This is a genomic window from Lactiplantibacillus plantarum, from assembly GCF_014131735.1.
Classification (GTDB): domain Bacteria; phylum Bacillota; class Bacilli; order Lactobacillales; family Lactobacillaceae; genus Lactiplantibacillus; species Lactiplantibacillus plantarum.
The window spans coordinates 2,710,558-2,768,228 of sequence record NZ_CP039121.1 but is presented as its reverse complement, the minus strand read 5'-3'; the positions used below and the strand labels follow the sequence as shown (position 1 = coordinate 2,768,228).

General features: G+C 45.6%; 47 protein-coding genes, 7 tRNA genes and 3 rRNA genes (2 of these 57 only partly in view). 50 read left to right on the top strand and 7 right to left on the bottom strand.

Annotated features, from left to right (window positions below; genetic code table 11):
* The 21 genes from tilS to E5260_RS12975 form a co-directional block, all read left to right on the top strand.
* Window positions 1-117: the end of a tRNA lysidine(34) synthetase TilS gene (gene tilS / locus E5260_RS13075; RefSeq protein ID WP_003642085.1), read on the top strand. 1,230 nt of this gene lie to the left of the window's left edge; 117 of the gene's 1,347 nt are visible here — the last part of the coding sequence; the start codon falls outside the window, past its left edge; it ends in the stop codon at window positions 115-117.
* Window positions 118-136: 19 nt separating this feature from the next.
* Window positions 137-679, top strand: a complete 543-nt coding sequence (gene hpt, locus E5260_RS13070; protein ID WP_003642086.1) for a hypoxanthine phosphoribosyltransferase — start codon at window positions 137-139, stop codon at window positions 677-679.
* A gap of 79 nt (window positions 680-758) precedes the next feature.
* The gene (gene ftsH, locus E5260_RS13065) at window positions 759-2,996 is read left to right on the top strand and encodes an ATP-dependent zinc metalloprotease FtsH (RefSeq protein ID WP_003643854.1); all 2,238 of its coding nucleotides are present in this window, start codon (window positions 759-761) and stop codon (window positions 2,994-2,996) included.
* Window positions 2,997-3,144: 148 nt separating this feature from the next.
* Window positions 3,145-4,032, top strand: a complete 888-nt coding sequence (gene hslO, locus E5260_RS13060; protein WP_003642088.1) for an Hsp33 family molecular chaperone HslO — start codon at window positions 3,145-3,147, stop codon at window positions 4,030-4,032.
* Entirely contained in the window at window positions 4,032-5,039 is a 1,008-nt protein-coding gene (gene dusB, locus E5260_RS13055) for a tRNA dihydrouridine synthase DusB (protein ID WP_003642089.1), read from the top strand. Before hslO ends, dusB begins: the two co-directional genes overlap by 1 nt.
* A gap of 103 nt (window positions 5,040-5,142) precedes the next feature.
* Complete coding sequence (gene lysS / locus E5260_RS13050) at window positions 5,143-6,642, top strand: lysine--tRNA ligase (RefSeq protein WP_003642090.1); 1,500 nt, start codon at window positions 5,143-5,145, stop codon at window positions 6,640-6,642.
* Window positions 6,643-7,241: 599 nt separating this feature from the next.
* Window positions 7,242-8,808 (top strand): 16S ribosomal RNA (locus tag E5260_RS13045).
* An 86-nt stretch (window positions 8,809-8,894) separates the two neighbouring features.
* Window positions 8,895-8,969: transfer RNA gene (locus E5260_RS13040), tRNA-Ile, on the top strand.
* A gap of 41 nt (window positions 8,970-9,010) precedes the next feature.
* Window positions 9,011-9,083 (top strand) — tRNA-Ala (locus E5260_RS13035).
* 159 nt (window positions 9,084-9,242) lie between these two features.
* Window positions 9,243-12,163, top strand: a 23S ribosomal RNA gene (locus tag E5260_RS13030).
* Between the two features lie 71 nt (window positions 12,164-12,234).
* Window positions 12,235-12,351: ribosomal RNA gene (rrf, locus tag E5260_RS13025) — 5S ribosomal RNA — on the top strand.
* The 16S, 23S and 5S rRNA genes sit together here with 4 tRNA genes alongside, the layout of an rRNA operon.
* A 6-nt stretch (window positions 12,352-12,357) precedes the next feature.
* Window positions 12,358-12,430 (top strand) — tRNA-Asn (locus E5260_RS13020).
* A 45-nt stretch (window positions 12,431-12,475) separates the two neighbouring features.
* Window positions 12,476-12,548 (top strand) — tRNA-Thr (locus E5260_RS13015).
* 641 nt (window positions 12,549-13,189) lie between these two features.
* A complete protein-coding gene (locus E5260_RS13010) occupies window positions 13,190-14,662 on the top strand; it encodes a peptide MFS transporter (protein WP_003643855.1) in 1,473 nt (490 codons plus the stop codon).
* Window positions 14,663-14,716: 54 nt separating this feature from the next.
* Entirely contained in the window at window positions 14,717-15,559 is an 843-nt protein-coding gene (locus E5260_RS13005; protein WP_003640888.1) for a metallophosphoesterase, read from the top strand.
* Between the two features lie 75 nt (window positions 15,560-15,634).
* Window positions 15,635-15,717: transfer RNA gene (locus E5260_RS13000), tRNA-Tyr, on the top strand.
* A gap of 9 nt (window positions 15,718-15,726) precedes the next feature.
* A tRNA-Gln gene (locus E5260_RS12995) sits at window positions 15,727-15,798 on the top strand.
* A 340-nt stretch (window positions 15,799-16,138) separates the two neighbouring features.
* Window positions 16,139-16,576, top strand: a complete 438-nt coding sequence (locus tag E5260_RS12990; RefSeq protein ID WP_225443008.1) for a hypothetical protein — start codon at window positions 16,139-16,141, stop codon at window positions 16,574-16,576.
* 387 nt (window positions 16,577-16,963) lie between these two features.
* Window positions 16,964-17,281 (top strand): cupin domain-containing protein, encoded by a 318-nt coding sequence (locus tag E5260_RS15545; RefSeq protein WP_003644999.1) that lies wholly within the window; start codon window positions 16,964-16,966, stop codon window positions 17,279-17,281.
* A gap of 30 nt (window positions 17,282-17,311) precedes the next feature.
* The gene (locus E5260_RS12980; protein WP_003640891.1) at window positions 17,312-17,647 is read left to right on the top strand and encodes a cupin domain-containing protein; all 336 of its coding nucleotides are present in this window, start codon (window positions 17,312-17,314) and stop codon (window positions 17,645-17,647) included.
* Between the two features lie 34 nt (window positions 17,648-17,681).
* The gene (locus tag E5260_RS12975) at window positions 17,682-18,524 is read left to right on the top strand and encodes a metallophosphoesterase (protein WP_003640892.1); all 843 of its coding nucleotides are present in this window, start codon (window positions 17,682-17,684) and stop codon (window positions 18,522-18,524) included.
* A 158-nt stretch (window positions 18,525-18,682) separates the two neighbouring features.
* Here the strand turns inward: E5260_RS12975 and E5260_RS12970 are convergent, their stop codons facing one another.
* Together E5260_RS12970 and pnuC are read right to left on the bottom strand one after the other, a co-directional pair.
* The gene (locus E5260_RS12970; RefSeq protein WP_003640893.1) at window positions 18,683-19,789 is read right to left on the bottom strand and encodes an SLC13 family permease; all 1,107 of its coding nucleotides are present in this window, start codon (window positions 19,787-19,789) and stop codon (window positions 18,683-18,685) included.
* 192 nt (window positions 19,790-19,981) lie between these two features.
* A complete protein-coding gene (gene pnuC / locus E5260_RS12965) occupies window positions 19,982-20,803 on the bottom strand; it encodes a nicotinamide riboside transporter PnuC (protein ID WP_003640894.1) in 822 nt (273 codons plus the stop codon).
* 360 nt (window positions 20,804-21,163) lie between these two features.
* On the opposite strand from pnuC, the gene proC reads away from it, so the two are divergent.
* The 3 genes from proC (at window position 21,164) to E5260_RS12950 (ending at window position 23,895) form a co-directional block, all read left to right on the top strand.
* Window positions 21,164-21,955, top strand: a complete 792-nt coding sequence (proC, locus tag E5260_RS12960; protein WP_003640895.1) for a pyrroline-5-carboxylate reductase — start codon at window positions 21,164-21,166, stop codon at window positions 21,953-21,955.
* 78 nt (window positions 21,956-22,033) lie between these two features.
* Window positions 22,034-23,170 carry an N-acetylglucosamine-6-phosphate deacetylase gene (gene nagA, locus E5260_RS12955; protein ID WP_024971570.1) on the top strand — a complete coding sequence of 379 codons (1,137 nt, stop codon included), beginning with the start codon at window positions 22,034-22,036 and terminating at the stop codon, window positions 23,168-23,170.
* Between the two features lie 23 nt (window positions 23,171-23,193).
* Window positions 23,194-23,895, top strand: a complete 702-nt coding sequence (locus E5260_RS12950) for a GntR family transcriptional regulator (RefSeq protein WP_003640897.1) — start codon at window positions 23,194-23,196, stop codon at window positions 23,893-23,895.
* 169 nt (window positions 23,896-24,064) lie between these two features.
* On the opposite strand, the gene E5260_RS12945 is transcribed toward E5260_RS12950, so the two are convergent.
* On the bottom strand, window positions 24,065-24,802 hold the full coding sequence (locus E5260_RS12945; protein ID WP_003640898.1) for a WecB/TagA/CpsF family glycosyltransferase: 738 nt from the start codon (window positions 24,800-24,802) through the stop codon (window positions 24,065-24,067).
* A 156-nt stretch (window positions 24,803-24,958) separates the two neighbouring features.
* Here E5260_RS12945 and E5260_RS12940 point away from each other — a divergent pair, with 156 nt between their 5' ends.
* The 22 genes from E5260_RS12940 to accA all read left to right on the top strand — a co-directional run bounded on the left by E5260_RS12940 (window position 24,959) and on the right by accA (window position 49,407).
* Window positions 24,959-26,437 carry a nicotinate phosphoribosyltransferase gene (locus tag E5260_RS12940; RefSeq protein WP_003640899.1) on the top strand — a complete coding sequence of 493 codons (1,479 nt, stop codon included), beginning with the start codon at window positions 24,959-24,961 and terminating at the stop codon, window positions 26,435-26,437.
* Window positions 26,437-27,264 carry an ammonia-dependent NAD(+) synthetase gene (gene nadE / locus E5260_RS12935; RefSeq protein WP_003640900.1) on the top strand — a complete coding sequence of 276 codons (828 nt, stop codon included), beginning with the start codon at window positions 26,437-26,439 and terminating at the stop codon, window positions 27,262-27,264. The genes E5260_RS12940 and nadE overlap by 1 nt, the downstream gene beginning before the upstream one ends.
* A gap of 455 nt (window positions 27,265-27,719) precedes the next feature.
* Complete coding sequence (locus tag E5260_RS12930) at window positions 27,720-30,374, top strand: cation-translocating P-type ATPase (RefSeq protein WP_003643866.1); 2,655 nt, start codon at window positions 27,720-27,722, stop codon at window positions 30,372-30,374.
* Between the two features lie 54 nt (window positions 30,375-30,428).
* On the top strand, window positions 30,429-30,863 hold the full coding sequence (locus tag E5260_RS12925; RefSeq protein WP_003640902.1) for a hypothetical protein: 435 nt from the start codon (window positions 30,429-30,431) through the stop codon (window positions 30,861-30,863).
* A 293-nt stretch (window positions 30,864-31,156) separates the two neighbouring features.
* Window positions 31,157-33,328, top strand: coding sequence for a Tex family protein (locus E5260_RS12920; protein ID WP_003640903.1), 2,172 nt, complete (start codon window positions 31,157-31,159; stop codon window positions 33,326-33,328).
* Complete coding sequence (locus tag E5260_RS12915) at window positions 33,328-33,774, top strand: SprT family protein (protein ID WP_003640904.1); 447 nt, start codon at window positions 33,328-33,330, stop codon at window positions 33,772-33,774. Before E5260_RS12920 ends, E5260_RS12915 begins: the two co-directional genes overlap by 1 nt.
* 65 nt (window positions 33,775-33,839) lie before the next feature.
* On the top strand, window positions 33,840-35,126 hold the full coding sequence (locus tag E5260_RS12910) for a homoserine dehydrogenase (protein ID WP_003640905.1): 1,287 nt from the start codon (window positions 33,840-33,842) through the stop codon (window positions 35,124-35,126).
* Window positions 35,127-35,134: 8 nt separating this feature from the next.
* Window positions 35,135-36,010, top strand: a complete 876-nt coding sequence (thrB, locus tag E5260_RS12905) for a homoserine kinase (RefSeq protein WP_003640906.1) — start codon at window positions 35,135-35,137, stop codon at window positions 36,008-36,010.
* A gap of 55 nt (window positions 36,011-36,065) precedes the next feature.
* A tRNA-Leu gene (locus E5260_RS12900) sits at window positions 36,066-36,150 on the top strand.
* 231 nt (window positions 36,151-36,381) lie between these two features.
* Complete coding sequence (locus E5260_RS12895) at window positions 36,382-37,236, top strand: C39 family peptidase (RefSeq protein ID WP_003643922.1); 855 nt, start codon at window positions 36,382-36,384, stop codon at window positions 37,234-37,236.
* A gap of 290 nt (window positions 37,237-37,526) precedes the next feature.
* Complete coding sequence (locus E5260_RS12890) at window positions 37,527-38,501, top strand: mannose/fructose/sorbose PTS transporter subunit IIA (RefSeq protein WP_003640908.1); 975 nt, start codon at window positions 37,527-37,529, stop codon at window positions 38,499-38,501.
* Between the two features lie 35 nt (window positions 38,502-38,536).
* Window positions 38,537-39,343 carry a PTS mannose/fructose/sorbose transporter subunit IIC gene (locus E5260_RS12885; protein ID WP_003640909.1) on the top strand — a complete coding sequence of 269 codons (807 nt, stop codon included), beginning with the start codon at window positions 38,537-38,539 and terminating at the stop codon, window positions 39,341-39,343.
* 18 nt (window positions 39,344-39,361) lie between these two features.
* The gene (locus tag E5260_RS12880) at window positions 39,362-40,294 is read left to right on the top strand and encodes a PTS system mannose/fructose/sorbose family transporter subunit IID (RefSeq protein ID WP_003640910.1); all 933 of its coding nucleotides are present in this window, start codon (window positions 39,362-39,364) and stop codon (window positions 40,292-40,294) included.
* Between the two features lie 128 nt (window positions 40,295-40,422).
* Complete coding sequence (locus E5260_RS12875; RefSeq protein WP_003640911.1) at window positions 40,423-40,809, top strand: DUF956 family protein; 387 nt, start codon at window positions 40,423-40,425, stop codon at window positions 40,807-40,809.
* A gap of 305 nt (window positions 40,810-41,114) precedes the next feature.
* Window positions 41,115-43,964, top strand: coding sequence for a sigma-54-dependent transcriptional regulator (locus tag E5260_RS12870; protein ID WP_021356507.1), 2,850 nt, complete (start codon window positions 41,115-41,117; stop codon window positions 43,962-43,964).
* A gap of 70 nt (window positions 43,965-44,034) precedes the next feature.
* On the top strand, window positions 44,035-44,454 hold the full coding sequence (locus E5260_RS12865; protein WP_003640913.1) for a PTS sugar transporter subunit IIA: 420 nt from the start codon (window positions 44,035-44,037) through the stop codon (window positions 44,452-44,454).
* Window positions 44,451-44,969: a PTS system mannose/fructose/N-acetylgalactosamine-transporter subunit IIB gene (locus E5260_RS12860; RefSeq protein WP_003640914.1), complete on the top strand. Its 519-nt coding sequence runs from the start codon at window positions 44,451-44,453 to the stop codon at window positions 44,967-44,969. The genes E5260_RS12865 and E5260_RS12860 overlap by 4 nt, the downstream gene beginning before the upstream one ends.
* Window positions 44,970-45,132: 163 nt before the next feature.
* On the top strand, window positions 45,133-46,104 hold the full coding sequence (locus E5260_RS12855; protein WP_003640915.1) for a ketoacyl-ACP synthase III: 972 nt from the start codon (window positions 45,133-45,135) through the stop codon (window positions 46,102-46,104).
* Window positions 46,105-46,114: 10 nt separating this feature from the next.
* A complete protein-coding gene (locus E5260_RS12850) occupies window positions 46,115-46,516 on the top strand; it encodes an acetyl-CoA carboxylase biotin carboxyl carrier protein (RefSeq protein ID WP_003640916.1) in 402 nt (133 codons plus the stop codon).
* A 2-nt stretch (window positions 46,517-46,518) separates the two neighbouring features.
* Window positions 46,519-47,841 carry an acetyl-CoA carboxylase biotin carboxylase subunit gene (locus E5260_RS12845; RefSeq protein ID WP_003640917.1) on the top strand — a complete coding sequence of 441 codons (1,323 nt, stop codon included), beginning with the start codon at window positions 46,519-46,521 and terminating at the stop codon, window positions 47,839-47,841.
* Window positions 47,838-48,641, top strand: a complete 804-nt coding sequence (locus E5260_RS12840; protein WP_003640918.1) for an acetyl-CoA carboxylase carboxyltransferase subunit beta — start codon at window positions 47,838-47,840, stop codon at window positions 48,639-48,641. The genes E5260_RS12845 and E5260_RS12840 overlap by 4 nt, the downstream gene beginning before the upstream one ends.
* A complete protein-coding gene (gene accA, locus E5260_RS12835; protein ID WP_003640919.1) occupies window positions 48,634-49,407 on the top strand; it encodes a carboxyltransferase subunit alpha in 774 nt (257 codons plus the stop codon). Before E5260_RS12840 ends, accA begins: the two co-directional genes overlap by 8 nt.
* Before the next feature lie 67 nt (window positions 49,408-49,474).
* Here accA and E5260_RS12830 read toward each other — a convergent pair whose 3' ends face one another.
* On the bottom strand, window positions 49,475-50,668 hold the full coding sequence (locus E5260_RS12830; protein ID WP_003640920.1) for an LCP family protein: 1,194 nt from the start codon (window positions 50,666-50,668) through the stop codon (window positions 49,475-49,477).
* Between the two features lie 309 nt (window positions 50,669-50,977).
* Here E5260_RS12830 and E5260_RS12825 point away from each other — a divergent pair, with 309 nt between their 5' ends.
* The 4 genes from E5260_RS12825 (at window position 50,978) to E5260_RS12810 (ending at window position 55,337) form a co-directional block, all read left to right on the top strand.
* Entirely contained in the window at window positions 50,978-51,940 is a 963-nt protein-coding gene (locus E5260_RS12825) for an AEC family transporter (protein WP_003643925.1), read from the top strand.
* A 432-nt stretch (window positions 51,941-52,372) separates the two neighbouring features.
* Entirely contained in the window at window positions 52,373-53,398 is a 1,026-nt protein-coding gene (locus tag E5260_RS12820; protein ID WP_003643926.1) for a DMT family transporter, read from the top strand.
* 149 nt (window positions 53,399-53,547) lie between these two features.
* Window positions 53,548-54,225 (top strand): 2,3-bisphosphoglycerate-dependent phosphoglycerate mutase, encoded by a 678-nt coding sequence (locus E5260_RS12815; RefSeq protein ID WP_003640923.1) that lies wholly within the window; start codon window positions 53,548-53,550, stop codon window positions 54,223-54,225.
* Window positions 54,226-54,644: 419 nt separating this feature from the next.
* Entirely contained in the window at window positions 54,645-55,337 is a 693-nt protein-coding gene (locus E5260_RS12810) for a matrixin family metalloprotease (protein ID WP_003640924.1), read from the top strand.
* Window positions 55,338-55,526: 189 nt separating this feature from the next.
* Here the strand turns inward: E5260_RS12810 and E5260_RS12805 are convergent, their stop codons facing one another.
* From E5260_RS12805 to E5260_RS12795, 3 genes are all read right to left on the bottom strand, one after another.
* Window positions 55,527-56,858: a C1 family peptidase gene (locus E5260_RS12805; RefSeq protein WP_003643927.1), complete on the bottom strand. Its 1,332-nt coding sequence runs from the start codon at window positions 56,856-56,858 to the stop codon at window positions 55,527-55,529.
* A 75-nt stretch (window positions 56,859-56,933) separates the two neighbouring features.
* Complete coding sequence (gene rpiA / locus E5260_RS12800) at window positions 56,934-57,617, bottom strand: ribose-5-phosphate isomerase RpiA (RefSeq protein WP_003640926.1); 684 nt, start codon at window positions 57,615-57,617, stop codon at window positions 56,934-56,936.
* Between the two features lie 8 nt (window positions 57,618-57,625).
* A protein-coding gene (locus E5260_RS12795) for a GNAT family N-acetyltransferase (RefSeq protein ID WP_003640927.1) crosses the window boundary here: on the bottom strand, window positions 57,626-57,671 show its end. The gene runs 251 nt beyond the window's last position; the window shows 46 of its 297 coding nt (coding positions 252-297); its start codon lies beyond the right edge, outside the window; its stop codon occupies window positions 57,626-57,628.

Sequence of the window (57,671 nt, the reverse complement as noted above, 5' to 3'; positions counted from 1 at the left end):
CAGGTGCAAGTGTTAGTGAATGCTCAAGGGAACGTTCTGTGGGTGGTCGGTCATAAGTTTAGCTATCGTACGACTGGTACCCAGACAGTATTTTTAGCCTTAAAACACGAGAGTTGAAAGGAGTACATCTGAAACGATGAACAACGACATTGAACGAGTACTTTATAGTCGCGAGGATATCCATCAGGTTGCACAAAAATTAGGAAAAGAACTCACAACTGCATATGCTGGTAAGAACCCATTAATTATTTGCGTACTCAAGGGTGCCGTTTTATTTACCACGGACATTATTCGTGAAATGGATATTTACGCGGATCTTGATTTTATTAATTTATCAAGTTACGGTAATGAAACGATCTCTAGTGGTGAGGTTCAACTAACGAAGGACTTAGATGCTGATGTGACGGGTCGTGATGTGTTAGTCATTGAAGACATCATTGATACCGGGCGGACGTTGAAGTTCTTGATCGATTTGTTGAAGCGGCGCGATGTGAACTCAGTTAAGGTCTGCACGTTATTGGATAAACCAGCTGGTCGACTCGTTGATATTAAGGCAGATTATATTGGTTTTGAAGTACCGAATGAGTTTGTGGTCGGTTACGGTCTTGACTATGCAGAACGCTATCGGAACTTGCCGTACGTTGGGATTTTAAAACCTGCGATTTACGAGCATAAATAATTGGTCAATGATAGTCAAATGTGCTATTATTTAGACTATCGAAGTACTGTATATAAAAGTTTCGATGAAGGAGGCACATATGAACAATCGACGCAATGGACTCTTTCGTAATAGCTTATTTTACATTTTGATGTTTCTGAGCTTGATGGGAATTATCTACTTTTTCTTTGGCGGTAATTCCGGCTCACAAACGCAAAATATTCGTTATAGCGAATTTGTCAAACAATTAGATAAGAATAACGTTAAAAACGTTAGTATCCAGCCTAGTGGCGGCGTCTACAAGGTAACTGGTTCATACCGGAAAGCACGGACGACTTCTTCTGCAAACGCCCTTGGTATCAAGAGCGCATCTACAAAGACGACGTCATTTTCAACAACGATGTTGGAAAACAACTCCACGGTTGACCAAGTTTCTAAGTTGGCGGCTAAGCATGACGTCAAGGTTACGGCTAAGGCCGAAGAATCTAGCGGCATCTGGGTCACGTTATTAATGTACATCGCGCCAGTCATCCTGATGTTATTCCTCTTCTATATGATGATGGGACAAGCAGGACAAGGCGGCGGGAACAACCGGGTTATGAACTTTGGTAAGACCAAAGCAAAACCAGCTGATAGTAAGCAAAATAAGGTTCGTTTCTCAGATGTTGCCGGTGAAGAAGAAGAAAAGCAAGAATTGGTCGAAGTTGTCGAATTCTTGAAAGATCCGCGGAAGTTCGTGTCCTTAGGTGCACGGATCCCATCTGGGGTACTCCTCGAGGGGCCTCCTGGTACTGGTAAAACGTTGCTTGCTAAAGCGGTTGCCGGTGAAGCTGGTGTCCCATTCTTCTCAATCTCTGGTTCTGACTTCGTCGAAATGTTCGTCGGGGTTGGTGCTAGCCGGGTTCGGGACTTATTCGAACAAGCTAAGAAGAACGCCCCATCTATCATCTTTATTGATGAAATTGATGCGGTTGGTCGGCAACGTGGCAATGGTATGGGCGGCGGTCATGATGAACGTGAACAAACCCTGAACCAATTGTTAGTTGAAATGGATGGTTTTACAGGTAATGAAGGTGTCATCGTCATGGCGGCGACAAACCGTTCTGATGTACTTGATCCTGCCTTACTTCGTCCAGGTCGTTTCGACCGGAAGATCTTAGTTGGTCGTCCAGACGTTAAGGGTCGGGAAGCCATCTTAAAAGTCCATGCTAAGAATAAGCCATTAGCAGCTGACGTTGATTTGAAGGAAATTGCCAAGCAAACACCTGGATTCGTGGGTGCCGATTTGGAAAACTTATTGAACGAAGCGGCCTTGTTAGCTGCCCGTCGTAATAAGAAGCAAGTTGACGCTGCGGATCTCGATGAAGCAGAAGATCGGGTCATTGCCGGACCTGCTAAGCATGATCGCGTTGTGAATAAGCATGAACGGGAAACCGTGGCTTATCACGAAGCTGGTCATACGATTGTTGGATTGGTCTTGAATGATGCACGGGTCGTTCATAAAGTAACGATCGTGCCACGGGGTCGTGCTGGCGGTTATGCCATCATGTTACCACGTGAAGATCAGATGTTGATGTCGAAACGTGATGCGAAGGAACAAATGGCTGGTTTAATGGGTGGTCGTGCTGCTGAAGAAATTATCTTTGGGGCGCAATCATCAGGTGCTTCTAATGACTTTGAACAGGCAACGCAAATTGCCCGGGCAATGGTTACTCAATATGGGATGAGTGAAAAGCTTGGTCCTGTTGAGTTAGAAAATGCCAACCAACAAGCAGCTTACCAACAGGGTATGGGTGCGAGTGCCTTTTCACAACATACGGCACAATTGATCGATGATGAAGTCCGGCGTTTGAGCCAAGAAGCGCATCAAACTGCTACGGATATTATCGAGTCACACCGTGAACAGCATAAGTTAATTGCGGAAGCCTTATTGAAGTACGAAACATTGGATGAAAAGCAAATTCTCAGTCTGTTTAAGACTGGTAAGATGCCTGAAAAGGATAGTAATGAATTTCCAAGTGAGAAAGCAGCTACCTTCGAAGAATCCAAACGTGAATTGGAACGTCGCGAAGCTGAAAAGCACGCGCAAAACCAAAGTGCGGATGATAAGCAAGCAGACTCAGCTGACACTACGACTAATGTGAGTGTTGCTGAACCAAGTTTCCCAAGTGAATCGGATGCTAGTTCAGAAGTTAGTGCTGACAGTAGTGTCAATTCAACAGCTAATTCAGCCACTGAATCAGCTACCGACAGTGATGTCGCAACTTCAGCCACCGGTTTACCAAATGCTGAAAGTGCCACACCATCATCGCAGGATGATACTAATTCGCAAGCATAGTATTGAATAAAGTAAAATGAAGGAGCTGGGACTTTGTCTCGGCTCCTTTTATGCGTTATGATATTTCAGGAAAATAAATCAATTGTGTTAATTCGGTTATGAGCGTCGGGTCGCAATTAAAGACGGATTGAGATAGGAGTATGATTAAATGGCAGATTATTTAGTAAAAAGCGTCGCGGGTAATGAGATGTTTCGAGCGTACGCAGTTAGCGCAACGGGCGTGGTTGCTGAAGCCCAACGCCGACATGATACCTGGAGTGCAGCATCAGCAGCGTTAGGCCGCAGCTTGGTTGGTACGTTATTATTAGCATCATCGGTTTTAAAGGGTGAAGAACAAATGACCGTTAAAATCAACGGGAACGGTCCTGTTGGTGGTATCGTTGTTGATGGCAATGCTAAAGGTACGGTCAAGGGGTATTTACAGCACCCCCATGTGCACTTGCCTTTGAATGATAAGCATAAGATCGATGTGAAGGCGGCTGTTGGAACTGATGGCTTTTTATCTGTGACTAAGGATCAGGGGGTTGGGGATCCATTCACCGGAACGGTTGCGTTAGTTTCTGGTGAATTAGGCGAAGACTTTACGTATTACTTAGCACAGTCCGAACAGATTCCATCAGCTGTTGGCTTGTCGGTGTTTGTAAATGACGACAATTCGATTGGAGTTGCTGGTGGCTTTTTGGTGCAAGTATTGCCAAATGCGACGGATGAAGCCATCAGCTCGCTAGAAAACAAGCTCAAAGACATGCCGTTAGTCTCCCAATTGATGCGTGATGGTAAGTCACCAGAAGATATTTTGGATTTGTTATTTGATGGTGACGTTAAGGTATTAGATAAAATGCCAGTTAAGTTTGAATGCGATTGTTCTAAAGAACGATTTGCCGAAGCACTAATGGCTTTGCCTAAGCATGAGGTTCAAGCAATGATTGATGAAGATCATGGTGCCACGGCAGTTTGTCATTTTTGTGGGGACCAGTATCAGTTCAGTGAACGCGAACTAGAAGCAGTGCTCTCACGGTCCAAGGGTGACGCTTAATGAATCAAGAGTGGCAGATCGGTGATGTGACGATTCCCAATCGTGTCGTAGTGGCACCGATGGCCGGCGTGACTAACGCGGCCTTTCGAGTAATCTGCAAGGATTTTGGTGCGGGGTTAGTCGTTTGTGAGATGATTTCTGATCGCGGGATCATGTATCATAATCGTAAGACCCTGGAAATGATGTTTGTTGATCCAAAAGAACATCCAATGAGTATTCAAATCTTTGGTGGTTCGAAAGCAACACTGGTTCAAGCCGCCCAGTTTGTCGATCAGCAGACCAATGCTGATATTATTGATATTAATATGGGCTGTCCGGTGAATAAAGTGGTTAAGACTGATGCGGGCGCTAAGTGGCTTTTAAGTCCAGATAAAGTCTATGAGATGGTCGCGGCTGTGACTGCTGCGGTTAATAAACCAGTGACGGTCAAGATGCGAACTGGTTGGGACGCAGAGCACGTATATGCCGTCGAGAATGCGCGGGCTGCCGAACGAGCTGGTGCAGCTGCCGTTGCAATGCATGGACGGACTCGTAAGCAGATGTACCAAGGCCATGCTGATTGGGACGTGTTAAAACGGGTGGCGGATGCCCTCACGATTCCATTGATGGGTAATGGTGACGTTCAGACACCTCAAGATGCTGCGCGGATGCTTGATGAAGTCGGGGCCGATGCCGTCATGATTGGCCGGGCGGTAGAAGGTAATCCGTGGATGCTTACCCAGACAGTACACTATTTAGCAACCGGGGAGTTACTAACGCCACCCACACCGATGGCTAAGATGCAAACGGCAATGGAACATTTGCAGCGGTTAGTGGTTTTAAAAGGTGAGCGGGGCGGCTGTCATGAATTCCGTGAACAAGCGCCGTACTATCTAAAAGGCATCCCAAGGTCGGCACGGACCAAAGTGGCTTTAATGGAGGCAAGCTCGTTAGCAGAAATGATGCGCATTTTAACGCAGTTTCAGGAGCAGACGGCAACTTATTTGGCTAGTCACGCGGTAAAGTGAATAATTAACTTGCATTTTGGCGGCGTGATTGTCAAAATTAACATGTAGTGATTGTTTAGGTACGGAATAAATCTGTACGCTAACTAGAAATGGAGGAACACTAGTGGCACGACAAGAACAGACGATGAACGACCAACTGAAGGTTCGTCGCGAAAAAATGGATGAACTGCGTGAAGAGGGGATTGATCCCTTTGGTCACCGGTTCGAACGGACTGATTTAGCCCAGGACTTGCAAGACAAGTATGGGGATATGGATAAGGACGAGCTAGACGCTAAACAAGTGGTGGCAACCATTGCTGGACGGATGCTAGCTAAGCGTGGTAAGGGTAAAGTCGGTTTTGCTGATATCTGGGATCGCTCAGGTAAGATGCAGTTATACATTCGTAAAGATGTAGTCGGCGAAGATACTTACCATATCTTCAAGCGTTCTGATATTGGTGATTTCCTTGGAATTACCGGCCAAGTTTTTAAGACGGACTTTGGCGAATTAACGATTAAAGTAACTGGTTTAACGTTCTTATCAAAGGCGTTACGACCATTGCCAGATAAGTTCCATGGGTTACAGAATGTGGAACAGATCTATCGCCAACGGTATTTGGACTTGATCTCTAACCGCGATAGCTTTGATCGTTTCTTGAAGCGGACGAAGATTATTTCAGCGATTCGGCATCATTTAGACGATCAAGGCTTCACAGAAGTTGAGACGCCAATGTTGCATAATCAAGCTGGTGGTGCGGCAGCACGGCCATTTGTGACTCACCACAATGCGTTGAACATTGATCTCTACTTACGAATTGCGTTGGAATTACATTTGAAGCGCCTGATCGTTGGTGGCATGGAAAAGGTTTATGAGATTGGTCGGGTTTTCCGTAATGAAGGGATGGACCGTGAACATAATCCTGAATTTACCATGATGGAAACTTATGTCGCCTATTTCGACTTCCATGATGTAATGGCTGAGACGGAAGGTATTTTTAAAGCCGCAGCGCAAGCCGTAACTGACGATGGCATTGTCACTTATCATGATCAAAAAGTTGATTTCAATCAACCATTTAAGCAAATTCACATGGTCGATGCGATTAAAGAAAAGACTGGGATTGATTTCTGGCAACCAATGTCAATTGAAGATGCACAAAAATTGGCGGATGAACATCACGTGAAGTATGAACCATACTGGAAAGTTGGTCATATCATTAATGCGTTCTTTGAAGAATTTGTTGAAGACACGTTGAATGAACCAACCTTTGTTTATGGTCATCCAGTTGAAATTTCGCCATTAGCTAAGAAGAATGAAGAAGATCCACGGTTTACTGATCGTTTTGAACTCTTCATCTTAGGTAATGAATACGCCAATGCGTTCAGTGAATTGAATGATCCAATTGACCAACGGCAACGTTTCGAAGCTCAGGCTGCGGAACGGACTGCTGGTAACGACGAAGCTGAACATATTGATGAAGACTTTGTCGAGGCGTTGGAATACGGGATGCCGCCTACTGGTGGGTTAGGTATCGGGATTGATCGGTTGGTTATGTTAATGACGGATGCGGACTCGATTCGTGATGTCTTACTTTTCCCAACGATGCGTCCAGAAGAAGATAAATAATTAGATTTAAAACGGCAGTTAGCTTAGGTTTTCCTAAGCTAACTGCCGTTTTTGTTGGGTCAGATTGAGTAACTTTAGTTCGGAAAGCGATTTATTGAAAAAAAGTTAGATTATTTTTACCCGAACATTGTTGAGACATTTGGAGGCTAAACTTAAGTAAAAGCGGATTTTATGGTGGTGGTAGGTAGGATTTGAAGTCAATTAACATGATTATGGTTTTAAATACCGTATATTATCAAAGTGGATTGATTAACATGATATTATTGACTGGTTATTTTTGCATTTTAGGGCTTGCAATTTATCAGGATAATTGGTAAATTAGTATACGTTGTTGAGGCGCACAAAGCGGTTAGCCGCTTGCTTCCAACGAAAATTAATTATAAAAAGTTGTTGACAAGATGTTGATAACTTGATATGATGATTAAGTTGCGTTGAGGTAATCAACGAACGATTTAGACCTTTGAAAACTGAACAAAGTTTCGACGAATCAAATGTGTAGGGTCTCTTGATTTTGAATCAAGAGCAAAACATTTGCGAAGTCAATTCGCTAGCAAATAAATTTTAGTACAACATTAAATGAGCTTTTTAGAACTCATCATTAATTTGAGAGTTTGATCCTGGCTCAGGACGAACGCTGGCGGCGTGCCTAATACATGCAAGTCGAACGAACTCTGGTATTGATTGGTGCTTGCATCATGATTTACATTTGAGTGAGTGGCGAACTGGTGAGTAACACGTGGGAAACCTGCCCAGAAGCGGGGGATAACACCTGGAAACAGATGCTAATACCGCATAACAACTTGGACCGCATGGTCCGAGTTTGAAAGATGGCTTCGGCTATCACTTTTGGATGGTCCCGCGGCGTATTAGCTAGATGGTGGGGTAACGGCTCACCATGGCAATGATACGTAGCCGACCTGAGAGGGTAATCGGCCACATTGGGACTGAGACACGGCCCAAACTCCTACGGGAGGCAGCAGTAGGGAATCTTCCACAATGGACGAAAGTCTGATGGAGCAACGCCGCGTGAGTGAAGAAGGGTTTCGGCTCGTAAAACTCTGTTGTTAAAGAAGAACATATCTGAGAGTAACTGTTCAGGTATTGACGGTATTTAACCAGAAAGCCACGGCTAACTACGTGCCAGCAGCCGCGGTAATACGTAGGTGGCAAGCGTTGTCCGGATTTATTGGGCGTAAAGCGAGCGCAGGCGGTTTTTTAAGTCTGATGTGAAAGCCTTCGGCTCAACCGAAGAAGTGCATCGGAAACTGGGAAACTTGAGTGCAGAAGAGGACAGTGGAACTCCATGTGTAGCGGTGAAATGCGTAGATATATGGAAGAACACCAGTGGCGAAGGCGGCTGTCTGGTCTGTAACTGACGCTGAGGCTCGAAAGTATGGGTAGCAAACAGGATTAGATACCCTGGTAGTCCATACCGTAAACGATGAATGCTAAGTGTTGGAGGGTTTCCGCCCTTCAGTGCTGCAGCTAACGCATTAAGCATTCCGCCTGGGGAGTACGGCCGCAAGGCTGAAACTCAAAGGAATTGACGGGGGCCCGCACAAGCGGTGGAGCATGTGGTTTAATTCGAAGCTACGCGAAGAACCTTACCAGGTCTTGACATACTATGCAAATCTAAGAGATTAGACGTTCCCTTCGGGGACATGGATACAGGTGGTGCATGGTTGTCGTCAGCTCGTGTCGTGAGATGTTGGGTTAAGTCCCGCAACGAGCGCAACCCTTATTATCAGTTGCCAGCATTAAGTTGGGCACTCTGGTGAGACTGCCGGTGACAAACCGGAGGAAGGTGGGGATGACGTCAAATCATCATGCCCCTTATGACCTGGGCTACACACGTGCTACAATGGATGGTACAACGAGTTGCGAACTCGCGAGAGTAAGCTAATCTCTTAAAGCCATTCTCAGTTCGGATTGTAGGCTGCAACTCGCCTACATGAAGTCGGAATCGCTAGTAATCGCGGATCAGCATGCCGCGGTGAATACGTTCCCGGGCCTTGTACACACCGCCCGTCACACCATGAGAGTTTGTAACACCCAAAGTCGGTGGGGTAACCTTTTAGGAACCAGCCGCCTAAGGTGGGACAGATGATTAGGGTGAAGTCGTAACAAGGTAGCCGTAGGAGAACCTGCGGCTGGATCACCTCCTTTCTAAGGAATATTACGGAAACCTACACATTCTTCGAAACTTTGTTTAGTTTTGAGAGGTCTAACTCTCAATTTAATAAGCGTTTTTTGGGCCTATAGCTCAGCTGGTTTAGAGCGCACGCCTGATAAGCGTGAGGTCGATGGTTCAAGTCCATTTAGGCCCATTGGAACCGAACCAGTTGGTTCCATAAGTTGAATACCTCATGGGGAATTAGCTCAGCTGGGAGAGCACCTGCTTTGCAAGCAGGGGGTCAGCGGTTCGATCCCGCTATTCTCCATTGACGACGTTAGTCGTCATTGAAACTTGTTCTTTGAAAACTAGATAATATCAAATATATTTTTTCATAATGAAACCGAGAACACCGCGTTTTTTGAGTTTTTTATTGAAGTTTAATTATCGCTAAACTCATTAATCGCATTTACCGTTAGGTAAATGAGGTTAAGTTAACAAGGGCGCATGGTGAATGCCTTGGCACTAGGAGCCGATGAAGGACGGGACTAACACCGATATGCTTCGGGGAGCTGTACGTAAGCTATGATCCGGAGATTTCCGAATGGGGCAACCCAGCAGTTTTAATCAACTGTTACCACTAGATGAATTCATAGTCTAGTTGGAGGTAAACGCTGTGAACTGAAACATCTCATTAGCAGCAGGAATATAAAGAAATTTCGATTCCCTAAGTAGCGGCGAGCGAACGGGGAACAGCCCAAACCAAAGTGCTTGCACTTTGGGGTTGTAGGACTGAACATTTGAGTTACCAAAGAACTTGATAGTCGAAGGATTTGGGAAAATCCGCCATAGATGGTGATAGCCCAGTAGATTAAATCAAATTCTCTCAGTTCAGGATCCTGAGTACGGCGGAACACGTGAAATTCCGTCGGAATCCGGGAGGACCATCTCCCAAGGCTAAATACTACCTAGTGACCGATAGTGAACCAGTACCGTGAGGGAAAGGTGAAAAGCACCCCGGGAGGGGAGTGAAATAGTTCCTGAAACCATGTGCCTACAATAAGTCAGAGCGCGTTAATGCGTGATGGCGTGCCTTTTGTAGAATGAACCGGCGAGTTATGATCCCGTGCAAGGTTAAGACTAAAAAGTCGGAGCCGTAGCGAAAGCGAGTCTGAAATGGGCGTTTTGAGTACGAGGTTATAGACCCGAAACCAGGTGACCTATCCATGTCCAGGTTGAAGGTGCGGTAAAACGCACTGGAGGACCGAACCCGTGTAAGTTGAAAATTGCTGGGATGAGGTGTGGATAGCGGTGAAATTCCAAACGAACTTGGAGATAGCTGGTTCTCTCCGAAATAGCTTTAGGGCTAGCCTCGGAATTAGGATCATGGAGGTAGAGCACTATTTGGACTAGGGGCCCGTCTTGGGTTACTGAATTCAGATAAACTCCGAATGCCATTGATTCATATCCGGGAGTCAGACGATGAGTGATAAGATCCACCGTCGAAAGGGGAACAGCCCAGACCATCAGTTAAGGTCCCTAAATGTATGCTAAGTGGAAAAGGATGTGGAGTTGCATAGACAACTAGGATGTTGGCTCAGAAGCAGCCACCATTTAAAGAGTGCGTAATAGCTCACTAGTCGAGTGATCCTGCGCCGAAAATGTACCGGGGCTAAGCATACTACCGAAACCATGGATGCGACCATTAGGTCGCGTGATAGGAGAGCGTTCTAAGGGCGGTGAAGCAAGATCGTGAGGACTTGTGGAGCGCTTAGAAGTGAGAATGCCGGTATGAGTAGCGAAAGATAGGTGAGAATCCTATCCACCGAATGACTAAGGTTTCCTGGGGAAGGCTCGTCCTCCCAGGGTTAGTCGGGACCTAAGTCGAGGCCGAGAGGCGTAGACGATGGATAACAGGTTGAGATTCCTGTACTAGTTAAGTGCGTTTGAGCAATGGAGGGACGCAGGAGGCTAAGATGTGCATTCTGTTGGATTAGAATGTCCAAGCAGTAAGTCTTGTGAAGAGTCAAATGCTTTTCACTTTAAGGACAAGCTGTGATGGGGAGCGAAATTTAGTAGCGAAGCGTCTGATGTCACACTGCCGAGAAAAGCTTCTAGTGAGTACTTAACTACCCGTACCGCAAACCGACACAGGTAGTCGAGGAGAGAATCCTAAGGTGAGCGAGTGAACTCTCGTTAAGGAACTCGGCAAAATGACCCCGTAACTTCGGGAGAAGGGGTGCTGATCGCAAGATCAGCCGCAGTGAATAGGCCCAGGCGACTGTTTATCAAAAACACAGGTCTCTGCAAAATCGTAAGATGACGTATAGGGGCTGACGCCTGCCCGGTGCTGGAAGGTTAAAAGGATGGGTTAGCTTCGGCGAAGCTCAGAATTGAAGCCCCAGTAAACGGCGGCCGTAACTATAACGGTCCTAAGGTAGCGAAATTCCTTGTCGGGTAAGTTCCGACCCGCACGAAAGGCGTAACGATCTGGGCACTGTCTCAACGAGAGACTCGGTGAAATTATATTGTCCGTGAAGATGCGGACTACCCGCGACAGGACGGAAAGACCCCATGGAGCTTTACTGTAGCTTGATATTGAGTGTTTGTACAGCTTGTACAGGATAGGTAGGAGCCATAGAAACCGGAACGCTAGTTTCGGTGGAGGCGTTGGTGGGATACTACCCTCGCTGTATGACCACTCTAACCCGCACCACTAATCGTGGTGGGAGACAGTGTCAGGTGGGCAGTTTGACTGGGGCGGTCGCCTCCTAAAAAGTAACGGAGGCGCCCAAAGGTTCCCTCAGAATGGTTGGAAATCATTCGCAGAGTGTAAAGGCACAAGGGAGCTTGACTGCGAGACAGACAGGTCGAGCAGGGACGAAAGTCGGGCTTAGTGATCCGGTGGTACCGTATGGAAGGGCCATCGCTCAACGGATAAAAGCTACCCTGGGGATAACAGGCTTATCTCCCCCAAGAGTCCACATCGACGGGGAGGTTTGGCACCTCGATGTCGGCTCATCGCATCCTGGGGCTGTAGTCGGTCCCAAGGGTTGGGCTGTTCGCCCATTAAAGCGGTACGCGAGCTGGGTTCAGAACGTCGTGAGACAGTTCGGTCCCTATCCGTCGCGGGCGTAGGAAATTTGAGAGGACCTGTCCTTAGTACGAGAGGACCGGGATGGACATACCTCTGGTGTACCAGTTGTGCCGCCAGGCGCATCGCTGGGTAGCTACGTATGGATGTGATAAACGCTGAAAGCATCTAAGTGTGAAACACACCTCGAGATGAGATTTCCCATTCCTTTATGGAAGTAAGACCCCTGAAAGATGATCAGGTAGATAGGTTAGAAGTGGCAGTGCGGTGACGCATGAAGCGGACTAATACTAATCGGTCGAGGACTTAACCAAGTAATTGGTGTTCCGGTTCATATGAAGATATTTGATATTGTCTAGTTTTGAGAGCACAAGTTTCTCAATAGTGTGGTGACGATGGCGAGAAGGATACACCTGTTCCCATGTCGAACACAGAAGTTAAGCTTCTTAGCGCCGAGAGTAGTTGGGGGATCGCTCCCTGCGAGGGTAGGACGTTGCCATGCGATTATTCCGACATAGCTCAGTTGGTAGAGCGCTTGACTGTTAATCAAGATGTCGACGGTTCGAGCCCGCCTGTCGGAGTGACATAGATGTTGGCAATTGTGTTAACATCTATTTTTATATCATGCCGGCTTAGCTCAGTTGGTAGAGCATCGGTATCGTAAACCGAGGGTCATCAGTTCGACTCTGGTAGCCGGCACTTGTGAGGTGGGACGTGGTTCTCGCCTTTTTATTTTTAAATAGACATAAAATGATTGGCAGCTTTGCGCAAACGCAAAGCTGCTTTTTTGATATAAGAATGTTAGCTATTTGAATGCCGAAGTATCAAAATGATCGTAAGGGCTTAGTAGGATGATGCCTATTGTCGCCACTGCTTTTTAGGTATGCTTAGCATATCAATCTTGCGGTTTATTATAATTAGTCGCAATAACTGTAAATTACATGCTGCGAACAATCATAGCCATTTTAATAGCGGTACTTTATTGTTGATAATTTCAGTTTTGTTTTTTGTTTAATTAGATTTTTAATACCAATTGCGTATTTTCAGCATTTGAATGCTATTAATTATTTTATATTAAATTAGAATTTAGTGTTAATTTTAGAAAGCTAAAAGCCTTATAAAATGTCCTGTCAACTAGTTTTTGGTGCTATAAAAGGATTTAAGACTATTTATGTATGGTGGATATTAATTTAATTAATGGTTATTAGATTAGAAAACAGTTAGTGCTATTGTTGATTAAGATTAAGGCTAGTATAATAGTTATTATGTTTAATTAAGAAACAAAACTTGTTACTTTTAAACGAAATACAAACTGGTTAAGAAGTTTGGAGGAATCTCTATTGGATAAGGAACAAAAGCTGGATCGGTCGTTCTTTGGCCAACCCCGTGGCTTACGGACGTTGTTCTTCACTGAAATGTGGGAACGATTCAGTTACTACGGGATGCGTGCGCTACTGATCTATTACATGTACTACAGTGTCGCTAAAGGTGGTCTTGGATTTGACCAAGTCACCGCAGCATCCATTATGTCAATCTATTCGGCCTTAGTTTACGTTTCTAGTGTCCTCGGTGGCTTTCTAAGTGACCGTGTCTGGGGTAGCCGTAAGACCGTCTTTATTGGTGGGGTCTTCATCATGTTAGGCCACATCGTGTTATCAACGCCATTTGGAGTTGGCGCACTATTTGTTTCAATCGCACTTATTGTCATTGGGACTGGGTTATTAAAGCCAAACGTCTCTGACATGGTTGGTCAATTGTATACAGTAGAAGATACACGTCGGGATGCTGGTTTTAGTATTTTCGTCTTCGGGATTAACTTAGGTTCATTGGTTGCACCAGCCTTAGTTGGTCGGATCGGCTTAAATGTTAACTTCCACTTAGGCTTCTCCTTAGCTGCGATTGGGATGTTCTTTGGTCTATTGCAATACTACTTTGATGGTAAGAAGAATTTAAGTTCTGCTAGCCTCTATCCAACTGATCCATTAGAACCCGGTGATTTGAAAAAAATCATGCGGTGGACAATCTTAGGAATCGTTGGGATTGGGTTGATTCTACTATTAATGCAATTAATGAATGCTCTTACGTTAGCAAATGTTATTAGTTTAATTAGTACGCTTGTTATCTTGACACCAATCGTTTACTTTATTTTGATGTTAACGTCTGACAAGACTAATGCAACAGAACGTTCACGTGTTCGGGCTTATATCCCATTGTTTATTGCCGCTGCTTTATTCTGGGCAATTGAAGAACAGGGTTCGTCCGTACTTGCGTTATTTGCAGCTAATCGGGTTAATTTGGATCTTGGTTTTACCCATCTAGCTGCTTCTGATTTCCAAATGCTAAACCCATTGTTCATCATGATTTATACAACACCATTCGTGTGGTTGTGGACTAAGTGGGGTAAAAAACAACCTAGTTCACCAACTAAATTTGCGATTGGGTTGCTATTCGCTGGGGCTTCTTACCTAGTGATGGCTGTACCTGGAGCGCTCTTTGGAACTGCAGGGAAGGTTAGTCCATGGTGGTTAGTTGCCAGTTGGGCAGTCGTTGAAATTGCTGAAATGTTGATTTCACCAATTGGTTTATCAGTTACCACCAAGCTTGCACCAAAGGCTTTTGCTTCTCAGATGATGAGTATGTGGTTCCTAACTGATTCGGTTGGTAGTGCGCTTAATGCACAGATTGTCCGTTTCTACTCGACGCAAACCGAAGTGCCATATTTTGCGATTACCGGGATTGTTAGTGTCGTTTTAGGGATTATCCTCTTTATGATGGTGCCAATGATTAAACGGTCGATGCAAGGCATTCGCTAAATTGAATATTTACTCGAAGATATGTTATCTTAGTGGTAGCATATCTTTTTTGTTTTGGAGGGGTTGACCATCGTACGAATTGCTTTCAGTAGTGATAATCATTTTGATGTTAATCGAGTGGATGCGACTGCGATGATGCGATCTCAGGCGACCTATCTTTTACAGAATGGTGTTCAGATTTATTTGATTGCTGGCGATCTTTTTAATGACTTTCAGCGTAGTCAGCAGTTTGTCGTCGATTTACAGGCCCTATTAGGCGCACAGACGCGTGTTTACTGGATTGCGGGTAATCATGACATGGTCCATGGCATTTCGTTTGACGAGCTTGAAACAGGGCATTTTGATGGCTACCTGCATAACCGGTATATCGATATTTCTGGTACAGATTGGCGCGTGATTGGACATAATGGGTGGTATGACTATCAGTATGCTGCCCAGGTCCCTGATACGACTGCGGCCGACTTCTTACACTGGAAGAATGCGTTTTGGATCGACCGGGCTATTAAACAGCCGATGAGCGATCAGGAGCGGACTGATTTAATGCTCAACCAAGTAAAAGCGCAGCTTAACTTGGCTGCTGTGGATCACAAGCAAGTTATTTTTATGACGCACTTTGTTCCCCGGATCGATTATTTGCGTTTTTCTGATGATAATCGGTTTTGGAATATGGCTAACGCGTTAATGGGAACGCCCCGGTTAGGACAACTGTTGGAGCAGTTTAACGTGGCGCACGTTTTATTTGGTCATTTGCACGTTCATCCGCAACCGCGGGTGTTTGGTCAGACCACCTATTATGACCAAGCAGTGGGCTATGGACTCAAGCGTATCAATGAATGGCAAGCCAATAATTTTATGGCGGAGTGGTATCAAGATACGCAAATTCTGGATTTGAAATAAAAACTGAAAAAACTTTGAAAAAAGTCTTGATTTTTTATTCAAAATTATGTATTCTAATATAGTTGAATGATTTACGGAGGGGTAGCGAAGTCTGGCTAAACGCGGCGGACTGTAAATCCGCTCCTTCGGGTTCGGTGGTTCGAATCCACTCCCCTCCATTTCATTATTGGGCTATAGCCAAGTGGTAAGGCAACGGGTTTTGATCCCGTGATGCGCTGGTTCGAACCCAGCTAGCCCAATTGTTACGCCTTTCGTCGTTAATCAGGTCTTAGGATCTTGATGTAACGACTTTTTTATTGGCTTAAATTTATCTTAATATTGGCGGTAGTGCCACTTCGTGAAGAATGCGTAACGGATTCTTCACGAAGTGGATTTTTTTGTCTCGGTCTGTTTATTTGCCATCATCAATAATAATGTGATATGTTTTAGTATTCTATTTGGGGCACGATCCAGATGGGATAGGAGGTCTGGTCAATGAATTTATTTATTCCGTAAGTACACGGAAGAGGTTAATGGCTGGCATTGTTAATTTTAAAAATACGTACTAGTTAACGCGTCATGACGGCCATCACAATTATTATGAGTCGTTCTTATAAAAGCACACCAATTTTTAAAGCACATATGGGTTATGGAAAGAAGCGCGCTAACCGTGCTGTTCGAAATCGTATGAATCGTGGTGAATTTGATGTTTTGCCGGCTAATTCGCATGCCTGGTATAAACGATGTTATGAGCAGTATGATGTTGTCGATTATTGCTCCAGAGAGACTTATTCGCAAGTTCAACTTGAGCTGGAGACGATGCGATTAGAGATTACTCGTAACGGTGGGATTATTCGAAGAATCCCACAACATCTGGTTGTTACGTATACTTTTGATCCGGTGATATCTGATATTGTGCACATGCAGCGAACGGAAGAACTAATTCCTGCGCAAGATGTCCAAATGTTTGTAGGTACTTTTGAACAGTGGTGTCGGGAGCGTCGCAACTGCTGGGCCAAGGCTTATTATCGAAAATAAGTCGTATTGGAACTTGATCTATGAGATTTGGTTGAAGAGGCTACGTATGCGTACCCTTGGTTGTCCCACTACCAGCCCTAACTAGTTGACTGAATAAATCAAATTTTCCACAGAACTGTTATCAAATGCAGTAACGGCAGGCTGTCCAGCGTCGCAATAATGCTTGGGCAGCTTTTTTGCATGGCCCATATCTGGATTCAAAGGCATTTACCTGCCAGAGATGACGTGGTTATTAAGTATATGACTAGCAGTCAGTTATTCAGAATTATAAGATGTTTATTCAATCGAACCTCGAAAATTGAGTTTGTTAGCGTTAAGCTTAATTTAAGAAATCATACCATCATGAATAACGTAAGCGACCATGATGATGACCAAGGAGGATTTGAAATGGCGGTAACTAAAATTGATTTAAAAACCACGATGACTTACCGGGAGCATGCAATTACTAGTAAATCATTTGCTCGAAAATTAGGGATTGAACTGCCGTTTGCGATGTACGCAATGGCGGCGGGTGAAAGTATTAGTGCTGAACAATCCACGCTGACCCGCTTATTTGAGGTTGTTGATGGTACTTTGACCGTCCGTTTGGCGACGGAGACCGACCAAGAAGTGCATGCGGGCGAGATGTTAGTGGTGCCAGCTCATACGGTCCATACGTTGGTCGCTGAGCAGCCGTGCCAGTTTATTCAATTAGAAACGAAATAGGCCTTAATAGCGAGATGCGGAGGAATTCAAATGAGTTTAATTAACAAAATTGATCATGCTAAGGTCCTCAATTTAACTGAACAAATTCCACTGGATGATGATCAAGTTAATAGCCGGACACTGGTTCAACGGGATGATTTAAGTATGACGCTATTTTCAGTCGCAACCGACCAAGAGATTGGCGGCCATTCTGCCCAGGGCGATGCGATGGTCAATATTTTAAGTGGAGAAGCGGAAATTACGATTGAAGGCACCATTTATCATTTAACTGCGGGACAATCGATCGTGATTCCTAAGGATGCCCGGCACGCGTTATATGCCGTTCAAGGATTTCAGATGTTATTGGTGGTCGTTAAACCCGACTAATGCACGTGGTTATTGATGAGACGGAGGGAGTAATATGCCGCTGTATACGTTTATTGGTGATATTCATAGTGCCGCGGATGATCTGGCAGTTTTATTAGCCGATCCTGAAGTTACCGCGACGCGCTTGATTTTCTTGGGCGATTATATTGATGGTACGGCGGCACGCTATTTTGGTCATGCCACCGAGTCAGCTCCGTTGGCGCCGCTAAAAGTACTGACGATGGTTAGAAAACGGGTACGGGAATACGGCGATGTGGCTTTACTTGGCAATCATGATGAATTTTGGCTACGGACAGCTCATGGTGATGACAATGCCACCGCAACTTGGGTGTTGAACGGTGGTCACCGGACCTGGCGCAAATTAGGGATTTACTCCTCCAATCCCAATCATGTTCGGCGGGCATTAAATGGTGCGCGATTAAAGCCGGATACTGATTTCTTAGCACATTTGCCGCTGATGTGGCAACATGGTCGGTTACTGGCTATGCACGCGGGTGTTAACTGGCAATACCCATTAACACAACAAACAACGACTGACCTACTGTGGATTCGGGATGACTATTATGATGACTTCACGACTGGCAGTCACTGTTGGCATCGGAACTTATTCAATAAAGTCATCATTACTGGTCATACGCCGGTGCAGACCTTGACTGGTTCACACACTGGTTATTTAAAGATGCAGGCAGATGCGCAAGACGTTCCACGATATCTAATTGATGCAGGCAGTCGTTCAGGCCTGTTTGATGGTGGAATTTGTGCGTTAACGCTGACGGTCGATGGTGAATTTGTCAGGGCGAAACGCGTGATCAAGGGTCACCGCTACGATGGTCAGCAAATCGTCACTCCGGCCATGTTGGTGGATCAGGCGCACTAAGTATCACTAAACATCTCAGAGATAGAACGTAAAAGGAGCAGGCTCACATGATATTGAGACTGCTCCTTTTATGATGTCACGCTAGTTACTGGTTTTCGCACTATTTCAAGTTGATTGGTTTGCAAGTTCTCACTGAATCGTTACTCAGCGTAACTGAATTATAGGTGTAAATAGAACCAGCCACCAAGGCCTAAAATGAACAGGCCAAGTCCATTGAGGGCCGTAAACACGATCAAAAAATGGTGGAGTGGTTGTTCATCATTGAAGGGCAACAATTGTTTTAAGGCAAGCAGATTTGCTAGTGAGGCCACCAATGACCCCAGACCGCCGATGTTGACGCCTAAAAATAGCGCTGATAAATGGGGCGTGAAATTCGCTAGTAAGATGGCGGCTGGAACATTGCTGATGACTTGGCTAGTAATTAGTCCAGTAATATAGACACTGGGGGCTGTCTGAGTTAATTGGTTGAGCCAATGCGTTATTGCGGGATTATGACTGATGGCGCTAACGAAGATGAAGAAGCAGATAAAGGTTAAGAGTAGTGCGTAATCAACGTACTGAAAGACGCGTCGGTTAATCATGAGGCCTACGACAATCGTTCCGATAATAACTAGTGAAATGGGCACCAAATTAAAAATGCCAAGCATAATGAAACTGAGCAGGCCGCCCGCAAGCCCGATTTGACTGCGAGAAATGGGCGTAGATTTGGTTGGTGTTACAGTTAGCGGCAACCGAGGTAACCGCCGGCTTAAGGCAACTAATAAAGCTAGACTAGCAAGCATTAACGGAGTCGACAATTTAAAAAACGTGAATAGATTAACGTGATAGAACGTGACCAAAAATAAATTTTGGGGATTGCCAATGGGCGTAAACGCGCTACCAAGATTGGCTGCCATGATAATTAAAGTCGTTGGGTAGGCAATGGCCAGGTGCTGCCGCCGGGCGAGTGTGAGAAAGATTGGAATTAACGTTAGGATCGCAACGTCGTTAGTTAAAATCATTGAGCCACCAAAGGCCAGTAAGATGAATAATTGACACATTTGACGGGTATCGTGTGATTTAACTAAGAGCCAGTCCCTTAAAGTATCAAGCAAATGCATCGCGCGAAGTAATTGAACACTGATCATGAGTGCAAATAAGGTGCCAATCGTAGCCCAATTAATTGCCGTCAGTTGGGGTGTCCCGATGAACAAACTTAAACCAGCACAAATTAATGCAATAATAAAGATTTTATCGTGAAGTGTGCGACGAACGACTGTCACCATGGTAAACGTCCCCCTCAATAGTCAGTTAATTAGTTCTAACTTAAACAAACTCGTCGCTAAATGTAAACTGATAGACATTTTTCAGATAAGGATGTAGCCACCCGAACGGTAACCCAAATAAAAAATCGCTTCAAAGTTATGTGTTTAACTTTGAAGCGATTAGTGCTTGGTTTTGATTGCCAGTTAGCTTGCTTAATGTGTATCTAGTTTATCTTGCTGAGTGTTTTGACCGAAGAACCACAAGTAGGCACCATATAACGCGTTAGCGAGCATCACTAGTTGCAATGCTAACATTGAGGCGGCTGCAGGACTGAAGCCTTTTAATTGGTTGAACCAGATAATAACGTTAATCACGTCGAGTGTGATCCACGCAACCCATTGGGAACGATAACCGTTGACCATGAGGACACTACCGACAATCCCAAGTGGTAACAGGGTCGCGTCCAGGTAGATTTGGTTACCGTTAAGTTGTTTACTAAAGTGTAAGACAATGGCGTAGACGAGTACGGCTAACGCGAACCAGGCACAACCGGCTAATTTGCTCAATTTACGACCAGTCAGTTCGCTGGCATCGGGTTGCGCTGCCATTTTACGATGCCAGACGGTGATGCCGACAAATTGCATGATAAGGTAAAATGATTGCGACGCAATGTCACCAATCAGCCGATTGGTGATGGCCGTAGTAAGCCAAGCCGCACAGGCAATAATGCCCCAACTATAGTTCGTCAGTCGCCCTTGATCAACCAGAATTAAGTTAATCACGACCGTAATCCCGGTCAATAGGCCAATCCAGCCATGTAGGCTGTAATCGCGACCCAGAATAAAACCAATGATGGTTACGATTAGCATCGTGCTCATCATCAACTTAGTGGTGCGGCGAAGCGTCTTTAATTCATTAAGTCCCCGTTGCCAGCTGAAGACGGCGCGCATGGCCGTGGGCAGACTAGTGATGTCTTGCTGGCATTGTTGCAGCAGGGTTGATAAGGTGAGTCGGAAATGGTTGTTCTGGTTCATAGTGAAACACTCCTTAGTTGTTTTTAGACAGCCGTGTTCGGAAGCAACGCTGTGTTTGATTGCTGTTTACATTAGCTTGTTCAAGCAGACCTGTCAACGAGCTTCGCACATATTGAAGGCCGATTATTAATAGATTAATCAATTGGTTTCAGTATTGATAAGCAATCACCTTAATAGAGTGGCTCGTGATATTTATTTGTTGATAGTGAAAGTTGAGCTGAAAGAAGTGATTAATTACCCACAGTTTCACAAATATTGGTATAGTAGAAGAGTAAGCGGGAATGTCTGTTTAATCCTGCCTAGCCGTTAATCGGTTAGTGGTTAATGATATAAATTATAAGTCAGAGGAGCGTTTTACGGATGAAAATCGGATTCATTGGTGCCGGTAACATGGGCCGCGCGATTATTGATGGGTGGTTAAAACAACAAGCGGTCGTCCCAGCAGATATTTATATTCACAGTGCCCATGCTGCGAGTTATCAACCTTATGCGCAAAAAAATGGGCTACAGGCCTGTGACACTAATTTGGCCGTGGCACAAGCTGCTGACGTTATCGTTTTGGCAGTTAAGCCGAACATTGCGTTGGCCGCATTAAAAGAAGTTCAAGCAGCTTTAACGGGCAAGTGGGTTATTACAATGGTATCAGGATTGAGTTTGGCCGATTATGCCACGGTTGTCCCTGATCTCCCCGTTCTGAGAATCATGCCGAATGTGAACGTGGCGATTGGTGCCGGGATGACGGCGTTGGTTGGTAATGATGCCTTAACACCAGAGCAATATGCGGCTGGGCAACAATTATTCGATGCGATTGGTGCCACGAGTGCCATCGCTGAGAAAGATTTTCCAACTTTTTCAGCCTTAGCAGGTAGTTCGCCGGCCTACATCTATTTCTTTATTGACGCGATGGCCCGCGCAGGCGTCAAGCACGGTTTGAGCAAGGATGCAGCGACTAAGATTGCGGCGCAGGCCACGCTGGGCAGTGCGCAGAATGTTTTAGCTTCTGATAAAATTCCGTTTGACCTGATCGATCAAGTTTCTTCACCTGGTGGCACGACGGTTGCTGGATTACTGGCCATGGAAGAGGCCGGCTTTATGACCGCAGTGGTGAAGGGAATTGATGCGACGATTGCGAAGGAACTTGGCGAATCTTAAATTACTTGGTGCTGGTGGTTGCAAGTTTGGTCTATACCGATTATAATTAAACCAGATAAATCCAAGGAGGAATTGTTCATGAGCAAAGTGTTAAAACATGCCATCATTTATACTGGTCTAGAAAAGATCGATGACGGCTACATTCGTTTCGGTAAGGAAATTGAAGCGGTTGGTCCAATGGATGACTACGTGGCCCAACCCGATGATGATATCGAATTTGTGAGTGGCAAAACGATTGTACCGGGCTTCATTGATGTTCATAGCCATGGTGGTTATAGTTTTGATTCAATGGACGGGAATCCAGCTGAAATTAACGAAATGGTTAATGATATGGTTGCCCGCGAAGGTATTACGTCATACTTCTGTACGACCATGACGCAATCCAACGAAAACTTAGATCATTCGATGGCCGGTATTAACAAGGCCGCCGATGAAAATCCGGTTATCCAAGGGGTTCATTTGGAAGGCCCATTCATTTCGGCGACGTTTAAGGGTGCCCAACCTGAAAAGTACATTAAGAATCCTAACGTTGACTTATTAGACAACTGGAACAGGTTGTCGGGTGGTCGGGTTAAGTTGATTACTTACGCGCCGGAAGATCCTGGTTCGCGTGAATTTGAAAAGTACTGCTTGGAAAATGGCATTGTGCCTTCAGTGGGCCACAGTAACGCGACTCGTGAACAATTATTAGCAAGTAAAGCAACTCACGTGACGCATTTATACAACGCGCAACGTGAATTCAAGCACCGTGAACCAGGTGTTACTGGTCATGCCATGCTTGAAAACAACATGTACTGTGAATTGATCTGTGATGGGTTCCATATCGTGCCTGACATGATCAAGCTCGCTTACGAACAAAAGGGCGTTGACCGGATCGAATTGGTGACTGATTCAATGCGTGCCAAGGGTGAACCCGACGGTATCAGTGAATTAGGTGGTCAAAAAGTGATTGTTAAGGATGGTCAAGCACGTCTTGAAGAAGGTAACTTGGCTGGTTCTGTCCTGACATTCATTAATGCCTTCAAGAATATTCAGAAGTTCACCGGTTGCGGCATTGCTGAAGCGGTTAAGATGGCTTCTGTCAACCAAGCACGTGAATTTGGGTTGACTAAGAAAGGAACATTGGAAGCCGGTAAAGATGCTGATATCAACATCTTAGATGGCAATCAAGATTTAGTCGCAACATATAGCTACGGTAAAAAAGCAGCTAAATAAATTAGAAGTAAGGGATGAGTACCATGAGTTCGCCAATTTATATTCAAATCCACAACCAAATTAAGCAGGCGATTGAAGCAGGTCGGTGGGCCGTTGGTGACCGGATTCCGTCTGAACGGGAGCTGGCTACACAGTTCGATGTTAGTCGGATGACCCTTCGACAAGCAATCCAGACATTGGTTGACGAAGGAATATTAGAGCGGCGAGTCGGTGCCGGCACGTTTGTCGCGAATCAGAAGGTCCAAGAAAAAATGTCCGGTGTCACCAGTTTTACTGATCTAATGCTGGCCCAGGGTAAGGTCCCATCAAGTAAGACGATTTCATATCACGTGACGAGCCCGTCGCTATCTGAGAGCGAAAAGTTGGCGTTAGGCGCCAACGAACAAGTTCTACGGATGGAACGAATTCGCTATGGTGATGATGTGCCAATTTGTTTTGAGGTCGCAACAGTTCCAGAACGACTCGTCAAGCAGTTCACCAAGGACGAAATTACGAGTTCGTTGTATCGGACGTTGGAAGAAAAGGCAAGTTTAGTGCCTGGTAAGGCTCAACAGACGGTTTCGGCGATGTCTGCTTCTGAGCGTATCGCAGAATACTTGTCAGTCCGGCGTGGCGATGCGTTGCTACGGTTACGGCAGATTTCGTATTTGCAAACCGGCGAACCGTTTGAATACGTGCGGACCCAGTACGTTGGTAACCGGTTTGAGTTTTATCTTGAAAAATAACCAGTCAGTCGGGTGCTGGGCACCTGATTAGAGTGGTGATACCAAAAATAGCTCACCTAGGATGTTATTCTAGGTGAGCTATTTTTGGATTTATGACTGAAGACTGGGTACACGCACAAAAGCAATTGTCATCGTAACGCAGTGGCTTATAACTGGTAATGATTGCCAGTTAATGGGCTTGCTGGCGCGCTATTTTTTTAACTAACCGCAAGTAGCGGGGTAACACGAGCATCCGCTTGAAACGACTTGGTTCTTGAATCAGACGGTAGAGCCATTCAACGTGGTGTTTTTGCCAAAATAACGGCGCCCGCTTAACCGCGCCTGCAATTACGTCGAAGCTACCCCCGACACCCATCCAGAGCGCATCGAGGCGTTGGCGGTGTTCGGCGATGAAAAATTCCTGCTTAGGAAAACCAGTGGCTACGAAGACCATATCGGGTTGCGCGGCCACGATTTGGTCGACAATGGTTTGTTCGTCGTCATAATAGCCATCACGGGCACCCGCGACAACGATGCCGGGATAATCTCGTTGAACGATCGTGGTCACTTGCTTTAACACGGCCGGCTTGGCACCTAACAAAAAGATCCGTTGGTGCTGTTGGCTACCCCATTCTAGTAGTGTTAAAAGGGTGTCATAGCCGGTGATCCGTTCGGGGAGTGGTGTGCCAAGAATCTGGGCCCCCTGAATGACGCCAATGCCGTCTGGCGTGATATAGTCCGCTTGTGTTAACACCTGTTGGTAATCGGGGTGTTCACGAGCGTACATTAAGATCTCGGGGTTAGCGGTCACCACAAAGCGATTGTGATGCGCGAGAATATCGGTTTGAAGTTGCTGAACAAAACCAGCGTTAGTTGTCTTGATAAACGGCACGTTTAAGATGTTAACCGTGTCAAAAGGGACTGACATAAGCGACCTCACTTTCTAATCATAATTAAAGTATAGGTAAATCAAGGAATTCTGCAACTTTTTGGATGCTTAAGCGCATTCTTTTATAAAAAATGCTAAAATAAGCTTAACTTACTGTAAACACGGTTATTACCTACGAAATGGAGAATTATACTCATGACGCAAATCTATCCGGATGATAGTTTTACCTTGCATACGGATGCTTATCAAATTAATATGATCCAAACCTACTGGGAACAAGGTATTCACAACAAACATGCGGTGTTTGAAGTGTTCTTTCGTAAGATGCCGTTCCAAAATGGGTACGCGGTATTTGCGGGTCTGGAACGAGTTGTTAATTATATCAATCATTTACATTTTACGGCAACTGACATCGCGTATTTACGTGAACTGGGTGGCTACTCAGACGGTTTTCTAGATTATTTAGCGAATTTCAAATTTGATGCGACGATTCGTGCGGTTCGTGAAGGGGACTTGGTCTTTAATAATGAACCGTTGTTACAAGTCGAAGGACCACTGGCCACTTGTCAGTTAATTGAAACGGCACTACTCAATATTATCAATTATCAAACGCTGATTGCGACTAAAGCGGCGCGCATTAAATCGGTTGTCGGTGAAGATGGCTTACTAGAATTCGGTACTCGGCGGGCGCAGGAGTTTGATGCGGCCATCTGGGGAACCCGGGCGGCTTATATTGGTGGCTTTGACGCGACGAGTAACGTGCGGGCTGGCAAAATTTTTGGTATTCCGATTAGCGGGACCCATGCGCATGCGCTCGTGCAGACTTATCGAAACGATTATCAAGCTTTCAAGGCCTATGCGGAGACCCATCATGACTGTGTCTTTCTAGTGGATACGTATGATACGTTACGTAGCGGGGTGCCGAGTGCGATTCGAGTGGCTAAGGAAATGGGTGATAAAATCAATTTCCAAGGGGTTCGTATCGATAGTGGCGATATGGCTTACTTATCAAAACGCGTGCGTGAACAGCTAGACGAAGCTGGTTTTCCGGATGCCAAGATTTATGCGTCAAATGATTTGGACGAAAAAACGATCCAAAACTTGAAGATGCAAGGTGCAAAAATTAGTGTCTGGGGTGTTGGGACGAAGCTAATCACGGCCTTTGACCAACCCGCGTTAGGGGCCGTATACAAGATGGTTTCGATCGAGAATGATCATCATCAGATGGTTGATACGATCAAACTTTCAAATAACGCGGAAAAGGTCTCAACGCCTGGTCAAAAACAAGTTTGGCGGATTACGAAGCGTGCGGATGGCAAGTCGGAAGGTGACTATGTGACGTTGTACGATGAAGATCCGCGCAACGAAGAATCAATTTACATGTTCCATCCAAGCTATACGTATATTAATAAGACGGTCAGTGACTTTGATGCGCGACCACTATTGGTTCCCATCTATGACCGCGGTCAACAAGTTTATACTTTACCAACGTTAGATGAAATCAAGGAGTATTCATTTGAAAGTCTAGATGCACTTTGGGACGAATACAAACGGGATTTAAACCCTCAGGATTACCCGGTCGACTTGTCACAAAAACTTTATGATCATAAAATGAATATTATTAACACGGTCAGAGACCACGTTAACCATAAAGATGAGGAGGAAGCTTACTAATGCGGCCATTACAAGCTGAGATTATTAAAGCGTTACACGTTGCACCAACGATTGATCCAGAAGTTGAGATTCGTCGAAGTATTGATTTTTTGAAGGCTTATTTAACTAAAAATACCTTTTTGAAGACCTATGTGCTTGGCATCTCTGGCGGTCAAGATTCCACGTTAGCTGGAAAATTGACGGAGATGGCCATTACCGAAATGCGGCAGGAAACGGGTGATGATCGCTATCAATTCATCGCAGTCCGGTTACCATATGGCAATCAAGCGGATGAAGCGGATGCGATGGCAGCGATTGATTTTATGCAAGCCGACGTGACGGATCGGGTGGATATTCAACCGGCTACGGATGCCATGGTAACTGCATTGGAAGCTAACCAATTGACGATTCATGATTTCAACAAGGGCAATATTAAAGCGCGCCAACGCATGATCGTGCAATATGGGATTGCCGGTGAAATGCACGGTGCTGTCGTGGGAACCGACCATGCAGCCGAAGCTGTTACTGGTTTTTATACCAAGTACGGTGACGGTGGTGCGGATATTGTGCCACTATGGCGATTGAACAAGCGTCAAGGTAAACAAATGCTGGCCGCTTTAGATGCGCCCAAGCATTTGTATGACAAAGTCCCGACCGCTGACTTGGAAGAAGATCGGCCAGCATTACCTGATGAAGTCGCGTTAGGTGTTCGTTACGACGACATCGACGATTACTTGGAAGGCCGGACGGTCAGCGATGCTGCGGCCGAAAAGATTGAGGCGTGGTACTTAAAGACTGCCCACAAACGCCACGCGGCCATCACTGTGTTTGATGATTTTTGGAAATAAGCTAGTTAGCTGATAATCGATCAGGATTACGGCTAACCTAATTAAAAAGGCGACTTGAAGATTATTCAGCTTCAGGTCGCCTTTTTGCATAGTCACATAATTTTATGGTGACTACCGTAATATTGGTGGGATTGGTGGAAAAGCGGTAGAATGGTTTAAAATATGTAAACGCTTAATGTGAGAATATCCAAGTGCTGTGGCGAATGCAGAGGTAGTCAAAGCGATTATTTTGCTAGACAGCTCCCATGGAATCTGGTATTCTTACGATACAATCATAAGGGAGTAACTAGCAGAAATATTCTGCGGCAATATCGTCAGCAAGAAGCCAATCCGGTATTGTCTTAAATAGTGAGACTTATGTATGTTCACACAATTTTGCGTGCATACATGAGTCTCATTTTCTATCTGGAAATCAGTTAGGGAGTGGGGCTCGGATGCCAGAAAAGGAGCTTACGATGAGTACAAAACCAAAGTATCAACAAGCGTTATCCGCCGTTTATGAGGAACTAGGCACTGATGAACACGGCTTACAGCAAAGTGCTGCGACGCAACGGTTAGAACAATATGGGCCGAATGCGTTGAATCAGCAAAAAGCGACTTCCTTGTTGCAAAAATTTATTGCGCAGTTCAAGGATTTCATGATTATCGTCCTGTTAGTGGCCGCCTTGATTGCCGCCTTTACTGGGGAAGCCGTCGATGCCGTTATCATCTTATTGGTGGTGGTATTAAATGCGATTTTCGGTGTCTTCCAGGAATCGAAAGCGGAAGAGGCCATCAACGCGTTGAAGGAAATGTCAGCGCCGGACGCGACTGTTTTACGGGATGGTCAGCTGCAAACGGTCAAGAGTGACGCGTTGGTTCCTGGGGATGTTGTGTCGCTAGAAGCCGGGGATATCGTTCCCGCGGATTTACGATTAATTGAGAGTGCGTCATTGAAGGTTGAAGAATCGGCGCTGACGGGTGAATCTGTCCCAGTTGAGAAGCAGGCGGAGATGATTGCCGATGGGGAATTACCAATCGGGGACCGGTTAAACATGGCGTACATGAATAGTAACGTGACGTATGGTCGGGCCACTGGGATTGTGGTGGCGACTGGGATGCAGACTGAAGTAGGTCGAATTGCCGGCATGATTGAAGCGGCCGATGAGACGACCACACCACTGCAAGCGAACTTGACACAGTTAGGTAAGTCGCTGACGATTTTAATCTTAGTTATTGCCGCAGTGGTATTTGGTATCGGAATGTTGCGCGGTCAAGAGAGTTTGATCAACATGTTATTGACGGCGATTTCGTTAGCCGTAGCCGCAATTCCAGAAGGGTTGCCGGCAATCGTTACGATCACGTTAGCGTTAGGAACCCAGCGGATGGCCAAACGGCATGCGTTAGTACGAAAATTACCCGCAGTTGAAACGTTGGGAAGTACCGATATTATTGCCTCTGATAAGACCGGAACGTTGACGCAAAACAAAATGACCGTTGAAAAGTTGGTCGTCAACCAGGAACTGGTGGACGCGCGCGCTACTGAATTGCCGCTTGATAGCCATTTAGCGCAAGTGATGATTTTAAGTAATGATACGAAGATCATGCCGGATGGGTTAGCAGGTGACCCAACGGAAACAGCGTTGATTCAATATAATTTGGATCAGGGTTATCCAGTCGATCAGTTGTTGACGGACCGTCCCCGAGTGACAGAAGTCCCCTTTGATTCGGAACGTAAATTGATGTCGACGGTGCACCCCTTAGAAGATGGTCGCTTCTTAGTAGCCGTCAAGGGGGCTCCTGATGAATTACTTAAACGGGTCACTCAGATTGAAAGTAACGGTGACGTTCAGCCGTTAACCAAGACAAGCCGTGACCAGATTCTAACTGTTAATCATGAATTGGCAACGCAAGCCTTACGGGTCTTAGCATTTGCTTATAAAGTGATCACCACGGTTCCAACGACTGTTAATACGGAGACGTTAGAAAATGACCTGGTCTTTGCCGGGATGGTCGGCATGATTGATCCAGAACGGCCAGAAGTTGAACAAGCCGTTGCAGAAGCTAAATCAGCTGGAATTCGGCCGTTGATGATCACGGGTGACCACCGTGATACCGCCGAAGCAATTGCCGTCCGTCTTGGTATCATTAACGCTGGCGAAGATGACGCTGTGATTACTGGTGCCGAGTTAGATGCAATGAGTGATGCGGAATTCGGCAAAAAGGTCGGCGATTACTCGGTGTATGCCCGGGTGGCGCCTGAACACAAAGTTCGAATCGTGAACGCATGGCAAAAACGAGGCAAAGTTGTTGCTATGACTGGTGATGGGGTCAACGATGCGCCCGCCTTGAAGGCTGCTGATATCGGTATTGGTATGGGAATCACTGGGACGGAAGTTTCCAAGGGGGCTAGTGACATGGTCTTGGCTGATGATAACTTCGCCACGATCGTGGTTGCTGTCGAGGAAGGCCGAAAAGTGTTCGCCAATATTCAAAAGGCGATTCAGTACCTTTTGTCAGCGAACTTAGGGGAAGTCTTAACCTTGTTCGTGATGACGATGTTGGGCTGGCAAATCTTGGCACCAGTGCATATCTTATGGATTAATTTAGTGACCGATACCTTGCCAGCAATTGCCTTAGGCGTTGAACCAACTGAAAAGAACATTATGCAGCATAAACCGCGCGGGAGAAATTCTAATTTCTTCTCAGGTGGGGTCTTCAGCAGTATTATTTATCAAGGGCTACTGGAAGGTGGCATTACGTTGCTCGTGTACTGGTTAGCTTTGACGTATCCGGTTCACGCAACGGCCTCATTAGCTCATGCTGATGCGTTAACGATGGCTTTCGCGACCCTTGGCTTGATTCAGTTGTTCCACGCGTTTAATTCTAAATCCATTCATGAATCGTTGTTTACGGTCGGCTTGTTCCGAAACAAGTTCTTTAATTGGGCGATTCTAATTGCATTTGTGATGCTGGCGATGACAATCGTCGTTCCCGGTCTGAATGGGTTATTCCACGTGAGTCACTTGGATGCTTACCAATGGGGAATCGTGGCCTTAGCTTCCTTATCGATGGTCGTGATTGTTGAAATTGTTAAGTTCTTCCAACGTCGACACATGCGGCGCGCATAACCCATCCATTAGGGGTAAAATAAGGCTAACTAATTTAAAGAAAAGAGTTTGTACATGAAAAAAGCAACGATTCAAACGTATATGCCAGTACTGTCTAAAGTTATCGAAAGTACTGAAAAAATGGGGGAAGAATTAAACCCATCTTTTGAAAAACTACGTCAGGCCATTGATAATGACGCAGTTGCCAAAATGGTTCCAGCTGAATTCAATGATATTCAGATGGAATTTAGCGATGGTACTGAACAGTATCAACAAAATTTGGCACAGTTGAAAAAAGTTGCGGTACCCGCACGGTTAATGGGGCGGCACCGTAATTTGTTAGCAGCATACGAAGCCTACACGAATGCGTGTGCGGCCATGACGGCTAGCATGAACATCGACGATCAAACGATTGATGTGGCTGCTTTTAATCAGGCTGAAACGGATCAAGAGACTGAAATGGGCCGCGTTTCAAATAACGTGCAACGGATCATGAATACAGTCATGTAGGAGCGCTAATCTGGGTGATTGGATTTAGCACACTAATAAAACGCTCGGTAACGTTTATGCGTTGCCGAGCGTTTTATTGTTGGTTGCGGGGCAGCCAACTGTGCGGCCGCGCCGTGCTCGTTTAGCCTAATGGGCTGTTTTTTTCCAGCTCACAACCAATGTGTGAACAGTATCGGTAATGGCTTCGATTGGTAGTGACAGTCAACGACAATTTTCAGATGGTCATTCGGCGCGGAAACTTGGGTAAAACGCGTATAATATAATGTAATGAGATTAAAAGATTGGGTGAAATAATGGATAATCAGATTTTAACGTTAGTTAATCAAACGCTGACGAAGTTTAAACCGCAACAGATCAAAGCGGTTCTCGGACTCATGGACGAAGGCAACACCGTTCCGTTTATCGCACGGTATCGAAAGGAACGTACCGGTAACTTAGATGAAGTTGAAATTCGCGAAATTAAAGATAACTATGATCGGCTTGCGAGTCTAGAGAGTCGTAAGGCAGATGTGATGAAGTTGATCGCTGAACAAGATCACTTGACGCCGGCTTTAAAGCAAGCCATTGAAAAAGCTGACAAGTTGCAAGATGTCGAAGATTTGTACTTACCGTACAAACAGAAGCGACGTACGAAGGCAACGATTGCGAAAGATGCTGGACTGGAGCCGTTAGCAGCTTGGTTATTACGTTTTCCGGCAAGTGGTATTCAGGAACACGCGGCGCAGTTTGTGAACGAAGCGCAGGACATCACAGACGCGAATACCGCGTTAGCTGGAGCTCACGAAATCTTGGCTGAGGCCTTTGGTGATAATGCCGGTTTACGAAACTGGGTCCGGAATTATACGCGTGACCGGGGCTTACTAGTCGCAAAAGTGAAACCCAAGGGTAAAGCAGCCGATGAACAAGGTGTTTACCAACAGTATTATGATTTTAATAGTCCCATCAAGCAGATGGTACCGTACCGGGTACTGGCTATCAACCGTGGGGAAGCCGAAAAAGTATTGAAAGTCAGCATTGATGTTGATCGTGCTGGAATTGACCGGTATTGTCATTTTCGTTTTATTGGTCAGCACCACGGCCCAGCGATTGAACTAGTAGAAGCTGCTTATCAGGATGCCTACAAACGCTTTATTGGCCCGGCCATCGAACGTGAACTTCGCAACGAATTGAGTGCGGCTGCCAATGAACAGGCCATCAAAGTCTTTGGCGATAATTTGTACCACTTATTAATGCAGGCACCATTAAAAGGTCGCGTGGTATTAGGGTTCGACCCCGCTTACCGGACGGGGTGTAAATTAGCCGTGATGGATGCGAATGGTAAGTTCTTAGATAAGCTTGTGATTTATCCACACAAACCAGCCCCAACTGCCAAACGGGAAGCTGCTGCGGGTGAGTTTAAAGCCTTTTTAGAGAAGTATCATGTTGAAATGATTGCGATTGGTAACGGGACGGCTTCCCGCGAATCCGAGGAGTTTGTGGCACAGGTATTGAAGACTATGACCCGACCGGTTTATTATGTCATCGTTAACGAAGCCGGGGCTTCCGTGTACTCTGCTAGTGCTAAGGCGCGTGCTGAATTTCCTGAGCTACACGTTGAACAACGTAGTGCGATCAGTATCGGCCGGCGACTACAAGACCCACTGGCAGAATTGATCAAAATCGATCCGAAGTCAGTGGGAGTGGGGCAATACCAACACGATGTGCCCCAGAAGGAATTGACAACGCAGCTAGATACGGTGATTGAGACCGCGGTTAACCAAGTTGGGGTCAATTTGAATACCGCTAGTTCGGAGCTATTGACGCATATTTCGGGGCTATCCAGCACGATTGCCCAAAATGTGATTACTTATCGGGATGAAAATGGCGAATTCACGAGCCGACCACAATTGAAAAAAGTGCCGCGGTTGGGACCGAAAGCTTATGAACAAGCGGTCGGCTTCCTGCGAATCATTGACGGCAAGAATGTTTTTGATAACACGGATATTCATCCAGAAAGTTATCCCGCAGCCAAAGCGTTATTGGCAGCGGCTGGATTGAAGACGACGGACGTTGGGACGACTAAAGCCCAACAGTTGAATCAATTAGATTTAGCGCAACTTGCGACCAGCACCGGTGTCGGTGAACTGACCTTAAAGGATATTATTAGTAGTTTGCAAAAGCCCGGGCGTGATGTTCGTGATACGATGCCCGCACCGTTACTCCGGCAAGACGTTTTAAAGATGAGTGATCTAAAACCAGGGATGCAGTTGCAAGGAACCGTACGCAACGTGGTCGACTTTGGGGCGTTTGTGGATATTGGTGTCAAGCAAGATGGCCTCGTACATGTCTCCAAACTAACGGATAAGTTCTTGAAAGATCCGCGTCAGGCGGTGGCAGTTGGCGACATCGTAACGGTGTGGGTCGAAGAAGTTGATGAACAGCGGCAGCGCATCGCTTTGACGATGATTGCACCGGCTGAAGCATAATGACTGATTTAGAGTTACAGCAGCTCGTTGCGACCATTTCCATGCATGATTTTCACCGTCCGTTCCAGCACCGCGCTTATTTTAATGCTCGGTTACGAACGACGGGTGGTCGTTATCAGTTGGCCTCGCATGATATTGATATCAATCCGAAGATGCTGACTGATTTTGATGAGGCCACCTTGATTGGCGTCATCAAGCATGAATTGTGCCATTATCATTTACATTTGACTAAGCGGGGATATCGGCATCGTGATGCAGACTTTAAACGATTACTCGCGCAAGTGGGTGGCTCGCGCTATGCACCAGCGCCGAAGCAGGCGACGGCCCGGCCGTATCGGTATATTTATGAATGCCAACGGTGTGGCCGGCGGTATTACCGCAAGCGCCGCATGGACACTCGCCGCTATACGTGTGGTCGTTGTCAGGGGCCAATTAAATTAGTCTGAAAAGGTTTGCTAAAGTGGTACGCTTCCGATAGAATTAGCTTAACTATTGATATGGAGGGATTAAGATGGAAACGATTAAAATTGGTGTGGTCGGACTAGGCACAGTCGGGACCGGCGTTGTAAAAATGCTTCAAGCGCATCAGGAAAAGATTTCAGAAATTACCGGTCGTAAGTTGGAACTAGCCTGCGTAGTTGTCCACAACTTGAAAAAGCACGAACAAGTTGATTTGGGGGACGTTCAGATGACCGACCAAATCGCGACCCTGCTTGATGATCCGTCCATTCAAATTATGGTCGAAGTGATGGGTTCAATTCATCCGGCGAAGGAATATATTACGCAAGCCTTGCAAGCTGGCAAACACGTGGTGACGGCCAATAAGGACTTGATTGCGCAATATGGCCGGGAGTTGGTTCAGATTGCTCGTGAAAATCATCGCGACTTATTCTATGAAGCTAGTGTTGCTGGTGGGATTCCAATTTTACGGACGATTGATAATAGTTTCGCCGCTGACCGGATTCAACGGGTCATGGGAATCGTCAACGGGACCACTAATTACATCATGACGCAGATGCTGACTAAGCATTGGTCGTATGATCAAGCCTTGAGCTCAGCACAAGACTTGGGGTTTGCCGAAAGTGATCCCACTAATGATGTCGAAGGCCTTGATGCGGCGTTCAAGATGATTATTTTAACGCAGTTTGCCTTTGGGATGAGTCTTTCCCTCGACCACGTTCAAGTTCAGGGAATTACGAAAATCAGCCCAGAGGATATTGCGGAAGCTCATCAGCTTGGGTATACGATTAAATTACTCGGGATTGCGGAAGAAATTGACGATCGCATTGCGGTATCAGTCGGGCCTGTGCTCGTTTCTGATCAACATCCACTTGCCACGGTACAAAATGAGAATAATGCTGTAATGGTAACGGGAACGGCTGTGGGGAACACGATGTTTTACGGTCCCGGCGCTGGAGAACTCCCGACCGCCAACAGTGTGCTGAGTGATATTACAACGGTTGCGAAAAATATTGCGTTGAATACGACTGGTAACACGTTTAACTCTTATCGCCAGGAGACAGTCTTAGCAACGCCTGAAGATGTTGTGTATCCTCACTTTATTGCCTTGAAGATGCGTGATGTGCCGGGGATGATGATGAAATTGACGGCGATTATGACCCGCGCAGAAGTTTCATTTAGTCGAATCATTCAAAATCAATTAGGTGACGGCAACGCTCGTGTTGTGATCATTACCCATGCCATGAATGATCAACAGTTAGCAGATATCACTCGTGAAATCGGTGAACAAGAGAATATGCAACTATTAGCGAGTTATAAAGTTTTAAAGAATGCGTAGGTGAGGACATGTTAACGATTTCGGTTCCGGCGACTTCCGCTAATCTTGGTCCCGGTTTTGATTCAATCGGTCTGGCGCTGGACATGCAACTAACGCTACAAGTGTTGCAACCTAGTGACCATTGGCAGATTGACCATCCCTTTGGGGCGGATGTGCCGACGGATGAACGCAACTTAATTATTAAAACGGCGTTGCATTTGGTACCAGATTTACAACCACAGCATTTACAGATGGCTTCAAAAATCCCGTTAGCGCGCGGATTGGGTAGTAGCTCGACGGCCATCGTAGCCGGCTTAGTGCTGGCAAACGAATTGACCGGCGCAACGCGCTCTTCTGCTGAGCTACTGGAAGTTGCCACTCAACTGGAGGGTCATCCAGATAACGTTGCACCAGCCCTATTAGGAGGCTTGGTTGTGGCGACGAACACTGATGGACGCGTCCGTGCGGTGAAGTTACCGTTACCGATGCTTTTTGCAAGTGTCTACGTGCCTAACGAACCGCTATTGACGACCGCCAGTCGCCAAGCCTTGCCAACTGAATTGGCGTACCACCAAGCCGTTACTGGTAGTAGTGTGGCAAATACGTTAGTGGCTGCTCTAGCAACTCAAAATTGGGACGTGGCGTTACCGCTGCTAGAACAGGACCAGTTCCATGAACAGTATCGGGCTAAGTTAGTGCCGGCACTACAAACGGTTAGAGACCATGCCCATGCTCTGGGATTAACGGGGACTTATTTGAGTGGTGCTGGGCCGACGGTGATTACTTTGGGTGATTACGGTCAACTCGCTACGTTGCAGGCACAATTGAGCCAAGATACAACACTCACCGGCCAATTATTCTTATTGCCAATGGATGCAACTGGTGTAAAAGTACAAAAATCTTAAAATAAGCTTGTCAGACTCGCAAAATTTTGTTATGATATTTTTTGTGAGTTGTGATGCGGCCATGGCGGAATTGGCAGACGCGCAAGATTAAGGATCTTGTCGGGGTTAACCCGGTGGAAGTTCGAATCTTCTTGGCCGCACTAACGAATATAAGAATCGATTTCGATAGGTTAAGCCTTGAAGGATCGATTCTTTTTTTGTTGCGGTAAATTGGACTGGTCACGTTATTCCAGGCTTGCTTTTTTGCCAACTACTTCAACTATGTTCACCAAATTTGCCGTACCTTATTGTTTAATCTCATGATTACCAGCATTATAATGAAAACGGTTAATCTACTGATTACGATATTAAGAGAAGGCGAGGACCAGGCATTGATTAGAATGAGTAGATGGTGGTGGCGTATCTTGGTGGGCGGCTTGCTGGTTAGTGGCGTGGTTTACCCCGCACAAGCGGCCGTAACGACTTATCCGATTACAGGGATTCAGGTGGTGCAGCCGCGGGTCTATCAGACGAATAGTCAGAACGGTGTCGGTTACCATTTAACCGTCGTGCGTCATCAGCGTGCCCAATTGCGTGTTAATTTACATTTAAAGTATCACCAGCATACACAGTGGACGCGTACTGAGCAAGCTGATATTTATCGCAACGGGCATTACCAACGCTTCTACTATGTGCATAATGGTCATCAGCAGAGCGGCTGGATAGCTGCTAATCAGCTAAAACCCGCCAGTACGGCGTCGGTTCAACTGCGGGTACCACTGATTGACCAGCTACCGGAGTTGCCAACGGGGTGTGAGATGACAGCGACTACCATGATGCTGCAGTATGCCGGCGTTAATATTAATAAGGAACAGTTTGCCAGCCACGTGCCGCGCAGTTCGAATCCTAACACTGGCTTTGTTGGCGATCCTGCTTCGGCCTATGGTATTGGTCTCTACATCTACCCCCAAGGCTTGTTACCAACGATCCGCCACTATCTGCCGTCCGCTGTAGATCTCAGTGGGGTGGGCCTGCAACGAATTAAAGTGCAGCTCGCTAAACGTCATCCGGTAGTCGCTTGGGTTCAGGGACTCGATGGTTTTGCGAGTCATACAGTGACGCTCACTGGATATACAGCGGCAACTATTAGGTACAATGATCCTTGGCGTGGTCAATCCGGACAGATGGATAACCAAGCGTTTGAGACGATGTGGCAATTAAATGGTCGTCGGGCACTGAGCTATTAAGAAATTGATACCATAGTTAACATTAGTTACTGTTTCATAATTTTATATTAAAAATACGCTATTTGACACACAAAATAATCGTTTTTAATACTGTATCGCACTAGTGTATCAACTTCTAGCCTGAAATAAGGGCTTTTAGCTTTAGTGTATTTTGGCACGGAATTTGCATATATATAAGTGAGTGCGAAAAAGATTGCGCTTACAGTATCAAAAACATAAATAGTTACAGGCAATTTAGATATTATTTATTCGTTTTATATGACTGTAACGAAAAAATAGGAGGTACAAAGATGGTAAGCATTATCATTGCTAGTCACGGCGAATTCGCTAAAGGCATCTATCAATCTGGATCAATGATTTTCGGCGAACAAGAAAACGTTCAAGCCGTTACGTTGATGCCTAGCGAAGGCCCTGACGACATCAAGGCTAAGTTGGAAAAAGCCATTGCTTCATTCGACGATCAAGAGCAAGTCTTATTCTTAGTCGACCTTTGGGGCGGTACACCATTCAATCAAGTTAACGGCTTGTTTGAAGCACACAAGGACAAATGGGCAATCGTTGCCGGTTTGAACTTGCCAATGTTAATTGAAGCGTATGCTTCACGACTTTCAATGGATTCGGCACACGAAATTGCCACGCATATCATTGAAACTGCTAAGGATGGCGTAAAGGTTCGTCCTGAAGCATTAGCACCTAAGGAAGAAAAGGCTGCTGCCGCTGCAACGACCAACAATAACGCTGGCCGGCCAGGGAAGTTGGAATATGGGTTAGCACGGATTGACTCGCGACTCTTGCATGGACAAGTTGCTACTGCTTGGAGTAAGACAGTTAACCCAACTCGGATCATTGTTGCGTCTGATAACGTTGCTAAAGACGAACTGCGGACTAACATGATCAAGCAAGCAGCGCCATCTGGTGTCAAAGCGCACGTTATTCCAATTGCTCAAATGATTAAGATTGCTAAAGATGACAAGCACTTTGGTGGTCAAAAGGCGTTGGTCTTATTCGAAACACCACAAGATGCATTACGTGCAATCGAGGGTGGTGTGCCAATTAAGACATTGAATATTGGTTCGATGGCTCATTCGGCTGGTAAAGTTCAACCAAACAAGGTTTTGGCATTTGATCAAGATGATATCGACACTTACCGTAAACTTGAAAAAGACGGCATCGAATTTGATGTTCGGAAGGTTCCAAGTGATGGTAAAGAAAATATGGATAACATTTTGAACAAAGCTGAAAATATGTTGAAGGAACAAAAGTAGTTCCAAGAATATCAGAAAAGATGGAGGATTAAATCATGAATTTGAACGTAATTCAAGTGATTTTAGTCGTACTTGTATCATTTTTAGCTGGTATGGAAGGTATTTTGGATGAATTCCACTTCCATCAACCAGTTGTTGCATGTACCCTAATCGGATTAGTAACCGGACAATTAGTCCCATGTATTATCTTAGGTGGGAGTTTACAAATGATTGCCTTAGGTTGGGCCAACATTGGTGCCGCCGTTGCACCTGATGCTGCGTTAGCATCAATTGCATCTGCAATTATTTTAGTTTTAGGTGGTCAAGGCCGTGCCGGAGTTACTTCAGCTATTGCGATTGCCGTTCCTTTAGCCGTTGCTGGGTTACTCTTAACGATCATCGCTCGTACGTTAGCAACTGGGATTGTCCACATCATGGACCGTGCCGCTGAAGAAGGTAGTTTTAGTAAAATTGACTTCTGGCAATGGGTTGCGATCTGCATGCAAGGACTTCGTATTGCGATTCCAGCCGCTTTGATTTTGGCCGTTGGTGCTACGCCAGTGAAGGCAATGTTAAACGCTATGCCTAGCTGGTTAACTGATGGTTTATCAATCGGTGGTGGTATGGTTGTTGCCGTTGGTTATGCAATGGTTATCAACATGATGGCTTCTCGTGAAGTTTGGCCATTCTTTGCTTTAGGTTTTGTTTTAGCTGCGATCAGTGAAATTACTTTGATTGGTTTAGGTGCAATTGGTATTTCCTTAGCCTTAATGTACTTGGCACTTTCAAAGCAAGGTAACTCTGGCAATGGTGGTGGCTCCAACACGGGTGATCCGGTTGGCGACATTATCGACAAGTATTAGAGAAGGAGGCAAACTGAGATGTCTGAAACTACAAATATTACTAAAAAAGTTACATTAAGTAAAAGTGATCGTCTGCATGTTTGGTGGCGTTCAACGTTCCTCCAAGGTTCATGGAACTACGAACGTATGCAAAACGGTGGTTGGGCTTATTCTTTAATTCCAGCAATCAAGAAATTATATACAACTAAAGAAGACCGTGCTGCTGCTTTGAAGCGTCACATGGAATTCTTCAATACCCATCCATACGTGGCTTCACCAGTTATTGGTGTTACCTTAGCGCTTGAAGAAGAACGTGCCAATGGGGCACCTATTGATGACGTTACGATTCAAGGGGTTAAAGTTGGTATGATGGGACCTTTAGCCGGTGTTGGGGACCCAGTGTTCTGGTACACGGTTAAGCCTATCGTTGGTGCCTTAGCTGCATCATTGGCTATTTCTGGTAGCATTGTTGGACCAATTTTGTACTTCGTTGTTTGGAATGCAATTCGTATGGGCTTCATGTGGTATACCCAAGAATTCGGTTACAAAGCCGGTTCTAAGATTACTGATGACTTATCTGGTGGTATTTTACAAGATATTACCCGTGGTGCTTCCATGCTAGGGATGTTTATCTTGGCGGCGTTAATCGAACGGTGGGTTGTTGTTGACTTCAGTCCAGTTAAAGTTTCGACCATTAAGCAACAAGCTGGTTCGTACATTGACTGGGATAAACTGCCAAAGGGTGCTTCTGGTGTTAAGGAAGCTTTAACACAACAAGCTGCTGGCCGTTCACTTGACAAATACAAGGTAACCACCTTACAAGATAACTTGAATCAATTGATTCCTGGTTTGATGGCGTTGCTGTTAACCTTCCTCTGCATGTGGTTATTAAAGAAGAAAGTTTCACCAATCATTATCATTCTTGGCCTCTTCGTATTTGGGGTTCTAATGCACGTTATTGGTTGGATGTAATACTTGCTTATGTCATATTTAAAGGATGGACTCGTGGGAGCTCATCCTTTTTATTTACAAGCGTACTTTGCATAACTGACAAACTCGCCGTATAATCGGTATGAGGATGGATACGAGGAGGGATTAATATGGTGCAATCAATCAATACTAAGGTTGATTTAGTTACGAACGGTAATTCACATATGGGATTGACCGATTACGGTAAAATTATGGTCGGTGATAACGGCTTTGAATTTTATGATGATCGCAATGTTCGTAATTTTATTCAAATCCCTTGGACTGAAGTGAAATATGTGGTCGTATCCGTAATGTTTGGTGGCCGTTGGATTCCACGGTTCTCTTTTCAAACGAAACGGAACGGTATGATTACTTTCTCAGCTAAGGACCCTAAGAAAGTGTTACGAGCCGTTCGGCAATATATTGAGCCTGATCGAATTGTAAAATCACTGACATTTTTCCAAGTCCTTGGGAGAATATTCAAGGGTAAAGGTAAAAAAGATAAGTATTTGAAATAATGACCAATGCTGTCGAGGGTTCTTTGCCGACGGATTGGTGATTATTTAATAGTTAGTTTAAGAAGCTTAGGTATCAACGGGTGGGGTTAGCGCGTTGCAGTGTCTAAGCTTTTTTTGACGCATCAAAAGCAGTATCTGAGCACGTTAAGGTGCGTCATAAATGGAATTTCAATACCATGAAACAGAAATAGTTGTACTGACAAGTCTTAAAAAGTAACTGAGTCGGGAACTATGGTAGAATATAGTGTGTTATAGTGTATCAAAACGGATCAGCTATTTGATAGTGGTGAAAAGGAGTGGCGAAGTTGACCAGAAAATCCAAGATTTGTGAATACGTCCGTCAACATAGCGATCGACACGGACTGACGACGGAAATGGTAGCGACCGCTTTAATGATAGCGCGTTCAAACGTCAGCAAGGAATTAAATGCACTGGTGCGAGAAGGCCAGTTGCACAAGCTGACAGGGCGGCCTGTGCACTATGTTCCGGTGAATGCAACAGCCACAACGGCCACAACAACTAGTGGCGTAGCGAATGGAGCGACGACAGAGCGAATACCGACAGCGCCCGTCGCGACGTCTGTGCCTAAACCGGTTGTAAATGATATATTTGCCAGCATGATTGGCTCGCATGAGAGCCTTGCTAATCAAGTGGAACAGGCGAAAGCGGCCATTCTTTACCCACCGCGGGGATTAAATACATTAATCATTGGCCCGACTGGTTCTGGTAAAACTTACTTTGCAAACGCCATGTATCGTTTTGCGGAAACCCAACAAGTCTTAACGAACCCGCAAGGCCTGATTACGTTCAATTGTGCCGATTATGCGCATAATCCGGAATTATTGATGTCGCATTTGTTTGGTTATGTTAAGGGGGCTTTTACAGGTGCTAATGAAGATAAGGACGGTTTGATCCAAGAAGCGGATGGGGGCATGTTGTTCCTAGATGAAGTGCACCGTCTACCACCAGAAGGTCAGGAAATGATTTTTTATTTCATGGATCACGGGACTTATTCACGACTCGGTGAGACGGCGAAGAGTCACCATGCCAATGTCCGCTTAGTTTGTGCAACGACCGAGGACCCAGAAAGTACCCTACTGCAGACCTTTGTTCGGCGAATTCCGATTACGATTCAGCTACCAGCGTTCAATCATCGCTCAGCCAAGGAACGTTTAGAATTACTGAAGGCATTATTGTCATTGGAAGCTAATCGAATCAATAAACAGATTCGGTTAACGGAGGACGTGGTGCAGGCCTTACTTGGCTCAGTCACATTTGGGAACGTCGGTCAGTTGAAGTCGAACATTCAGCTGGTGTGTGCCCAGGGTTTTGTCAATAGCATCGAAAATGACAGTGAAATCACAATCACGATGGATGATTTGCCACAAAATATCCGTAGCGGTCTCATGACAGTAGCCTCTAACCGTCACGAACTGGGGGCCATCTCTGAGTTGTTGGACCCGGTTCTCATCGTGAAGCCAAATGATGGTCCAACGCCGCTTCGTAATAAGAACGATAATTATGAATTACCATATAATTTATATGAGATTATTGGTGATAAAGCAGCGTTACTCCGACGGGAAGGCCTTGATAAAGAACACATCAATCGTTTCATCACGACCGATATCAATGTGCATTTAAAATCATTTTATAAACAAAATCAGTTAGAAGTTTCACCAGAAAACAAGTTAGCCGAGATCGTTGATCAGGACGTCATTGATTTTACCAAGACGGCGCAGATGACGGTTCAAGACATGCTAGGTTATAATTTCAAGGATAACTTTATTTACGCTGTGAGCTTGCACGTCAGTTCCTTTATCAAACGCATCCAGGCAGGCAAGCCCATGCGTCAAATGAGTTCGGATATGTTAGCGATGGTGCGTGAATATCCGGCTGAAATCAAAGCAGCGGAGGCGCTCAAGCAAGGATTAGAGGAACGGTATCATTTACCGATTCCCAAGTCCGAAGTTTATTATCTGGCCATTTTGCTCATCTCGTTAAAATCGATGCAGCTTAACGGCAAAGTTGGCGTGTTGGTGGCAGCGCACGGGATGAGTACCGCGTCTTCCATGGCACAGGTCGTCGGACAATTGTTAGATGATTATGATGTTCAGGCTTTCGACATGCCTCTCGATATGGACCCGAGTGTCGCCTATGATCATGTCAAGCGACGAGTAGAAAAGCTTGATTCTGGGAAAGGAATTTTGTTACTAGTCGATATGGGGTCGTTAACGACCTTCGGGGAACGAATTCAGCAGGAGACAGGAATTGCGACGCGAACGATTGACATGGTGACCACGCCGGTTGTTTTGGAAGCCGTTCGGAAGGCTAGCCTGGTCGATAGTGATCTGGATTCTATGTATCAGGAGCTCGTTGGTTTCAAAGGTTATTCGCGAATTTCACGGAACCTACCAACGGATAGTCAGCGCGCAACAGTCAAGCCCGCCTTAGCGACGGATAAGACGGCACAACGGGCGATTATTGCAATTTGTGCGACCGGCGTTGGGACGGCTGAACGTATCAAGTCAATTTTAGACAGTTTATTAGCTCAAAACTTTATCGAAGGTATTACGGTATTCCCAATCTCAGTGGTCGAAATGAAGACACGGATACAACAAATCAGTCAAAATTATCAAATCATTGCGGCAACTGGGATTACAAAACCCGAATTAGACGTCCCTTTTATTTCATTGGAAGAATTGCTACAAGGTGGTGGCGAAAAGTTTATTGACCAGTTAGCGACGGGTATCGATTCGCCACAGACCATGGCGGAAGAAAGTCAGCAGTTGACACCGGAACTCTGCGAACGGTACTTAGGCGATTACTTCACGTTTTTAAATCCTAAGAAGTTAACGGGAATTTTATGGGAGTATAGCGAAGTGATTGCGACGCACTTGGATGGTGTAATGACGAATGCTTTTCGCATTGATTTGATTATGCACTTAGCGGGTGCGCTAGAACGAACGGCCATCAAAGATGAAATTTCGGCACCCACCGAAGAGATGCCAGACATTATGGCATCGAAGTGGTACCCACTTGTGCAACAGGCCAATCAGCAATTGACAGATCAACTACAGTTAACCTTCTCAGATGCTGAAAATTATTATATTGTGCAATTATTGGAGACTCATCAGGCAAAGGTCGCGATGAGTTGATACACTAACTTGGCATGCTTTTTGCATGTATCTTATTGAGTAGATTTAACCGACTGAGGAGGGAAAGTAGATGTTAGCATTTGTCGTTGTCAGTCATGGGAGTTTTGCGCAGGGCGTTGTCGATTCATCCTACATGATCTTTGGCAAGCAAGATAAGGTCCAAACGGTTACCTTTCAACTGGACGAAGAACCTAATGAATTAGCTGATAAATTAGCTGCTGCGGTTGCCCGGTTTGACGCGGATGACCAAGTCTTATTCTTGGTTGACCTATGGGGCGGTTCGCCATTTAACGCCGCTAGTCGGATCGTTGCCGAACATACAGAGCGCATGGGTCTGATTACCGGTCTGAATCTGCCAATGCTGATTGAGGCTTACACTGTTCGTGATAAGCCAATTGATGAGGTGATTGCCCACCTTGAAGAGACTGGAAAGATTGGGATTAAGCATCTCAAGTTGTTACAGGACGATGGGGAAGATGAGCCGCTATGACGATGGATATTCGTTTAGCACGCATTGATAGTCGGCTACTCCACGGGCAAGTTGCCACGGTGTGGACCAAGACGGTCAGTCCTAACCGTATTTTGGTCGTCTCAGACGAAGTTGCCCAGGATGCACTTCGCAAGATTCTAATTGTGCAAGCCGCGCCCCCTGGTGTGAAAGCTAATGTGATTACAGTTGACAAAATGATCGAGATTTATCAAGACTCGCTATTTGATGAAGTAAAGCCACTAATCCTAACTGATACGCCCCAGAACATGGCGCGCTTAGTAGCGGGGGGACTTGATTTTAGCAAAACGGGCATTGATATTGGTAGTCTAGCTTTTTCAGCGGGCATGGTGATGGTCACCAATGCTATTGCAATCGGTCAAGCCGAAGCACGGGCATTATATGCGTTACAAGCAGCGGGATTAAAGGTGTTTGCGCAGAAAGTCCCGACGGATAAACGGGTTGATGTGATGCCGCTATTAGCTAAAAATGGCTTTATGGCGCCAGATAAGTATTAACAAAGTTATGATGGACAGTGGTGTGTCGGTTATGGGCACCACTGTTCTTTCATTTTGGCTAGGTTTCTAAGGATTTACCAAAAATACAGCCGTAAACTTTGACGGATAGGCTTTTATTGATAAAATTAAACTAATCGAAACGGAAAGTAGCGGGGGTTTAAAAATGCCAACTTATACAAAATTAACCGCCATGGGACAATATGTTCCGGGACGCGTTGTTGATAATGACGAATTAGCAGCCATTATGGACACTAGCGACGAATGGATTCAGGCGCATACTGGGATTAAAACCCGACACTACGCGATGAATGATGAAAACACCTCGGATTTAGCCACCCAGGTCGCCCAGCAGTTACTACAAAAAAGTGGTTTAGCTGCCAGTGCCATTGATTTGATCCTAGTTACGACAATTACGCCCGATGCCTTAACACCTGCGACGGCTTGTTTAGTGCAAGCTAATATTGGCGCTGATAATGCGTTTGCGTTCGACCTGAGTGCAGCGTGTGCTGGGTTCACGTTTGGCCTAGCAACGGCTGACAAGTTTATTCGCAGTGGGCAATACCAAAATGTGATGGTGATCAGTGCGGAAGTTAATTCCAAGATGATGGACTTTCAGGACCGGACGGCAGCCGTCTTCTTTGGGGACGGTGCTGGTGGCGCGTTATTACAAGCTACTGACAATCCAGATGAAAACAGCTTGATCGCTGAGAAATTAGAATCGCAAGGAAACGCTACGGTCATTCACTCTGGACGAGTACGGCCGATTACTGAAGTTGCCGCAACGAACTACCCGCAAACGGATGCGTTTTACCAAGTTGGACGGGATGTTTTTCAATTTGCCACGACGGTTGTTCCAGAACAGATGCGTGGGTTAATTGCGAGTGCGCAACTGACACCCAGTGATTTACAATACGTGATCTGTCATCAAGCTAATTTACGGATCATTGAAAAAATTGCGGCTAACTTGGCGTTACCAATGACGAAGTTTCCACATAATGTTGATCATTATGGTAATACGTCCTCAGCTGGGGTGGCAATGGCCTTAGCCAATGTTTTTGATACCTTAACTGGGCCAGTGTTGTTAACAGCATTTGGTGGCGGGCTAGCGTATGGCTCAGTCTTGATCAAGAAGTAGGGGTGTGCAGATGGAATTAAAAGATTTAGATCGATTAGTTGAGAAATACGCGCGACAGGGTTATCAGCAAATTCGCGTTAAAGCCGGCGACTTGGAGATTGAAGTGACAAAACCAGCGTTAGCTTCAGAAACGGTAACTCCCGTAGCCGCTACGCCTGCCAGCACAGTTGCGGAGACTGAAGATGAAGTCGTTACACTGCCGAGTCCGATGGTCGGGGTGGTCCACTTGGCACCAGATTTAAAGGTTGGTCAGTCACTGACAGCTGGTCAAGAACTAGGCCAGATTGAGAGTATGAAATTATTCAATCCATTAGTTAGTCCGACCGATGGGACGTTAACAGCAGTACTAGTTGCTGACGACGCCACTGTTGAGTACGAACAACCGTTATTTACAATGCGAAAGGATCGGTAGCTATGTTTCGCAAGCTGTTAATCGCGAATCGCGGTGAAATTGCCGTACGGATTATCAAAGCCTGTCAACAATTGAATATTCAGACGGTCGCCGTTTGCTCAACTGCTGATCGGCATGCGGGTTACACACAATTAGCGGATGAAGTGGTCTGTATCGGACCTGCAGCTGCCAGTGGATCGTATTTAAATGCCGAAGCGATTCTAATGGCTGCAATTAATACGCACGCCGATGCGATTCACCCGGGATATGGTTTTTTAGCTGAAAATGCGGATTTTGCCGCCATGTGTGCGGAATGTGGCATTGCCTGGATTGGCCCGCAGACTGAGCAAATTAAGTTGATGGGTGATAAGGCCCGCGCTAAGGATTTTGCACGGCAACAAGCCGTTCCGGTACTAGCAGGTCAATCATTACAAGGCTTGGCATGGCCGGATATTAAACACGCGGCCGCCAAGATCGGTTTTCCACTAGTTTTGAAAGCCAGTTATGGTGGCGGTGGCAAGGGTATTCGAGTGCTTACCGACGTTCATGAACTCCATCAACAATTGCGGGCTGCGCGTCAAGAAGCTGCTGCGTCCTTTTTGAATGATGCGATGTATTTAGAGCAATTTCTGACAACTGCCCGCCATATTGAAGTTCAAGTCCTCGGCACGGGGACGAAATTATTCATTCTTGGTGATCGTGACTGTAGCCTCCAATTGCACAAGCAAAAGGTTCTCGAAGAAAGTCCGGCAAGTATTTTGACTGAGACACAACGCCGGACCTTATACGATTTGTCCCGGCAGTTATTAGCGGGTACACATTATCAAAGCTTGGGCACAATTGAATACTTATTTGCGGATGGTCAGTTCTATTTCATGGAAATGAATACGCGTTTACAGGTTGAACACGGGGTGACAGAATTAACCACCGGAATTGATATTGTGGCTGAACAAATCAAACAGGCGGCTGGCGTCACGGTTGATTTTCCAGAGCATGTTGGCTTGCAGCCCAAGTGTACGGCGATCGAAGCTCGATTGACCGCTACCTTACCGGTTAAGCAGACGCGGATTGAAACGCTGAGCTGGCCAGCCGATGTACGAGTGGATACGGATTATCATCAGGGCGATCGGCTAGTAACCATGTATGATGGTTTAATTGCCAAGTTGATGGTCACCGGTGTGAACCGTCAGCAAGCCGTGCGCAACTTACAACGGGCCTTAGCGCAAGTAACATTGACGGGACCCACGACGAACTTAACTTTTCTACAGCAAACGGTGGCCCGGCCGGCCTACATTCATGATCAGTACACGATTCACAGTCTAGCACGTTGGGAGGCGTCGAAATGAGTCATTATCCAGCTTCTGGGACCTGGCAAGCCTGCCCTAAGTGCGGTCGGCACGTCCACCAACGCCAATGGGGCACTTATCAGCAATGTCCTTATTGTCACTATTGGCAACGACTGACGACGGCGCAACGATTAGAACAACTCGTCGACGAAGGGTCGTTTCAGCCGTTGACGATGACTGAGCGGCCTGTCAATCAGCTGGGGTTCCCGGACTATACGAACAAACTGCGGCGGGCCCAACGCCAGACCGGATTAAACGAGGCTGTTGTCTGTGGAACGGCCTTGATTGAGCAACAACCCTGTATCTTAGCAGTGATGGATAGTCATTTTATGATGGGGACGTTAAACACGGCGGTCACACGTCGCTTATTGCATGCTAGTGAACAAGCGCGGGCCCAACGGTTACCACTGATCATTGTGACCGCCTCAGGTGGTGCTCGGATGCAAGAAGGTGTTTATGCCTTGGTCGGAATGAATTTGATTCTGGCAGAATTAGCACGGTTAGCAGCAACGCCGTTACCCTTGATCACAGTGCTGACAGATCCCACTATGGGGGGCGTATCGGCGAGTTTTGCGTTTAAGGGTGACCTGATTATCGCAGAAGCGGGTGCTAAGATTGGCTTTGCCGGAGCCCGGGTCATCCAACAAACTTTGCCTGTCAAACTGCCGGCGGATTTTCAAACGGCGGATCAGCTGTTTAAAAATGGTATGGTGGATGCAGTTGTTGAACGACCTCAATTGCGGTCAACGCTAGGACAAGCATTAGTGAATTATGGAATTGGGAGGTCAGCCCATGGATAAACGATTACAGCGATTACGGGCGGCTGATCGGATCAGTGCGCCGACTATCATTCAAGCGTTATTGCCGACAATGACGCAACAACGGGGTGACCGCTTATTAGGTCAGGATGCGGCTTTAACGGCGGGCTTTGGGCGCACTGCCACTGGTCGCCAATTAGCTGTTCTGGGCGTTGACCGGGGTGTTGATATTGCGAGCCGGCGTCGAAAAAACGGGGGAGCATTAACTGTTCCCGGCTATCGCACGGCGTTAAGAGTCGTAACCCATGCGGCTAAATTTGGGTGGCCGGTCGTTAGCTTAATCAATATGCCAGGTGCTGATGCGAGCCCCCAATCGGAACGCTATGGTCAGAGTCAGGCCATTGCGGACTTGATTGCGGCGACTGGTCAGCTGACCGTACCGAACGTTGTTGTATTTCTCGGTGAGGGCCATAGCGGTGGGGCGTTAGCTTTTGCCAACGCCAACCGCATTATCATGCTAGATGATGCACTTTTCAACGTTGCTTCTCCCGAGGCAGTCACCGCGATTTTACATGGGCAACAGACCAGCAGTGACGCCATCGATTTATTACCAATGACAGCTAGCGCTTTGCAGTCGCGCGGCTTAGTTGACCTGGTTATTGACCATCAGGATCAGACATTAGTCGCTGCGATCAACCAGGCGATTGAGACCCAACTTGCCGCACTAGAAGCATTGCCGGCACCGGATCTAATTGAACAGCGCGAAGCAAAGTTTCAACACTTTTTACAATCTTGGCCGGTCAATTAAAAATAATCATCAAAAAATGGGCTTCTCAGAATTTTTATTCTGAAGAAACCCATTTTTTAATAGTTGCTTAGTACTGATTAGTCGTGGTTTGATCTTGAGTCGTGGTCTGGTCCTGCGTCGTTGTATCTTGTGTCGTACTAGTGCCATAAGTAGTGGTATCACTAGACGTTGTGGTACTTGATGAACTTGAACTGGAACTTGAGCTACCCGTTGTAATTGAAGCTGTCTCAGAGAAGACTGACTCTGTTAAATTACTGTTTGAGAGTCCCAGCGCTTTACGGATGCGCTTCGAATTCTTGTAACGTTCTGACGAAGAGGCAACTTGATAAGAGAGCCCATCGATCGTCGCGTCAGTACCTTGAACGGTATATGATTTGGCATGGTGAGACGCATTCTTGTACTTCGTATCGAGTGCGACCATGTCATTCCAAGTTAAGTCGGTGCGCATGTTCTTAGCGAGTTTTTTCGTAATCTTTTCAATATTGGCAATTGACCCAAGTGAGTTAGACTGACTAACCATGGCCATAATAACCTGCCGTTGCCGTTTTTGACGACCATAATCACCCTGAGGATCGTCATAACGCATCCGTGAGTAATCAAGTGCCGCTGCACCATTAAGTTTGATCTTAACGCCTTTCTTAACGTTGGCATTACCGTATTTGAAAGTCAGCTTAGGTGTCACGGTCACGCCGCCCATCGCGTTGATGATCTGTTTTAAACCACCCATGTTCAGTAAGACGTAGAAGTCAATTGGAACATCCAGTAACTTCTCTACTGACTTGACGGCACCACTTGCGCCCCCAATGGTGTAGGCTGCGTTAATTTTTTGTGATTGCCCATCGATCATCACTTGCGTATCCCGTGGAATACTAGTGAGCGTCATACTTTCTTTTTTAGGATTGATTGTCGCAACAATCATGGTATCAGTCCGGGCTGAGAAGTCCTTGCCGCGACCTAGTGCACCAGTATCAGTTCCCAACAGTAGAATCGAGAATGGCTTGCCCTTCTTAATAACGGCATCAACATTCCGAAGCTTGGTCGAGCCGGTCGACTGGTAGGTCGTATTCATCGTATCCTTAGCGGCATTCCAGGTCTTGTAGCCCCACCAGCCACCCGTAACGATCAACAGGACAACGACGATTAGTAAAGTAATTAACCAAGGACGTTTTTTGTGTGGTTTCAAATGTGGGTTACGCTGTTGCTGTTCACGATAGCGGCGTTGGCGTGGTCCCATTTCATTATCATTGTTATTTTCTGACATATTCGTTCCTCATCACTTTAGATTTTTCCCTCAATAGTCATTTTATGACGTTTAGCAAATCATTGGTCCTTAAAGTTAGTAATTTAAAAAGATTTTAATAATCAAAAAATTACTGGCATCAGTAGTAACACAATTATAGAACACTATAAGTAATATTGTGACCGGCGTCAAACGTTTCCATCTATAAATTACGGTACAAGCCATCATAAAACAGTGGTATACTTGAATAATTCTCATTGAATTATTATTTTACATAGCTTGATAGCGATATTCAATGATGAGCAATTTGTTAAGAGGGGAAGACTGAGCGTGCAAATTTTACAGACATTCGTGCAGAGTATTCAAGGTGTCATGACGATCATCGTGATGATTGCAGTTGGTTACTTGTTGGCACGCTGGGGCTGGTTTAATGAAAGTGCGACTAAGCTGATTGCCCGATTGGTCACTCAAATTGCGCTACCAGCCTATATGATTGCAACGATCACAAAGCAGTTTACAGCGCATAAATTATTATCAACGTTGCCAGGATTACGTTTTCCAGTTCTTAATATGGCTATTTTGTTTGGCATTTCGTTCGGGGTGATGCGAGCCTTAAATATTAAAAAGAGTCATCGCGGCTTATTTGCCTCCATGTTTTTGAACTCCAATACGGTGTTTATTGGGCTACCGGTTAATCAAGCCTTGTTTGGGAACAGCGCATTGCCATACGTGTTAGTTTATTACATGGCCAATACCACCATTTTCTGGACGCTGGGCGTTTATTTGATTCAACGTGACGGTACTGGCACCGCTAAGTTTGACTTGAAGCAGACACTGACCAAGATCTTCTCACCGCCATTACTAGGATTTATGATTGGTGTCTTGCTTGTTCTAGGAAACATTCACGTTCCAAAATTCTTGATGGATGATTTCTCATATATCGGCGGTCTAACGATTCCGCTGTCCATGATCTTTATTGGGATTTCAATGGCCAACGCCGGGTTAAGCAGCATGCGCTTCGACCGGGATAGCTTGGGAATTTTACTTGGGCGTTTTATCCTTGCGCCGGTACTGATGACGCTGATGCTTATTCCAATGTCGATTCCATTGGAGATGAAGCAAGTCTTCATTCTGCAGTCCGCGATGCCCGTCATGACGAACGCACCAGTTGTCTCCAAACTGTACGGGGCGGATGCCGATTATGCCGCGGTCATGGTGACAGAAACGACACTATTGAGCCTAATCGTTATTCCGATTTTGATGGTGATCGTTCAAGCCAACTTTATTCGTTAATTATTGTGTGACTTAAAATTAAAAGTACCCGAATGCGTGCCACTAGTGACAGGCGTTGCGGGTGCTTTTTTGCTGGTTGTTAATGATGAAAACTCAATTTAGTTCGGTCAACAAGGTTTGACCAATTAGATACTTTCTGCTCAGGGCCGTCCCAACACGTCTCGCTGGTAGTTTTTGATGACAAGCTGATGAGTGCGTGCTGGATGATGGTTGAGGCGGCAAGATGCCATTGAATGGTTCAAGCCTGATGAAAATTGTTTTCAAAGGCAATTAAAAATTGAAAAAAATAACGCCTGATTCCGCGTTAAACGGCGTTTTCCCGTGGATAAAAGCGAGGTAGTATACTGAGCTGATTTGAAAGTCACGTGAAAATGGTGCTATACTGAGAACCGTTGCGTATTAAATTTTGATTAAGAAGGAAGCGAACGTTTCGTGAAGAAAGCATATCTTTACATTGCAATTTCGACCTTAATGTTTAGTTCGATGGAAATTGCGCTAAAGATGGCCGGCAGTGCCTTTAACCCAATCCAATTGAATCTAATTCGATTTTTTATTGGGGCAATTGTGTTACTGCCATTTGCATTGCGGGCATTAAAGCAAACCGGACGAAAGTTAGTGAGTGCTGACTGGCGGCTATTTGCTTTAACCGGGCTAGTGTGTGTCATTGTCAGTATGTCGCTTTACCAACTCGCGATTACGGTCGATCAAGCTTCGACTGTGGCCGTATTGTTTAGTTGTAATCCGGTATTTGCGCTATTATTCTCCTATTTAATTCTGCGAGAACGGTTGGGTCGAGCTAACTTGATCTCCGTCGTGATTTCTGTGATTGGGTTGTTGATCATTGTTAATCCGGCCCATTTGACGAATGGGCTCGGGCTGCTATTAGCCATCGGGTCTGCCGTGACTTTTGGGCTGTACAGTATCATCTCGCGTTATGGGTCTGTTAAACGGGGCTTGAATGGGCTGACGATGACTTGTTTTACTTTCTTTGCTGGTGCGTTTGAACTTCTAGTTTTAGCTTGGATTACTAAGATTCCGGCTGTCGCCAATGGGTTGACGGCCATCGGTTTGCGGCAATTTGCTGCCATTCCGGTTTTGGTGAATGTTAATCTCAACTATTTCTGGTTACTATTTTTTATCGGCGTTTGTGTTACTGGTGGGGGCTTCGCGTTTTATTTCTTGGCAATGGAACAAACCGATGTTTCAACGGCTTCCCTAGTATTCTTCATTAAGCCGGGGTTGGCGCCAATCTTAGCAGCGTTGATCCTCCATGAACAAATTTTGTGGACGACAGTGGTCGGAATTGTTGTGATTTTGATTGGTTCCGTCGTGACCTTTGTCGGTAATCGGTTCCGTGAACGGGATACGATGGGTGCGATTGAGCAGCCAACAGCGGCCGCCACTGATGATGAACATGTCATCAAAGCCGCACACGCCGTTTCAAATCAAGAAAATTAATTAATCGTGGACGGTCAGGGTGATATTAATCAGCTTGACCGTTTTTTTGTGGCAAGCGCGTTATCTCACGTAACAGCTGGTTGTGACTTTGAAAAATGAACCAAATCGATTATCATAGGAAGTATTGAAGATAGTAGGTGGGAAAGAGAATGACAGAACTAGTATTGGTTCGCCATGGTGAGAGTACGGCCAATCGGGATAATACGTATACCGGTTGGAGTGACGTCCCGCTAACAGCAGTGGGTATTGCACAGGCTCATCAAGCTGGCAAGCGATTACGAGCTACGGGACTGCAGTTTGGCGCTGTACATACCTCAGTCCTAAAACGGGCTATCGTTACCGCGAATATTATGTTAAGTGAAATTGATCAGTTATGGCTGCCTGAGTATAAGACGTGGCGGTTAAATGAACGACATTACGGTGCCTTACGTGGTCAAAATAAGGATGTGACTCGTCAAGAGTACGGTAAGGCGCAAGTTCAACAGTGGCGGCGGAGCTTTTATACGGTGCCGCCGTTGTTGACACCAGCTGAACTAGACCATGATCGACGTTACACCAAGTACGGTGCCGCCGTCGAACCGCGGGGAGAAAGCTTGAAGATGGCTTACGACCGCATCATGCCTTATTGGATCGATGAGATTGCACCGCGGTTGTTAGACGGCCAAAACCAACTCGTGGTGGCGCATGGTAGTACGTTGCGTGCGATGATCAAATATTTAGAGCATATTAGTGATACTGGGATTGATGGTGTCGAAGTTGCTAACGGAGTGCCAATTTGTTATCACCTTGATCGGCAACTGCACGTTATCGGTAAAGAAGAGTATTAAATTTAGTAATAGTTCTCCTAAGCGGTACTTTTATTTAAAGTAAGTGCTAATCTGGACTGCTTTTTTAGACCATTATCAGATTAATCGAGCCTGAGTTAAGAGCTTCAGCAGACGCTGAAGCTCTTTTTTTAGTTAAAGTGTTAAATAAATGCCCAGTATAAGTAATTATAATCATTGATAATAATTGCCGACGAGTGCTCAAAAAATGATACAGGCTTAAAAAGTTGATATAACAGTGCTTTCACAACTGCTTGAGTTAATATAAATATTTTTAATGTAATAAAATCCTTCAGTTTTCATAAATAAATATAATATATAACTTGTAATAGAATGGTGAACGCTGTAACATATCAGTTGGACAAAGTTGCGATTTGGCGCGCTTGACAGCCAAAAATCTGATCAGAAAGCCGGGTAACGTTATGATGAAACATAAAAATTTATTATTATTAATTATAATGAGCTTGGGCTTCTGCGGGATGCTGTTGATGTTTGCGCCACAAATCAGTACGCTGATCAACCCGAATGCGTCGCGAGTTGAAGCGGATAAGGCTAGTGGTCACGATACGACGCATGATCAGGTCTACTACAATGATCAGATGGATAACTATCAATATGATTATATAAATAACGGGACTAAGGTTTTGAACTATAAGGCCCGTTTTAAGAGTCGGGTCATCACGTATCGGATCACGAGTGACAGCAAGGTGTATCGAGCGATTTGGCTACGAGCCGTGGAACGTTGGAATAACACTAACGCGGTGAGGTTAGTTGAGGCTAAGGACCAAGCGAAAGCCCAGATTACGTTGGGCGAGAGTGAAGACGAGACGGAGACGACCGGATCGGAAATCGGCCGGACTTGGCGGACGTACTATCAAAGTGGTTCGCAAGGAACAACTTGGATGGATTCGGCGAAGTGTGTGATTTACACGAATCGCTTTCCAGCCAGCAATCATTCGGTAGAATATAAGCTGTCCGTTGCGACCCATGAATTGGGACATGCACTGGGACTAGAGCATGAGAACAATAAGAGTGCGGTGATGTATTACCAGTCGCATCGAGCAGCACATATCACGACTCGTGAGATTAGTACGCTTAAGCAGATGTATAAATAATTATAATAGTGATTGCTATAAGTAAACGTAATAATAAAAAAATCGACTAAACTCACGCGAGTTTGGTCGATTTTTTTATTGTTTGTTGTTAGTAGTTCCTTGAGCGGTAGTTAAGTCTAATGCAGTCCAAAAAGCACCATCACGCTAAAGCAGTGATGGTGCTTAATTTAGATGGCCCATTAAACTTAATTAGGCTAATGCACCCATTGGATCCCAAGGTGCTAAAACAGTTGGTTCTTCGGCTTGGGCTGCCTTTAAGTCATCGGACAAGAATTCCTTGTTAACAACAACTTGGTAGCAGTATTCGTCCATCCAAGCATCGCTCATGACGAAGAAGCCCTTAGTCCCAACTTTGTCGCCCCAGCTATTTTCAACCTTCCACTTAGTTGGTTGGCCGTCAACGAGGTCGACACCGGTGATAACCATGGCGTGGGTCATCAGACTTTCGCCGTAATCAAGACGTTCAGCCTTCGACATTGAAAGGTCAACGTCGAATAATTCATCTTTACTGTAGACATCGGTAGCCATGACCCCTTTTTGGCGGTCGGAGGATTGACCAACATCACAACCAAACCAGACACTTTGGCCAGCTTGTAATTGCTTGATGGCCAATTGCTTGAAGTCGGCCATAGACACGTTCAAATGTTTGACTTCACGGCCACCTAAGACGTTACCTAACATTTCAATCGTGTAGGTATGGTTATAAGGCTTGTCGTCGGTTGGGGCGTTGATGATTGAAACGTAATCGTCCAAATTCCAGCCAACGTACTTTTCGAAGAAGCTTTGTGGCGTCAAGTTTTGGTCGATGTGGTATTGTTTCTTATCATCACGATATTCCCAGTCAAAATGTGAAACGGGTTCGCCAAAGGCATAGGCTAACATGCGATAGACTTCATTTAACATTTTTTCCTTGCGTTCTTGAATCGCGTCGTCACTAGTTCCGGCAGCCACTAGTTCACGTAATTCAACGGCATCTTTACGTAACTTTAAGTTAAGTGTGCTGTTGATTTCAGCCGATTTTGAACTGTTGTAAGTTTCAGGCATGACACTCTTAGGCACGATACCGTACTTCTGAATAATGGCAACGAGCATATCCCATTGGCCACCATCTTGTTGTGGCGTGGTCATCAACCAAGCAACTTTACGGCTGCTAGTTGGTTGGTCAGCGGTTGCCAACACGTTTTCATAGAAATAGTTCGCTTTTTCGAACTTATCCCAGAAAAAGGTGTAGTTTTGTGATAGTTCGAAATGTTTCAAGTTGAATTTTTCAGCTAATGAATGCCGCATCGTGTTTAAAGCGGCGAACATCCAGCAACGACCACTTTGCTTTTGGTTCGCAACGTCACCTGTATCCAAATCAATGGAAAATACTGGTGTGGTTTGGCTCATCGCCTGAATATCTTGACTGCTTGCTAAGATACCGTTCTTAGTGACACTACGTTCGATGACTTTTGCTTCGGGACGTTGGTCCAAGTCGGCTTGAAAGTTAGCAATTTGGTTCATACTGATTGCTTTACTCAAAAGATCACTCTCCTTTAATCTAATTCTAATTGTATCGGTTTATGACGGGTGGGGCAAGCCGGGAGTCGCACAAAACTATGGTCGTGCTTCGATAACCTCGGGACCATTGGCATGACCGACAATGACAGTGTTGACCATGTCTAAGAACAGGCCGTGTTCAACCACACCAACCATGTGAATTAAATCTTCGGCTAAAGCGTGGGGATCCGTGATTGGGTCGATGTGTAAATCGATGATAATATTATTAGAATCGGTCCGGACGAGTTCATCGTTGACTTTACGGAATACTGGGTTATAGCCCCGAGCAGCCATTTTTTCAAAGACATGTTGGCTGCCGTAAGGAATCACTTCAACGGGTAAGCCAAAGGCACCTAATTGATGGACCATTTTGCTTTCATCAACAATCCACATGACTTTATCAGAATTGATGGCAACGATTTTTTCGAAGAGTAAGGCGGCGCCACCACCCTTAACGCCTTGGAAATCATCGGCGATTTCGTCGGCACCGTCGATCGTTAAGTCGAGATGGTCGACTTCGTCAACGGATTTCATCGGGATACCGAGCGCCTTAGCTTGGGCAGCGGTTCGGTCGGAGGTTGAGACGCCGACAATGTTTAAATGTTCATTTTTGACCCGTTCACCCAGAGCATCAACCATGAATTTAACGGTTGAGCCGGTTCCGAGGCCGACCTGCATGCCGTCTTGAATGTATTCAACGGCTTTTTGACCAACAAGTTGTTTTAACTGATCCTGATTCATAATATGAATTACTCCTTTGATTGAGAACTAGTGACTAATACGTCGGCAGCTTCA

Bases quoted from the DNA above. Each gene is read 5' to 3' on its own strand.
- E5260_RS12945 (WP_003640898.1), bottom strand. From the start codon at position 24,802: ATGTCAGTCCCTTTTGACACGGTTAACATCTTAAACGTGCCGTTTATC.
- E5260_RS12930 (WP_003643866.1), top strand. From the start codon at position 27,720: ATGAGTACAAAACCAAAGTATCAACAAGCGTTATCCGCCGTTTATGAG.
- E5260_RS12990 (WP_225443008.1), top strand. From the start codon at position 16,139: ATGAGTCGTTCTTATAAAAGCACACCAATTTTTAAAGCACATATGGGT.
- E5260_RS12875 (WP_003640911.1), top strand. From the start codon at position 40,423: ATGGTGCAATCAATCAATACTAAGGTTGATTTAGTTACGAACGGTAAT.
- E5260_RS12890 (WP_003640908.1), top strand. From the start codon at position 37,527: ATGGTAAGCATTATCATTGCTAGTCACGGCGAATTCGCTAAAGGCATC.
- E5260_RS12970 (WP_003640893.1), bottom strand. From the start codon at position 19,789: ATGGTGACAGTCGTTCGTCGCACACTTCACGATAAAATCTTTATTATT.
- E5260_RS12865 (WP_003640913.1), top strand. From the start codon at position 44,035: ATGTTAGCATTTGTCGTTGTCAGTCATGGGAGTTTTGCGCAGGGCGTT.
- hslO (WP_003642088.1), top strand. From the start codon at position 3,145: ATGGCAGATTATTTAGTAAAAAGCGTCGCGGGTAATGAGATGTTTCGA.
- E5260_RS12940 (WP_003640899.1), top strand. From the start codon at position 24,959: ATGACGCAAATCTATCCGGATGATAGTTTTACCTTGCATACGGATGCT.
- E5260_RS12840 (WP_003640918.1), top strand. From the start codon at position 47,838: ATGAGTCATTATCCAGCTTCTGGGACCTGGCAAGCCTGCCCTAAGTGC.
- thrB (WP_003640906.1), top strand. From the start codon at position 35,135: ATGTTAACGATTTCGGTTCCGGCGACTTCCGCTAATCTTGGTCCCGGT.
- E5260_RS12885 (WP_003640909.1), top strand. From the start codon at position 38,537: ATGAATTTGAACGTAATTCAAGTGATTTTAGTCGTACTTGTATCATTT.
- E5260_RS12925 (WP_003640902.1), top strand. From the start codon at position 30,429: ATGAAAAAAGCAACGATTCAAACGTATATGCCAGTACTGTCTAAAGTT.
- E5260_RS12915 (WP_003640904.1), top strand. From the start codon at position 33,328: ATGACTGATTTAGAGTTACAGCAGCTCGTTGCGACCATTTCCATGCAT.
- E5260_RS12860 (WP_003640914.1), top strand. From the start codon at position 44,451: ATGACGATGGATATTCGTTTAGCACGCATTGATAGTCGGCTACTCCAC.
- nadE (WP_003640900.1), top strand. From the start codon at position 26,437: ATGCGGCCATTACAAGCTGAGATTATTAAAGCGTTACACGTTGCACCA.
- pnuC (WP_003640894.1), bottom strand. From the start codon at position 20,803: ATGAACCAGAACAACCATTTCCGACTCACCTTATCAACCCTGCTGCAA.
- E5260_RS12845 (WP_003640917.1), top strand. From the start codon at position 46,519: ATGTTTCGCAAGCTGTTAATCGCGAATCGCGGTGAAATTGCCGTACGG.
- E5260_RS12980 (WP_003640891.1), top strand. From the start codon at position 17,312: ATGAGTTTAATTAACAAAATTGATCATGCTAAGGTCCTCAATTTAACT.
- E5260_RS12810 (WP_003640924.1), top strand. From the start codon at position 54,645: ATGATGAAACATAAAAATTTATTATTATTAATTATAATGAGCTTGGGC.
- dusB (WP_003642089.1), top strand. From the start codon at position 4,032: ATGAATCAAGAGTGGCAGATCGGTGATGTGACGATTCCCAATCGTGTC.
- E5260_RS12880 (WP_003640910.1), top strand. From the start codon at position 39,362: ATGTCTGAAACTACAAATATTACTAAAAAAGTTACATTAAGTAAAAGT.
- proC (WP_003640895.1), top strand. From the start codon at position 21,164: ATGAAAATCGGATTCATTGGTGCCGGTAACATGGGCCGCGCGATTATT.
- hpt (WP_003642086.1), top strand. From the start codon at position 137: ATGAACAACGACATTGAACGAGTACTTTATAGTCGCGAGGATATCCAT.
- rpiA (WP_003640926.1), bottom strand. From the start codon at position 57,617: ATGAATCAGGATCAGTTAAAACAACTTGTTGGTCAAAAAGCCGTTGAA.
- E5260_RS12815 (WP_003640923.1), top strand. From the start codon at position 53,548: ATGACAGAACTAGTATTGGTTCGCCATGGTGAGAGTACGGCCAATCGG.
- E5260_RS12830 (WP_003640920.1), bottom strand. From the start codon at position 50,668: ATGTCAGAAAATAACAATGATAATGAAATGGGACCACGCCAACGCCGC.
- E5260_RS12975 (WP_003640892.1), top strand. From the start codon at position 17,682: ATGCCGCTGTATACGTTTATTGGTGATATTCATAGTGCCGCGGATGAT.
- nagA (WP_024971570.1), top strand. From the start codon at position 22,034: ATGAGCAAAGTGTTAAAACATGCCATCATTTATACTGGTCTAGAAAAG.
- E5260_RS15545 (WP_003644999.1), top strand. From the start codon at position 16,964: ATGGCGGTAACTAAAATTGATTTAAAAACCACGATGACTTACCGGGAG.
- E5260_RS12950 (WP_003640897.1), top strand. From the start codon at position 23,194: ATGAGTTCGCCAATTTATATTCAAATCCACAACCAAATTAAGCAGGCG.
- E5260_RS12855 (WP_003640915.1), top strand. From the start codon at position 45,133: ATGCCAACTTATACAAAATTAACCGCCATGGGACAATATGTTCCGGGA.
- ftsH (WP_003643854.1), top strand. From the start codon at position 759: ATGAACAATCGACGCAATGGACTCTTTCGTAATAGCTTATTTTACATT.
- E5260_RS12850 (WP_003640916.1), top strand. From the start codon at position 46,115: ATGGAATTAAAAGATTTAGATCGATTAGTTGAGAAATACGCGCGACAG.
- E5260_RS12920 (WP_003640903.1), top strand. From the start codon at position 31,157: ATGGATAATCAGATTTTAACGTTAGTTAATCAAACGCTGACGAAGTTT.
- E5260_RS12910 (WP_003640905.1), top strand. From the start codon at position 33,840: ATGGAAACGATTAAAATTGGTGTGGTCGGACTAGGCACAGTCGGGACC.
- accA (WP_003640919.1), top strand. From the start codon at position 48,634: ATGGATAAACGATTACAGCGATTACGGGCGGCTGATCGGATCAGTGCG.